General features: G+C 71.5%; 40 protein-coding genes, 2 tRNA genes and 1 pseudogene (2 of these 43 running past the window's edge). 36 read left to right on the top strand and 7 right to left on the bottom strand.

Translation table 11 applies throughout. The features are described from left to right. The 10 genes from NRK68_RS11710 to galE all read left to right on the top strand — a co-directional run. Nucleotides 1-3,569, top strand: the 3' portion of a protein-coding gene (locus NRK68_RS11710; RefSeq protein WP_257855734.1) for an Rne/Rng family ribonuclease. 403 nt of this gene lie to the left of the window's left edge; the window shows 3,569 of its 3,972 coding nt (coding positions 404-3,972); its start codon lies beyond the left edge, outside the window; the stop codon is at nucleotides 3,567-3,569. A 453-nt stretch (nucleotides 3,570-4,022) separates the two neighbouring features. Continuing rightward, on the top strand, nucleotides 4,023-5,480 hold the full coding sequence (locus tag NRK68_RS11705) for a VCBS repeat-containing protein (protein WP_257855733.1): 1,458 nt from the start codon (nucleotides 4,023-4,025) through the stop codon (nucleotides 5,478-5,480). Further along, the gene (locus tag NRK68_RS11700; RefSeq protein WP_257855732.1) at nucleotides 5,477-9,094 is read left to right on the top strand and encodes a LamG domain-containing protein; all 3,618 of its coding nucleotides are present in this window, start codon (nucleotides 5,477-5,479) and stop codon (nucleotides 9,092-9,094) included. The genes NRK68_RS11705 and NRK68_RS11700 overlap by 4 nt, the downstream gene beginning before the upstream one ends. Nucleotides 9,095-9,188: 94 nt before the next feature. Further along, a complete protein-coding gene (locus tag NRK68_RS36750; RefSeq protein WP_308296135.1) occupies nucleotides 9,189-16,145 on the top strand; it encodes an RHS repeat-associated core domain-containing protein in 6,957 nt (2,318 codons plus the stop codon). Between the two features lies 1 nt (nucleotide 16,146). After that, on the top strand, nucleotides 16,147-16,692 hold the full coding sequence (locus NRK68_RS36745) for a barstar family protein (RefSeq protein ID WP_308296134.1): 546 nt from the start codon (nucleotides 16,147-16,149) through the stop codon (nucleotides 16,690-16,692). Between the two features lie 198 nt (nucleotides 16,693-16,890). Next, on the top strand, nucleotides 16,891-17,211 hold the full coding sequence (rplU, locus tag NRK68_RS11685) for a 50S ribosomal protein L21 (protein WP_015033583.1): 321 nt from the start codon (nucleotides 16,891-16,893) through the stop codon (nucleotides 17,209-17,211). Nucleotides 17,212-17,224: 13 nt separating this feature from the next. Continuing rightward, nucleotides 17,225-17,479, top strand: coding sequence for a 50S ribosomal protein L27 (gene rpmA / locus NRK68_RS11680; RefSeq protein ID WP_030840805.1), 255 nt, complete (start codon nucleotides 17,225-17,227; stop codon nucleotides 17,477-17,479). Between the two features lie 176 nt (nucleotides 17,480-17,655). Further along, nucleotides 17,656-19,101 (top strand): GTPase ObgE, encoded by a 1,446-nt coding sequence (gene obgE, locus NRK68_RS11675; RefSeq protein WP_030840809.1) that lies wholly within the window; start codon nucleotides 17,656-17,658, stop codon nucleotides 19,099-19,101. A gap of 69 nt (nucleotides 19,102-19,170) precedes the next feature. Beyond that, entirely contained in the window at nucleotides 19,171-20,787 is a 1,617-nt protein-coding gene (locus tag NRK68_RS11670; RefSeq protein ID WP_183065368.1) for a glycosyltransferase family 2 protein, read from the top strand. Between the two features lie 59 nt (nucleotides 20,788-20,846). After that, on the top strand, nucleotides 20,847-21,860 hold the full coding sequence (galE, locus tag NRK68_RS11665; RefSeq protein ID WP_183065366.1) for a UDP-glucose 4-epimerase GalE: 1,014 nt from the start codon (nucleotides 20,847-20,849) through the stop codon (nucleotides 21,858-21,860). Nucleotides 21,861-22,002: 142 nt separating this feature from the next. Here galE and NRK68_RS11660 read toward each other — a convergent pair whose 3' ends face one another. Together NRK68_RS11660 and NRK68_RS11655 are read right to left on the bottom strand one after the other, a co-directional pair. After that, nucleotides 22,003-23,151 (bottom strand): glycosyltransferase, encoded by a 1,149-nt coding sequence (locus NRK68_RS11660; RefSeq protein WP_183065364.1) that lies wholly within the window; start codon nucleotides 23,149-23,151, stop codon nucleotides 22,003-22,005. After that, the gene (locus tag NRK68_RS11655) at nucleotides 23,148-26,027 is read right to left on the bottom strand and encodes a bifunctional glycosyltransferase/CDP-glycerol:glycerophosphate glycerophosphotransferase (protein ID WP_183065362.1); all 2,880 of its coding nucleotides are present in this window, start codon (nucleotides 26,025-26,027) and stop codon (nucleotides 23,148-23,150) included. Before NRK68_RS11655 ends, NRK68_RS11660 begins: the two co-directional genes overlap by 4 nt. Before the next feature lie 178 nt (nucleotides 26,028-26,205). Here NRK68_RS11655 and NRK68_RS11650 point away from each other — a divergent pair, with 178 nt between their 5' ends. The 7 genes from NRK68_RS11650 to NRK68_RS11620 all read left to right on the top strand — a co-directional run bounded on the left by NRK68_RS11650 (nucleotide 26,206) and on the right by NRK68_RS11620 (nucleotide 32,821). Beyond that, nucleotides 26,206-27,207: a glycosyltransferase family 2 protein gene (locus tag NRK68_RS11650; RefSeq protein WP_257855731.1), complete on the top strand. Its 1,002-nt coding sequence runs from the start codon at nucleotides 26,206-26,208 to the stop codon at nucleotides 27,205-27,207. Further along, nucleotides 27,204-27,641 carry a GtrA family protein gene (locus tag NRK68_RS11645; RefSeq protein WP_257855730.1) on the top strand — a complete coding sequence of 146 codons (438 nt, stop codon included), beginning with the start codon at nucleotides 27,204-27,206 and terminating at the stop codon, nucleotides 27,639-27,641. The genes NRK68_RS11650 and NRK68_RS11645 overlap by 4 nt, the downstream gene beginning before the upstream one ends. 77 nt (nucleotides 27,642-27,718) lie before the next feature. Further along, nucleotides 27,719-28,846 carry a glutamate 5-kinase gene (gene proB, locus NRK68_RS11640; RefSeq protein WP_183065357.1) on the top strand — a complete coding sequence of 376 codons (1,128 nt, stop codon included), beginning with the start codon at nucleotides 27,719-27,721 and terminating at the stop codon, nucleotides 28,844-28,846. A gap of 105 nt (nucleotides 28,847-28,951) precedes the next feature. Beyond that, complete coding sequence (locus NRK68_RS11635; RefSeq protein WP_259656523.1) at nucleotides 28,952-29,353, top strand: DUF8830 family protein; 402 nt, start codon at nucleotides 28,952-28,954, stop codon at nucleotides 29,351-29,353. Nucleotides 29,354-29,670: 317 nt separating this feature from the next. Next, nucleotides 29,671-30,954: a glutamate-5-semialdehyde dehydrogenase gene (locus NRK68_RS11630; protein WP_183065355.1), complete on the top strand. Its 1,284-nt coding sequence runs from the start codon at nucleotides 29,671-29,673 to the stop codon at nucleotides 30,952-30,954. A 77-nt stretch (nucleotides 30,955-31,031) separates the two neighbouring features. Further along, nucleotides 31,032-31,598: an SCO2584 family spore wall biosynthesis protein gene (locus tag NRK68_RS11625; protein WP_257855728.1), complete on the top strand. Its 567-nt coding sequence runs from the start codon at nucleotides 31,032-31,034 to the stop codon at nucleotides 31,596-31,598. 68 nt (nucleotides 31,599-31,666) lie between these two features. Continuing rightward, on the top strand, nucleotides 31,667-32,821 hold the full coding sequence (locus NRK68_RS11620; protein ID WP_183065352.1) for an SCO2583 family membrane protein: 1,155 nt from the start codon (nucleotides 31,667-31,669) through the stop codon (nucleotides 32,819-32,821). Here the strand turns inward: NRK68_RS11620 and NRK68_RS11615 are convergent. Next, the gene (locus NRK68_RS11615; protein WP_183065351.1) at nucleotides 32,805-33,899 is read right to left on the bottom strand and encodes a M48 family metallopeptidase; all 1,095 of its coding nucleotides are present in this window, start codon (nucleotides 33,897-33,899) and stop codon (nucleotides 32,805-32,807) included. The genes NRK68_RS11620 and NRK68_RS11615 overlap by 17 nt on opposite strands. 139 nt (nucleotides 33,900-34,038) lie before the next feature. Between NRK68_RS11615 and NRK68_RS11610 the strand changes: the two genes are divergently transcribed. The 14 genes and pseudogenes from NRK68_RS11610 (at nucleotide 34,039) to NRK68_RS11545 (ending at nucleotide 48,266) form a co-directional block, all read left to right on the top strand. Next, entirely contained in the window at nucleotides 34,039-34,206 is a 168-nt protein-coding gene (locus NRK68_RS11610; protein ID WP_037661433.1) for a hypothetical protein, read from the top strand. 36 nt (nucleotides 34,207-34,242) lie between these two features. Beyond that, nucleotides 34,243-34,860: a nicotinate-nucleotide adenylyltransferase gene (nadD, locus tag NRK68_RS11605; RefSeq protein ID WP_030760999.1), complete on the top strand. Its 618-nt coding sequence runs from the start codon at nucleotides 34,243-34,245 to the stop codon at nucleotides 34,858-34,860. Between the two features lie 24 nt (nucleotides 34,861-34,884). After that, complete coding sequence (locus tag NRK68_RS11600; protein WP_257855727.1) at nucleotides 34,885-36,585, top strand: LCP family protein; 1,701 nt, start codon at nucleotides 34,885-34,887, stop codon at nucleotides 36,583-36,585. 120 nt (nucleotides 36,586-36,705) lie between these two features. Beyond that, a complete protein-coding gene (gene rsfS, locus NRK68_RS11595; protein WP_030027741.1) occupies nucleotides 36,706-37,152 on the top strand; it encodes a ribosome silencing factor in 447 nt (148 codons plus the stop codon). Continuing rightward, nucleotides 37,149-37,805 (top strand): histidine phosphatase family protein, encoded by a 657-nt coding sequence (locus tag NRK68_RS11590; RefSeq protein WP_183065616.1) that lies wholly within the window; start codon nucleotides 37,149-37,151, stop codon nucleotides 37,803-37,805. Before rsfS ends, NRK68_RS11590 begins: the two co-directional genes overlap by 4 nt. 124 nt (nucleotides 37,806-37,929) lie before the next feature. Beyond that, a tRNA-Ala gene (locus NRK68_RS11585) sits at nucleotides 37,930-38,002 on the top strand. 203 nt (nucleotides 38,003-38,205) lie between these two features. Then, nucleotides 38,206-38,379: a hypothetical protein gene (locus NRK68_RS11580; protein WP_157854762.1), complete on the top strand. Its 174-nt coding sequence runs from the start codon at nucleotides 38,206-38,208 to the stop codon at nucleotides 38,377-38,379. 131 nt (nucleotides 38,380-38,510) lie between these two features. Continuing rightward, nucleotides 38,511-38,583 (top strand) — tRNA-Ala (locus NRK68_RS11575). A 254-nt stretch (nucleotides 38,584-38,837) separates the two neighbouring features. Further along, nucleotides 38,838-41,702, top strand: a complete 2,865-nt coding sequence (gene leuS, locus NRK68_RS11570; RefSeq protein WP_257855726.1) for a leucine--tRNA ligase — start codon at nucleotides 38,838-38,840, stop codon at nucleotides 41,700-41,702. Nucleotides 41,703-41,835: 133 nt separating this feature from the next. Next, on the top strand, nucleotides 41,836-42,579 hold the full coding sequence (locus NRK68_RS11565; RefSeq protein ID WP_257855725.1) for a hypothetical protein: 744 nt from the start codon (nucleotides 41,836-41,838) through the stop codon (nucleotides 42,577-42,579). A 348-nt stretch (nucleotides 42,580-42,927) separates the two neighbouring features. Beyond that, entirely contained in the window at nucleotides 42,928-43,773 is an 846-nt protein-coding gene (locus NRK68_RS11560; protein ID WP_030957696.1) for a DegV family protein, read from the top strand. Between the two features lie 320 nt (nucleotides 43,774-44,093). Beyond that, nucleotides 44,094-44,879, top strand: coding sequence for a ComEA family DNA-binding protein (locus tag NRK68_RS11555; RefSeq protein ID WP_373023513.1), 786 nt, complete (start codon nucleotides 44,094-44,096; stop codon nucleotides 44,877-44,879). Further along, nucleotides 44,876-47,248 (top strand): annotated as a pseudogene (locus NRK68_RS11550) (ComEC/Rec2 family competence protein); the annotation flags it as partial. The gene NRK68_RS11555 and the pseudogene NRK68_RS11550, both read left to right, overlap by 4 nt. A 136-nt stretch (nucleotides 47,249-47,384) precedes the next feature. After that, on the top strand, nucleotides 47,385-48,266 hold the full coding sequence (locus tag NRK68_RS11545) for a YceI family protein (protein ID WP_183065345.1): 882 nt from the start codon (nucleotides 47,385-47,387) through the stop codon (nucleotides 48,264-48,266). A gap of 12 nt (nucleotides 48,267-48,278) precedes the next feature. On the opposite strand, the gene NRK68_RS11540 is transcribed toward NRK68_RS11545, so the two are convergent. Beyond that, on the bottom strand, nucleotides 48,279-48,521 hold the full coding sequence (locus NRK68_RS11540; protein ID WP_183065343.1) for a hypothetical protein: 243 nt from the start codon (nucleotides 48,519-48,521) through the stop codon (nucleotides 48,279-48,281). 76 nt (nucleotides 48,522-48,597) lie between these two features. On the opposite strand from NRK68_RS11540, the gene holA reads away from it, so the two are divergent. Further along, nucleotides 48,598-49,590, top strand: a complete 993-nt coding sequence (gene holA, locus NRK68_RS11535) for a DNA polymerase III subunit delta (protein WP_200904320.1) — start codon at nucleotides 48,598-48,600, stop codon at nucleotides 49,588-49,590. A gap of 243 nt (nucleotides 49,591-49,833) precedes the next feature. On the opposite strand, the gene rpsT is transcribed toward holA, so the two are convergent. Continuing rightward, on the bottom strand, nucleotides 49,834-50,094 hold the full coding sequence (gene rpsT / locus NRK68_RS11530) for a 30S ribosomal protein S20 (RefSeq protein ID WP_030030523.1): 261 nt from the start codon (nucleotides 50,092-50,094) through the stop codon (nucleotides 49,834-49,836). Between the two features lie 256 nt (nucleotides 50,095-50,350). Here rpsT and lepA point away from each other — a divergent pair, with 256 nt between their 5' ends. The 4 genes from lepA (at nucleotide 50,351) to NRK68_RS11510 (ending at nucleotide 56,370) form a co-directional block, all read left to right on the top strand. Continuing rightward, complete coding sequence (lepA, locus tag NRK68_RS11525) at nucleotides 50,351-52,216, top strand: translation elongation factor 4 (protein ID WP_257855723.1); 1,866 nt, start codon at nucleotides 50,351-50,353, stop codon at nucleotides 52,214-52,216. Between the two features lie 235 nt (nucleotides 52,217-52,451). Continuing rightward, nucleotides 52,452-54,344, top strand: a complete 1,893-nt coding sequence (locus tag NRK68_RS11520) for an AMP-dependent synthetase/ligase (protein ID WP_183065339.1) — start codon at nucleotides 52,452-52,454, stop codon at nucleotides 54,342-54,344. Between the two features lie 135 nt (nucleotides 54,345-54,479). Further along, entirely contained in the window at nucleotides 54,480-55,712 is a 1,233-nt protein-coding gene (gene hemW, locus NRK68_RS11515) for a radical SAM family heme chaperone HemW (RefSeq protein WP_257855722.1), read from the top strand. Between the two features lie 100 nt (nucleotides 55,713-55,812). After that, nucleotides 55,813-56,370 carry a Uma2 family endonuclease gene (locus NRK68_RS11510; RefSeq protein WP_183065335.1) on the top strand — a complete coding sequence of 186 codons (558 nt, stop codon included), beginning with the start codon at nucleotides 55,813-55,815 and terminating at the stop codon, nucleotides 56,368-56,370. A gap of 1 nt (nucleotide 56,371) precedes the next feature. On the opposite strand, the gene NRK68_RS11505 is transcribed toward NRK68_RS11510, so the two are convergent. Then, nucleotides 56,372-57,175: a DUF3097 domain-containing protein gene (locus NRK68_RS11505; RefSeq protein WP_183065333.1), complete on the bottom strand. Its 804-nt coding sequence runs from the start codon at nucleotides 57,173-57,175 to the stop codon at nucleotides 56,372-56,374. A gap of 34 nt (nucleotides 57,176-57,209) precedes the next feature. After that, on the bottom strand, nucleotides 57,210-57,671 hold the 3' portion of the coding sequence (locus NRK68_RS11500; RefSeq protein WP_183065331.1) for an MBL fold metallo-hydrolase. 258 nt of this gene lie beyond the right edge of the window; the window shows 462 of its 720 coding nt (coding positions 259-720); its start codon lies beyond the right edge, outside the window; its stop codon occupies nucleotides 57,210-57,212.

Raw genomic sequence — 57,671 nt, 5'->3', positions numbered from 1 at the left:
CCGCCGAGGTTCCGGTTGCCGAGGCTCCGGCCGCCGCCGTCGAGGCCGCTCCGGCTCCGGTGGCCGAGGAGGCTGTGGCTGCTCCGGCTCCGCGTGCCCGTCGTCGTGCGACCCGTGCCGCGACCGCTCCGGCCGCCGAGGCCGCCGAGGTTCCGGTTGCCGAGGCTCCGGCCGCCGCCGTCGAGGCCGCTCCGGTTCCGGTGGCCGAGGAGGCTGTGGCTGCTCCGGCTCCGCGTGCCCGTCGTCGTGCGACCCGTGCCGCGACCGCTCCGGCCGCCGAGGCCGCCGAGGTTCCGGTTGCCGAGGCTCCGGCCGCCGCCGCGGAGGAGGCCCCCAAGGCCCCCACCCGCGCCGTGACCGTCGCCGACGCCGTGGACGCCCCCAAGCGCGGCCGCCGCCGCGCCACCCGTTCCACTACCACCGCTGCCGCCGCCGCCCCGCAGCAGCAGCAGCCCGCCGCCGAGCCCGAGGCCGCCGAGGCGCCCGCCGCTCCGGCCCGCGCCCGCCGCGCGGTGCGTCCCGCCGTGGCCGTCTTCCAGGCGCCGGTCTTCACCGAGCCGATGTTCCAGACCCCCGAGACCGCCGCCATGGCCGCCGCCGCGGCCGCCGCCGCGATCGAGGCCGAGGAGATCGAGGAGGAGGAGGCCGAGGCCGCCGCTCCCGCCGAGCCCGTGCAGCCCACCGGCCGTCGCCGCCGTCGTGGCCGCGGCGCCGAGGCCGCTCCGGTCTCCCTGCCCGAGGTGCTCGCCGAGGAGGAGCCGGAGGCCGAGGCCGCCGACCTCGAGGACGAGTCCGCCGAGTCCGCCGAGGCCGCCGAGTTCGACGAGGGTGACGAGGGCGAGCGCCCCTCGCGCCGCCGCCGTCGCGGTGGCCGCCGTCGCCGTCGCGGCGAGGCCGCCGACCTCGACGAGTCCGCCGAGGACGAGACCGAGGCCGAGGCCGAGGCTCCGGAGGCCGACGAGGAAGAGGAGGAGGAGACCGAAGAGGCCTTCGGTTCCACCTCCAGCCGCCGTCGCCGCCGTCGCCGGCGCCGCAGCGGTGAGCCCGCCGACGTCACCGGCGAGTCCGCCGGCGACGAGGACGGCGTGCGCACCGTCGTCAAGGTCCGCGAGCCGCGCCCGGCGCGCGAGAAGGCCGAGCCGTCCGACGAGGTCCAGTCCATCAAGGGCTCGACCCGTCTGGAGGCGAAGAAGCAGCGCCGCCGCGAGGGCCGCGAGCAGGGCCGCCGCCGCGTGCCGATCATCACCGAGGCCGAGTTCCTGGCCCGCCGCGAGGCCGTCGAGCGCGTGATGGTCGTCCGCCAGTCCGGCGAGCGCACCCAGATCGGCGTCCTCGAGGACAACGTGCTCGTCGAGCACTACGTCAACAAGGAAGAGGCCACCTCGTACGTCGGCAACGTCTACCTGGGCAAGGTCCAGAACGTGCTGCCGTCGATGGAGGCCGCCTTCATCGACATCGGCAAGGGCCGCAACGCCGTCCTGTACGCCGGTGAGGTCAACTTCGAGGCGCTCGGCATGGCGGGCGGGCCGCGCCGCATCGAGTCCGCCCTCAAGTCCGGCCAGTCGGTCCTCGTGCAGGTCACCAAGGACCCGATCGGCCACAAGGGCGCCCGCCTGACCAGCCAGGTCTCGCTGCCCGGCCGCTACCTGGTCTACGTGCCCGAGGGCTCGATGACCGGCATCAGCCGCAAGCTGCCCGACACCGAGCGCGCGCGTCTGAAGACCATCCTCAAGAAGATCGTCCCCGAGGACGCGGGCGTCATCGTGCGCACCGCGGCCGAGGGCGCGAGCGAGGACGAGCTGCGCCGCGACGTCGAGCGTCTGCAGGCCCAGTGGGAGGACATCCAGAAGAAGTCGAAGCAGATCACGACCTCTTCGCCGTCCCTGCTGTACGGCGAGCCGGACATGACCGTCCGCGTCGTGCGCGACATCTTCAACGAGGACTTCTCGAAGGTCATCGTCAGCGGTGACGGCGCCTGGGAGACCATCCACGGTTACGTTTCGCACGTGGCCCCGGACCTGGCCGACCGGCTCCAGCGCTGGACTTCCGAGGTCGACGTCTTCGCGACGTACCGGATCGACGAGCAGCTCGCCAAGGCGCTCGACCGCAAGGTGTGGCTGCCCTCCGGCGGCTCCCTCGTGATCGACAAGACCGAGGCGATGATCGTCATCGACGTCAACACCGGCAAGTTCACCGGTCAGGGCGGCAACCTCGAAGAGACCGTCACCAGGAACAACCTGGAGGCGGCCGAGGAGATCGTGCGCCAGCTGCGGCTGCGCGACCTCGGCGGCATCGTCGTCATCGACTTCATCGACATGGTCCTGGAGTCCAACCGCGACCTGGTCCTGCGCCGCATGCTGGAGTGCCTGGGCCGCGACCGTACGAAGCACCAGGTCGCCGAGGTCACCTCGCTGGGCCTGGTCCAGATGACCCGCAAGCGGGTCGGCCAGGGTCTGCTGGAGTCCTTCTCCGAGACCTGCGTCCACTGCAACGGCCGCGGTGTCATCGTCCACATGGAGTCGCCGGCCGCGATCGGCGGCGGTGGCAACGGCAAGCGCTCGAAGCGCCGTGGCGGCCGCGCCGAGTTCGACCAGCACGACCACGAGGTCGAGACGGTCGAGACCGCCGGGGCGGAGGCCGAGGCCTTCGAGACCGAGGCCGAGGTCGCCGCCGAGGTGGCGGCGCCGAAGGCGCTGCCCGAGCCGGAGTTCGCCGCGGGCGAGGAGCTCTACGGCTCCCCGGCCGAGGCGGAGGCCGCCGCAGGTCTGAGCGGTCGCCGCAACCGGCGCCGTGCCACCCGCAAGGCGACCGCCCCGGCGGGCGCCCCGCGGCGCGAGGCCGCCCCGGCGCAGGCCCCCGTGTCCGAGGTCGTGGCCGAGCCGGTGACCGAGCCGGCCGACACCGTCCTGGAGCCGGTGGCCGAGGTCGTCGCCGAGGCCGTCGAGGCCGTGGAGACGGTCGAGGCCGCCCCGGCCGCCCCGGTCGAGGAGGCCGCGCCGAAGGGCCGTACCCGTCGCCGGGCGACCCGTAAGGCCACCGCGCCCGCACCGGTCGCCGAGGCCGTCGCGGAGCCCGTCGTGGCCGCGGAGCCGGAGGCCGAGCAGGCTCCGGAGCCGGTCGTCGCCGCGGAGCCCGAGCCCGTCGTCGAGCCCGAGCCGGCCGCCGTGCCCGAGCCGGCCGCCGTGGTCGAGGAGGCCCCGGTGGCGGAGGCCGCGCCGGCCCGTCCGCGCCGTCGTGCCACCCGTAAGGCCACCGCACCCGCCGGCTCCCCGGCGGGCGCGACCGAGGCCGCCGTGGTGGTCGTCGAGGCCCCGGTGACCGAGGCCGAGCCGGAGCCGGAGGCCTCCGCGGAGGAGCCCGCGCCGGCGAAGAAGGCCGCCCGCAAGGCTCCGGCCAAGAAGGCGACCGCGGCGAAGAAGGCCCCGGCCAAGAAGGCGGCGGCCGTCAAGAAGACCGCGGCCAAGAAGACGGCCACGACGAAGAAGACCGCGGCGAAGCGGACGACGAAGAAGACCGCGGCGGCGGAGCAGCAGGCCGCCCCGTCCGTCTCGGCTCCGACCGAGGGCTGATTTCGCGGCGTACGGTTCAAAACGGCTCTGTCCGGCACCAGTTGGTGCCGGACAGAGCCGTTTTTGCGGATGTGATCAATCTGTTAGCGTCCGTGATCACCCAATGTCGGACATTGACCCTTGTTCAGCAGGCGAGTTCACGTCACAGTGGCTCAACGCTTGCTGTCAAGCGGCTTGTCACGGGGGGATCCTTGGCGAGCGGGGGGATGGCCGACGCACGCGCACTGACCCGCGCCCGCGTCGCTCTTTGTCGCACATCTTTCACGTTCCGTTGCTTCTTCCTGCTTTCCGGCTGCCGCTCAACAGCCTCGAAACCGACGAAAGCGGAACCACCACGTGAGCAGAGCGACAACCGCGCCACACGGCGCGGCCAGGCGGCGTGCCGCCAGAGGAGCCTGGGCCCTGGCGGCCACGGCCCTCACCCTGACCCTGACGGCAGGACCGACCCCCCTCGTGAGCACGGCCACCGCGGCCGCCGGCTGTTCCGGGGCCGAATCGGACTTCAACGGGGACGGCATCCGGGACACCGCGATCGCGGACCCGGAGGCCACCGTCAACGGCATCTCCAAGGCCGGGGTCGTGCACATCGTGTACGGCGGCGGCAAGGGAGTCCTGGAACTGACCCAGGAAGCCGCCAAGTCCGGGGGGTCCGAGGCGGGTGACCAGTTCGGCCACTCGATGGCCGTGTACGACGCCGACCTCGACGGCTGCAGCGACCTCGCCATCGGAACGCCCTACGAGGACGTCGGCACCGGCATCGACGCCGGCCGCATCGTCGTCGTCCATGGCTCGCCCGCCGGCCTGGCCGCCGGCAAGGCGAGCGTCGAGTACGTCCAGGGCGCAGGCCTGATCTCCGCCATCGGCTCCGAGTCGTACGACTGGACGGGCTACTCGCTCGCCGCGGGCAAGACCTCGGCCGGTGTGCCGTTCCTCGTCGCCGGCGTGCCCGGTGAGGACGTCGGCACCACGGTGGACGCGGGCGCCTTCCTCTACATCTCCGGCTCGACCACGATGACGGCCACGCTCGTCACTCAGGACACCACCAACGCGGGAGCCGTACCCGACGCCAAGGAGGAGTACGACCGCTTCGGCACCACCGTCGCGGCCACCGCGACCCACCTCGCGGTCGGCTCCCCGGGCGAGGCCCAGGGCACCATCGCCGAGTCCGGCGCGGTGACGATCTTCAGCCACGCCCTCACGGCGGGCTACCCCAAGCCGCTCAACGTGATCACTCAGGACACGCCCAACGTGCTCGGCGGCTGCGAGACCGGCGACGGCTTCGGCCGCTCGCTGGCCGCGACGCCCTACCGCGCCGCCGGAGCCACCAGCACCACCGAGTCCCTCCTCGCCGTCGGGATTCCGGGCGAGGACCTGTCCACCACCGTCGACGCGGGCGCTGTCCAGGTGTTCAAGATCGACGCGGCGGGTGCCTACACGGAGCTCGCCTGGATCGATCAGAACACCACCGACGTCGGTGGCGAGTCCGAGGCCGGTGACTACTTCGGCCAGCGCGTCGCCGCCTACAACACCGCGCCGACCAGCACGAGCACCGGCGCCAACGTCAGGCTCGCCGTCGGCGTCCCGGGTGAGGACGCCGCCAACGGCGTCCCCGACCGGGGCGTGGTGCACATGTTCGGCATGGTCGGTGCGCCCGGCGAGACCGACAAGATCCTGGAGCCCGGCTCCGAGATCCCGACCCCCGAGGCCCCGCGCGAGTACGCCGGGATGAGCATCGGCGGCGGTGCGGCGGGCCTCTACGTGGGCATGCCGTACGGCCCGGCCGAGGGCCACGCGGTCTACCTGTTCCCGTGGACGATCGGCGGCACGGGCGGCGCGCCCACCGAGACGTTCAAGCCCGGCGAAGGCGGTCTGCCCGCCGACCGCAAGACCTTCGGAACGGTGGTCCGATGATGACGCACCAGCCCCGCACGTCCCGCGGCATCGGCCGCACCGTGCTGCGCCGCGCCTCGATCGCCGCGGTGACCGCCGGCGCCGTCGTGGCCACCACGCTCGGCCTGGACCTCTGGGAGGGCCCCGACGCAGCCCGTTCCCCGGAGCCCGTCGCCGTGGGCACCCCCGTCCAGACGGAGGCGGAGGCCCGGACCGTGGCCCGCAAGAGCGGCAAGCAGGTCGAGGTCCTCGGCCTGCGTACCGAGCGCCGGGAGATCTTCGCGGCACCGGACGGCTCCTACACGGCCCGCGAGTACACCGAGCCGGTGCACGCGGTCAAGAACGGCAAGTGGGTCGACATCGACAAGACGCTGGTCAAGCGCGCGGACGGCAGCGTCGTCCCGAAGGCGACCACGGTCGGTCTCGCCTTCTCCGACGGCGCGGCCGGCAAGCCGTTCGTCACCATGACCCGCAACACCCACGAGATGGCGCTGACCTGGCCCTACGGCAAGCTCCCCGCGCCCGTGCTCGACGGCGACACCGCCACGTACCCCGACGCCCTGCCAGGCGTCGACCTCAAGGTGCGTGCCGAGGCGAACGGCTTTGGGCACCTGCTGGTCGTCAAGACCCCGCAGGCCGCCGCCGACCCGCGCCTGACACGCCTGGACCTCGGCCTCAGGACCAAGGGGCTGACGTACAAGAAGGACGCGAACGGCGCGGTCACCGCCGAGGACAGCACGGTCGGCGGCACGGTCTTCCAGTCCGGCGCCCCGTCCATGTGGGACTCGGCCGCCTCCCAGGAGGCCGCGGCCCGCACCAAGGGTCCCAAGGCCGTCGCGAAGTCGCTGTCCGCGGCCCGCGCCGACGCCCCCACCGGGGAGTCCGCCGCCGCGGCGCTCGCCCCGGCCCTCGAAGGCCCGGGCGGCGGCGGCAAGGCCACGGCCCTCGGCATCGAGGTGTCCAAGGACAAGCTGACCCTCGTCCCCGACCAGAACCTGCTGCGCGACGGGGCGACGGTCTTCCCCGTCGTCATCGACCCGATCCAGAAGACCACCGACCGCTCGGGCTGGACCGCCGTGATGTCGGGCAAGCCCACGGTCGGCGAGTGGCAGTACTCCGGCAGCGCGGGCGTGGGCAAGTGCCCGACGGACTACAGCGCCGCCTCGTGCGCCGGTGTCGGTACGCGCCGTGTCCTGTTCCAGATCCCGCTGTCCTTCTACGGCGGCAAGCAGATCCTGGGCGCCACCTTCAGCGCGCGTGTCCAGCACGTGTACTGGGCCGACGCCAGGGCCGAACCCATCCAGCTCCAGCGGGTCGGGGGCAGCACCGCCCATATCAACAGCGCCAGCAACTGGAACAACACGCAGGGCGCGACGCTGACGACGCTGGAGACGCTCGACCAGAAGATCCAGCCGACGAGCTGCACCTCGCAGGCCAACATGCACTTCAAGTCCGGTGCCACCGGAGGCCTGACCAACAGCGTGCGCACCGCGGCCAACGAGCGCTGGCCCTCGATGCTCTTCAACCTCAAGGCCCAGGACGAGAGCACCTTCGGCGGCTGGAAGCGGGTCTGCGGCAACGCGTACCTGAGCATCAGCTACAACACGCTGCCGGGCCTGATCAACACCTCCGCCCTGTCGTCCAACCCCGGTGGCGCCTGCGTCACGGGCACCGGCCGGCCCTACAGCGACGTGCCGCCGACGCTGCGCGCCATCGCGAACGACGCGGACGCGGGCGAGCAGGTCAAGGTCCGTTTCAAGCTCGAGTGGAAGGACGCGGCGGGCGCCGCCAAGTCCTACGAGGAGGACACGCTCTACAAGGCGCCGACCAGCTCCACCCCCTTCGAGCACACCGCCCGTTCGACGATTCCCGAGAACACGGCCATCTCCTGGAGCGTCGCCGCCCATGACGGCGACGGATGGGGGCCGTGGAGCGGCAAGTGCGAGTTCATGTACGACAAGTCGTTCCCGGGCAAGCCGAACGTCTTCAGTGCCCAGTACCCGGCCACCAACGTCTACCACGACGGTGTCGGGGCTCCCGGCACGTTCACCTTCTCGCCCAACCCGAACGACACCGTGCCCGACACGGACGTCGTGAAGTACCGCTACACCTTCGCCGGTGAGACCGCCAAGGAGGTCGCCAACACCGCGGCGGGCGGCCCGGCCTCGGTGACCTGGACGCCGACCCGCTCCGGCCCGCACTGGGTCGACGTCGTCGCGGTCGACAGGGCCGGGCACCCCAGTGCCCTCGCCCGCCACTCCTTCTACGTCGCCGCGGGCGTGGCCGCTGCCGCACAGTGGAACCTCGCCGACGAGGCGGGCGGCAACGCCGCCGACGAGGAGCAGGGCAAGTACCCGGCCGGCTTCGGCCCGGGTGTCACCTTCGGTGTCCCCGGACCGGGCGGCACCATCGACCGCGCGGCTCGCTTCGACGGCACCGCCGACAGCTGGGTCGACGCGGGCAGCACGGTGCTGGACACCCTCAAGGGCTTCAGCGTCAGCGCCTGGGTCCGGCCCGGTGACCTGAGCCGGGACATGACGGTGGTCAGCCAGGACGGCACCGGCGAGCCGGGCTTCGTCCTCGGCTACGACGCCACGGCCAAGACGTGGAAGTTCTCCATCCCCACCGGCGACGTCGACACCCTCGGTGAATGGAAGGCCCTGTCCACCGGCGTCACCCCGGTCAAGGACCAGTGGGTGCTGCTGACCGGCATCTACGACGGCGCCGCGGGCAAGATCCAGCTGTACGTCGACAAGGACCTCAAGGGCGAGACGGTCCGCCGCTCCACCTGGAAGTCGTACGGCGCACTCCAGATCGGCCGCCACATCGACAAGGCGGGCTACGAGGACGCCTTCGTCGGTGACCTCGCCGAGGTCCGGGTCTTCAGCCGGCCGCTCCTGCCCGCCCAGATCACGGACATCAAGACGGTCCGGCCGGAGCGCAAGGGCTACTGGAAGCTCAACACCGCCCAGTCCGGAGCCTCCCCCGAGACCGGCGGCGGCCAGGCCCTGACGATGGCGGGGAACGCGGCCATCTACATCCCGAACCCCGACCCGCTGGCCGACCCGCCGCCGGTCGACGCCATGGTCGGCACCGGCCACCTGGTCCTCGACGGCAACGGGGACTACGCCTCCACGGCGGCCGCCCCGGTCACCGGAGCCACGAGCTTCACGCTCTCGGCGCGCGTCCAGATCGCCTCGCAGGACGCCACGGCCTCGCAGACCGTGTTCTCGCTGCCCGGTACGAACGCCAACCGGGTCCAGGTCCGCTACCAAGGCGCCACCAAGCGCTGGGAGCTGGCCGTGGCCACGACCGACACGGCCGGAGCCACGGTGAAGGCCTTCTCCGAGACCCAGGTCCTGCCGGAGACCAACCCCGTCGGCCAGCACCTTGCCGTCGTCTACGACGCGTTCGCCGGCCAGATCCGCCTGTACGTCAACGGCCAGCTGGCCGCGGCGCAGGGCGTGGACAACACGACCTGGGCCGCCACCGGCGGCCTCCAGGTGGGCCGTTCGCTCCGCGGGAACGCCGAGTACTTCGCCGGAGCCATTGACGAGATCCGCGCTTACAACGGCGCCCTCGACCCGATCTCCGTCGTCCAGCTCGCCGGCACCGTCGAGCTGACGGAGAGCTAGACCCTTCCCGGACAGGTGTGCCCGCCCTGCACAGGGCGGGCACACCTGTCCGCTTCCGCAGTACCTTCCTGCCCCTCTTCTGTGGAGTGCACTGATGTCTCTACGCGGCCGATTGCTCAATCGGCGCATACACCGGCGAACACTGGCCTCGGTCGTCATCGGCCTGAGCCTCGCCCTGTCCGCCTCGTCCGTCCAGGCGCTGGAAACGGCCCCCGGCGGCACCAAGCGGCCCGGAGTCCAGGACTTCGGCGATCCCGTCAAGGGAACCAAGGCCAAGTCCAAGGGGCGCCCTGCGAACGCCACCGCCAAGGCGGCCGTCAAGAAGCTGGACAAGCCCGTCTGGCCCGGCACGGGCAGCGCCGAACTGGCCGTCCCGGCCACCGGCGGAGCGCCTGCGGCCCAGGTGAAGGTGGGCGGCCTGCCCGTCACCGTCACCGCCCCGAAGGAAGCCGGCGCGAAAGCCGCGGCCACCTCCTTCTCGGCCGCCGCCATCGGCGGAGCCAAGCAGCCCGGCAAGGTCCGGGTCGACGTCGTCGACCCGAAGCGCGCCACCCAGCTCGGCGCCGGCGCCCTGCTGCGCGTCCAGCGGGCCGACCAGGCTGCCGACGGCGGTCAGGTCCGGCTGCACGTCGACTACGCGGCGTTCGCCGACGGCTTCGGCGGCAGCTACGGATCGCGCCTCCAGCTGGTCGAGCTCCCGGCCTGTGCGGCGGTCGCCGACCCCGGCACCGCGGCCTGCCCCGAACTCCCCAAGCCGCTCAAGACGGTCAACAACGCGAAGACGAAGACGGTCTCCGCGGACCTGACCGCTCCGGCGCGCCCGGCCGGCATGTCCGTGATGGCGGCCGGTCCCGCGGCGAGCGGCTCGATGGTGGCCCTCGCCGCCGGTGACTCGGGCACGCAGGGCAACTACGCCGCCACCCCGCTGGCCCCCTCGGCCAAGTGGAGCGTGGCCACCTCCTCAGGCGGCTTCTCCTGGTCCTACCCGCTGCGGACCCCGCCCGCCCCGGGTGGCCTGGCGCCCACCGTGGGCCTCGGCTACTCCTCGCAGTCCGCGGACGGCCGCACCTCCGACACCAACAACCAGGGCTCCTGGCTCGGCGAGGGCTTCTCGTACGAGGCCGGCTACGTCGAGCGCACCTACAAGCCCTGCGCGAAGGACGGCCAGAAGAACTCCGCCGAGCAGTGCTGGGCCTTCGACAACGCCACCGTCATGCTCAACGGCACGTCCACCCAGCTCATCAAGGGTGACGCCGACGGCAAGTGGCGGATCGCGGCCGACGACGGATCCAAGGTCGAGCAGCTCACCGGCGCCGTCAACGGCGACAACGACGGTGAGCACTGGAAGATCACCACGACCGACGGCACCGAGTACTACTTCGGCAAGAACCGTCTGCCGGGCTGGGCCACGGGCAACGAGGAGACCTCGTCCGTGTGGACGACGCCGGTCTTCGGCAACAACACCGGCGAGCCCTGCTACAACGCGACCTTCGCGAACGCCTCCTGCCAGCAGGGCTGGCGCTGGAACCTCGACTACGTCAAGGACCGCCAGGGCAACGTCATGTCGTACTTCTATGGCAAGGAGACGAACCACTACGCCCTGAACGGCAAGACCGACGTCAACGGCACCGCGTACACCTCGGGCGGCTGGGTCAAGCGCATCGACTACGGCCAGCGCGAGGCCACCGTCTACTCGGCCAAGGCCCCGGCCCGCGTGGTGTTCACCACCCAGGAGCGCTGCCTGCCGACGGACACCTTCAAGTGCCTGCCCGCCGACTTCAAGACGGCCAACGCCGCCCACTGGCCGGACGTTCCGATGGACCGGTACTGCGCGCCGAACACCAAGTGCAACGCCACCCAGGTCGCCGCGTCCTTCTGGACCCGCCAGCGGCTGACCGGCGTCACCACCCAGATCCGCAAGGACGCCACAAACTACGACGACGTGGACGCCTGGACGTTCACGCACCAGTTCACCGACAACGGCGACCAGTCGAAGACCCTGTGGCTGTCGAAGATCGATCACGAGGGCCGCAAGGGCGGCAGCGCCAAGGTCCCCTCGGTCGAACTGATGGGCACGCAGCTGGCCAACCGCGTGGACGGCCTCGGTGAGTCCATCGCGCCCTTCCACCGTTTCCGCCTCTCCACCGTCCTCAGCGACACGGGCGCCCAGCTGGACGTCAACTACGCCCCGGCGGAGTGCACGAAGGACACCCTGCCCAAGCCGGGCGAGTCCACCAAGCGCTGCTACCCGGTCGTCTGGTCCCCGCCGGGCTTCCTCGACCCGATCACCGACTGGTTCCACAAGTACGTCGTCGCGCGGGTCATCGAGACCGACCGGACCGGCGGCGCCCCGGAGCAGGTCACCGAGTACGACTACCAGGGCCCCGCGGGCTGGCGTAAGGCCGAGCCCGACGGCATGACCGAGGACAAGTACCTCACCTGGGGCGGCTGGCAGGGCTACGGCAAGGTCAAGGTGACCACGGGCAGTGCCACCGCCAAGCCGACCCGCATCGACTACACGTACCTCCAGGGCCTGGACGGCGACAAGAAGCCGGACGGCACCGCCCGCTCGGTCACCGTCACCGACTCCGAGAGCGGTACGTACACCGACCACAAGGAGTTCACCGGCCACGAGCTGGAGGCCGCCACCTACAACGGTGACAAGCTCGTCTCCAAGGTCATCAAGACCCCGATGCGGCACTACACCGCGACGGACACCAACACCTGGGGCACCAGCCACGCCTCCCTGACCAAGACGGTCAAGACACGCGGCTACTCGGTGACCGAGGGCGGCGACGGCCGTCGCGAGACCGAGTCGAACACCACGTACGACCTGGCCAACGGCACCGGCCGGGTCCTCACCTCCGAGGACCTGGGCGACCTGTCCACCACGACCGACGACACCTGCACCCGCACCTCCTACGCGGACAACGCGGCAGCCAACGTCCTCGGCCTCACCTCCCGCGTCGAGACCGTCTCGGTCAAGTGCGCCACGACCCCCGACCGCAAGACCCAGGTGCTCTCGGACGAGCGCACCTCCTACGACAACCTGGCCTTCGGCGCGGCGCCCACCGCCGGCAACGCGACGAAGACCGAGCGGATGACCTCCCACAACGGGACCACCGCCACCTACCAGGTCACCGGCACGACGGCCTACGACGCCTTCGGCCGCCCGACCTCGCAGACCGACGCCTCGGGCGCCGAGACCAAGACGGAGTACACCGACGTCAACGGCCTCATCTCCCAGGCCAAGGTCACCAACGCCCTCGGCCACGTCACCACCACCGACTACGCCCCGGCCTGGGGCCAGTCCCTCGGCCAGACCGACCCGAACGGCAAGCGCACCGACCTCGCGCTGGACCCGCTGGGCCGCCTGGTCTCCGTCTGGCTGCCGGACCGCTCCAAGGCGGCCGCGCAGACCCCGAGCATCAAGTACAGCTACAACTTCCGCCTCGACAAGCCGGTCTCCGTCAAGACGGAGAAGATCGAGATCGACGGCTCGTACGGCGCCGAGTACCAGCTGTACGACAGCCTGCTGCGGCCCCGCCAGAAGCAGACCGAGGGCCCGTCCGGCACCCGCATGGTGGCGGACACCTTCTACACACCGACCGGCAAGGTCGAGAAGGTCAACGCCACGTACAACGCGGCGGGCGCCGCCTCGGACGAGCTGCTGATCGTCCGCAACGGTGATGTCGGCGCGCAGACCCGGTACGAGTACGACGGTCTGGGCCGCACCACCGCCGAGGTCTTCGCGGTGGCCGGCGGCGAGCAGTGGCGTACGACGTACGTCCACGGCGGCGACCGGGTCCACATCGACCCGCCGACTGGCGGCACCCCGACGACCACGCTGACGGACGCTCAGAACCGCACGACGGAGGTCCGCCACTACAAGGGCGCCTCCCCGGTCCCGGCCGGGCCGACGTCCGGGTACGACACCACGAAGTACGACTACACGCCGGCGGGCCAGCTCAAGCAGCTCACTGATGCTGCGGCCAACACCTGGACGTACAAGTACGACCAGCTCGGCCGTGTGATCGAGGCTGTCGACCCGGACTCAGGCAAGCGGACCACCGGATACGACGAGGTCGACCGCCCGGTCACCGTCACCGACGCCCGGGGCAAGACCGTCTCGACGGTGTACGACAAGCTCGGCCGCACCCTGTCCACGTGGGACGGTCCGGCGACCACCGGCACCAAGCTCACCGAGACCCGCTACGACAAGGCGGGCTGGCTCGGCAAGGAATGGGCGTCGCTGCGCTACATCAACGCGACGGAGTACTTCGCCACGATCGTCCAGGGAATGGATGAGTTCTACCAGCCCCTGAAGACGGCCTACACGGTCCCCGCCTCCTCGGGCACGGGCCTCGCGGGCACCTACGTCTACGCCAGCGCCTTCAACCGTGACGGCACGAAGCAGAGCGACGGCATCCCCGCCGCCGGAGGGCTTCCCGCCGAGGTGCTGGCCTATGGCTACGACGACATCCAGCGCCTGAAGACCATGACGGGCACGACGTCGTACGTCACCAACGCCATCTGGTCGGGCCGTACCCTGCTCCAGCAGCTGGAGCTGAACACGGGCGGCAAGAAGACCTGGCAGACCTTCCAGTACGAGACCGGCACCGACCGCCTGATCCAGTCGAAGGTGGACGTCTACGGGTCCACCACCGGCCCGGCCAAGGAGTCGAACTACTCCTACGACCAGATAGGCAACGTCAAGTCCATCGCGGACACGGCGGGCGCGGGCACGCCCGACCTGCAGTGCTTCGCGTACGACTACCAGAACCGCATGACGGAGTCCTGGACCCCGGCGACCACGAAGACGGCGGCAGCGCCCTCCGGCACGGTCGGCAGCCAGGTTCCGGTCTCCGGCTCGGGCCCGGCGGCCTGCAACCAGGCTCCCGGCTCGGCCGCCCTGGGCGGTCCGGCGGCGTACTGGAACTCGTACACCTTCGACGCGGTAGGCAACCGTCTGACGGAGACGGCGCACGACACCGGCCTCAACGCCTCGAAGGACGTCAAGCGCACCTTCACCTACAAGGCGGGCACCCACCGGGTCGAGAAGGTCGTGGAGAACACCCCGACCGGCGACCGCCAGTACACCTACGGCTACGACGCGGCGGGCAACACCGAGAAGCGCACGATCGGGGGCAACACCCAGACCCTGGAGTACGACGCCCTCGGCAACCCCGTCCGCAACAGCCAGCCGGACGACGTCACGACCCCGGGCAAGAACGAGGCGTCGGAGACAACCTTCCTCTACGGGGCCGACGGCAGCCGCATCCAGCGCAAGGACGCCACCGGCACCACGGTGTACCTGCCCGGCATGGAGCTGCGTCTGGACGCCGGTGCGACCACGGCGAAGGCGACGCGCCACTACTCCTTCGCGGGCCAGAGCATCGCCGTCCGCACCCCAGACAACAAGCTGTCCTTCCTCGCCTCGGACCACCACGGCACGGGCGAGCTGGCGATCGACGCGACGACCGGCGCGGTCACTCAGCGCCGGATGGACCCGTACGGCAACAGGCGGGGTACTCCGCAGGGCACCTGGCCGGGGGAGAAGGGCTTCGTCGGCGGCACGATCGACGCGTCGACGGGGCTGACGACCATCGGCGCCCGTGAGTACGACCCGTTCCTGGGGAAGTTCATCACCCCGGACCCGGTCGTCGACACGAACGACGCCCAGCAGCTCAACGCGTACGCGTACGCCCACAACCGCCCGGTCAGCGCGAGCGACCCGACGGGTCTGTACGACCCGGACGAGCGCGCGTACTGCCAGAAGAACCCGAGCAGCTGCACGAACGGACGGTACGACCCTCCCGCGAGCAAGGAAGAGGAGGACGTCAACAACGCCACCGACGACCTGAACAACGCCGAGAGGGAGCTGACCGGCGCCAAGGGCAAGGTCAAGCAGGCCGTCAAGCAGATCACCAAGATCCTCATGGACGAGCTCGGCGTCACGGCCGCGCTCGACTGCTTCTCCAGCGGTGACCTCGGTTCCTGCGGCGAGACCGCGCTGAACATCGCGGGCAGCTTCGCAGGCGGCCTGGCGGGCAAGGTGCTCGCCAAGTACGGCGCCCCGTGGAAGTGGGAGAAGGCCGGACAGCTGATCAAGCGCCTGGCGGGTCTGGCGGGCGACCTGATCGACGGGGCCAAGGCCTGGTGGAAGGCGTCCGACGCGGTCAAGAAGGCCAAGGGGGCGCTGGACGCGGCGAAGGCCAGGCTCAGCGGCTGTCAGAAGCACAGCTTCCTGGCCGGGACCAAGGTGCTCATGGCCGATGGCACGGCCAAGAACATCGAGCAGGTGTCCCTGGGCGACAAGATCGTCACGACCGACACCGAGACGGGGGAGAAGGTCGTACGGGAGGTCGCCGGCACCATCGTCACCGCCGACGACAAGGACTTCGTCGACCTGACGGTGACAACCGGATCCGGCGACACCTCGCTGGTCACGACGGTCACGCACCCCTTCTGGGTGGAGAACGAGGGCCGCTTCGTCGAAGCGGGCGAGCTCGTGCCCGGCATGCTGTTGCGCACGCCCGAGGGCAGGACCGTCCCGGTCAAGGCCATGCGCTTCTTCACCCAGCGCATGCAGACCTTCGACCTCACCGTCGACGGCATCCACGCCTACTACGTGCTTGCCGGGGACACCTCGCTGCTCGTGCACAACGCCCCGCTGTGCCACCTGCACGGCGGAGACAACGGAAGCCCGGACGGACCGGGCATCGTCCCCGGTGTGGCGCCGCAGAAGGCGCACGACATGCTCGCCAAGCTGAACGCGCGGCCGGGCGGCACGGGCAAGATCCCCGGCTACGAGGGCGGCGGGAACTGGGGCAACGGAAAGGGACAGCTGCCCACCGACGTCGGCAAGTACAAGGAGTTCGACGTCAACGCGATCGCCGACAACCCGGTCTGCAGCGTTTCCGGCTGCGGCAAGGTGATCCGAGGGCCCGAGCGCCTCGTGGTGACGAGGGACGGAGGAGCCGCTTACTACACTCCCGATCACTACGCGACGTTCTACTACGTCGGAACGTTCATCAAGGGAGGTACGTAGCGTGGCGCCGTTCGACCTGAGCAGGCCGCTCACGCCGTGGGTCGTGTTCGGGCCCCGGACCTCTCCTGTGTTCGACGAACAGCTGTCGGACCTGGTGCGTGCCGGTGGGCGTGTCCACTCCCTGGACGCGCGTGGCCTCACGGACCAGGTCAGTACGTGTGACGCGTTCGCGGAGCTGCTCGGGTTCCCGGGCTACTTCGGCCGGAACTGGGACGCGCTCGTCGACTGCCTGGACGACCTGCACCCCCATGTGACCGGTGGTGTGGGGATAGCCGTGGTGGTCCAGGGGGCGGACGCCCTGCTCGGTTCGCTCGACCTGAAGGTGTTCATGACGAGCCTGTGCCTGGCGGCCGACCGCGCCAACACGGAAGTCGACCCGGACGGTGAACCGCGGAACCAGCCCGTGGTGATCGAGCACTTCGTCTTCCTGCTGGACGAGGTGAAGGCGGATGAATTCGCCCCCCTCATCGAGGATCCGGACCTCGTGGTCTCGGCCGAGGGCGACTTCCTCACGGTGGCCCTGGACCTGGCGGTCTGGCGGCCGTGATCCAGTAGCAGGACACGGGCCCCGGTTTGACCCCTCAGACCGGGGCCCGTAACCTTGACCGTCGGCGTGTCTACGTGCACGCCATCCACTGAGCACCTCACCCCCCGAACCGCCTCGCGGCGCGGGGGAGGCCGGTCTGCGGGTTCCCGCGGGGCCGGCTGGCTTCAGGGGTTCCCATCGAGTGAGAGAGAGATCCGCGTGTACGCCATCGTGCGCAGCGGTGGTCGCCAGCACAAGGTTGCTGTCGGCGACATCGTTGAGGTTGACAAGATTTCCACTGCCAAGGTTGGCGACACGGTCGAGCTCTCGACCCTGCTCGTTGTCGACGGCGACGCCGTGACCAGCGACCCGTGGGTCCTGGCCGGCATCAAGGTCACGGCCGAGGTCGTGGACCACCACAAGGGCGCCAAGATCGACATCCTGCGCTACAAGAACAAGACCGGCTACCGCCGTCGCCAGGGTCACCGCCAGCAGTACACGGCGATCAAGGTCACCGGTATCCCCGCGGCTGCGAAGTAAGAGGGACTGAGACATGGCACACAAGAAGGGCGCATCGTCCACCCGGAACGGGCGCGACTCCAATGCCCAGCGGCTCGGCGTGAAGCGCTTCGGCGGTCAGGTCGTCTCCGCCGGCGAGATCCTCGTCCGCCAGCGCGGCACCCACTTCCACCCGGGCTCGGGTGTCGGTCGTGGTGGCGACGACACGCTGTTCGCGCTGCAGGCCGGTTCCGTGCAGTTCGGCACGCACCGTGGCCGCAAGGTCGTCAACATCGTTCCGGCCGCCTGATCCAGCTTCGGCTGATCGAGCGTTCGTAACTTCCCGAGGGCGGATCTCAGCTCTTCCCGGCTCAGGCCGGGAAGAGAGGTCCGCCCTCGGCGCGTTGTCCCATAGACACGTTTAATGGCAGCAAGGCCTGCCACCGGACATTCCGGACTATCACCGCTGTATCTGGAGGAACAACCATGACCACCTTCGTGGACCGCGTCGAGCTGCACGTCGCCGCGGGTAACGGAGGCCACGGCTGCGCCTCCGTTCACCGGGAGAAGTTCAAGCCGCTCGGCGGCCCCGACGGCGGCAACGGCGGCCGTGGCGGCGACGTCATCCTGGTGGTGGAGCAGGCGATCACCACCCTGCTGGACTACCACCACAGCCCCCACCGCAAGGCCACCAACGGCAAGCCCGGCGAGGGCGGCAACCGCTCCGGCAAGGACGGCCAGGACCTGATCCTGCCCGTTCCGGACGGCACCGTCGTCCTCGACAAGCAGGGCAACGTCCTCGCCGACCTCGTCGGCCAGGGCACCACCTACGTGGCCGCCGAGGGCGGCCGCGGCGGCCTCGGCAACGCCGCGCTCGCCTCCGCCCGCCGCAAGGCCCCCGGCTTCGCCCTCCTCGGCGTCCCCGGCACCACCGGCGACATCGTCCTGGAGCTCAAGACCGTCGCGGACGTGGCGCTGGTCGGCTTCCCGAGTGCCGGCAAGTCCTCGCTGATCTCGGTGCTCTCCTCCGCCAAGCCGAAGATCGCGGACTACCCCTTCACCACCCTCGTCCCGAACCTGGGCGTCGTCACCGCCGGCTCGACGGTCTACACGATCGCCGACGTCCCGGGCCTGATCCCCGGCGCCAGCCAGGGCAGGGGCCTCGGCCTGGAGTTCCTGCGCCACGTCGAGCGGTGCTCGGTGCTCGTGCATGTCCTGGACACGGCCACCCTGGAGACCGACCGCGACCCGATCGCCGACCTCGACGTCATCGAGGAGGAGCTCAAGCTCTACGGCGGCGGCCTGGAGAAGCGCCCGCGCCTCGTCGTCCTCAACAAGGTCGACATCCCCGACGGCCAGGAGCTCGCCGACATGGTGCGCCCCGACCTGGAGGCGCGCGGCTACAAGGTCTTCGAGGTCTCCGCGGTCGCCCGTACGGGCCTGAAGGAGCTCTCCTACTTCCTCGCCGAGGTCATCGCCAAGGCCCGCGCCCGCAAGCCGAAGGAGGAGGCGACCCGTATCGTCATCCGCCCGAAGGCCGTGGACGACGCCGGCTTCACCGTCGCCTACGACGAGGCCGAGGACGTGTACGTGGTGCGCGGCGAGAAGCCGGAGCGCTGGGTCCGCCAGACCGACTTCAACAACGACGAGGCCGTCGGCTACCTGGCCGACCGGCTCAACCGCCTCGGTGTCGAGGACGCGCTCAAGAAGGCCGGCGCCCGCGCCGGTGACGGCGTCGCCATCGGCTCCGACGAGAACGCGGTCGTCTTCGACTGGGAGCCGACCATGATGGCCGGTGCCGAGATGCTGGGCCGCCGCGGTGAGGACCACCGCATGGAGGCGCCGCGCCCGGCCACCCAGCGCCGCAAGGAGAAGGAAGCCAAGCGCGGGGACTCGGCGCAGAAGGAGTACGACGAGTTCCGGCCGTTCTAGGGGGTGTCCGGGTAATCCGCCCCGGAGGGTTTGAAGGCGTCTTTATACGGGTCGCCTAGGATCCTCCGGGTGAACAGCAGCAACCTCCCCACGGTCTCCGTCGTGGTCATCGCGTACAACGACGCCGGGCTCGTGGGCGAGGCCGTCTCCTCGGCCCTCGCCCAGGGCCCGGTGGTCACCGAGGTCATCGCGGTGAACGACGCCTCCTCCGACGGCACCGCGCGGGTGCTGGACGAACTGGCCCGCGTCCATCCCCGCCTCAAGGTCGTGCACCGTACGGAGAACAGCGGCGGGTGCGGCACCCCCCGCAACGACGGGATCGCCGCGGCGTCCGGCCGCTACGTGCTCTTCCTCGACAGCGACGACATCCTGCCGCCGGGCGCCGCGGACGCCCTGGTACTCGCCGCCGAGAAGCACAACGCCCCGGTCACCGTCGGCGCGGCCGTGCGGCGCGAGCTGCCCCAGCAGCACGACGTGCCCTGGATGCCCGGTCTCTACACCCCGGGCGATGTCATCGAGCGCCCGGCGGACCGGCCCGAGCTCGTCCGCGACACCCTCTGCGTCAACAAGCTCTACGAGCGCGCCTTCCTGGAGGAGCACGGCCTGCGCTTCCCCGACGGCCGCTTCATCTACGAAGACTTCGTCTTCACCTCCCGCGTGCTCGCCGCGGCCCCCCGCATCGCCGTCACCGGCGACCTCGTCTACGTCTGGCACGTGCGCCGCAGCGCCGCCCAGGTGTCGATCTCCCTGGACCGCAAGGACGTCGGGAACTGGCGCTCCCGCATCGAGGCCCACCGAACGGCCGCCCGGACCCTCGCCGCGGCCTCCCCGGTCCTCGGCAGCGCCTGCCAGGTGAAGTTCCTGGAGTACGACCTGCGCATGTACCTGCGGGAGCTCGGCACGGACCCCGGCTACCGGGCCGCCTGGTGGACCCTCACCCGCGAGTACCTCGACACCTTCGCCGAGGCGGACGTCGAGGCGGCCGCGGCCCACGCCCGCTGGATCGTCCGGGTGCTGCGCGCCACCGCGACGCCGCCCGCCGACGTCGAGCGGCTCACCCGCCTGGCCGCGCAGCCGCCGCGCCTGCTGCCCCCGTACGCCGTCGGCGCCTCCGGCGAGCCGGTGTGGAGCGAGGAGCTCCCCGTCCCGCTGGACGGCCTGACGACGCTGCCGGCCGAGGAGCTGCCCGTCACCGTCGATGCCGAGCCGGCCGGCCGCGGCGCCGTCCGGATCCGCGTGCACGACCTCTACGGACGCCTCGCCGAGGCCGGCCCGCAGACCGCCCGGCTGAGCTTCATGCCCCGCGCCGGGGGCGAGCCCGTCCTCGCGCACCCCGTCGAGCTGCTGCCCGGCCGCAGCGGCGGCTGGACGGCCGTACTGCCGTTCCGGCTCGCCGACCTGGCCGTCACCGGCCGCCGCCAGGGGCTGCGCAGGATGCAGGCCTGGAACGTCGGGGTGGGCGTGCAGTGTGCCGACGGGAGCTCGGTGTTCACCTCCCTGCGCCCCCGCGGTCGGCTGCTCCGCCGTCGGGCCCTGCCCAGCAGCCGGTACGGTGTTCTGCTGGCGCAGCCCTACCGGACGGGGGCCGGCGCCCTCGCGCTGCGCCTCGCGCCGGGCGCCGAGGGAGCGCTGCACCTCGTACGCAACCGCCTCCACCGGGCCCGGGCGGCCCGGGGGGCGGGCTGAACCGGATGCGCCCCGCTGCGCTTTCCCCACCGAAGTCGGACAGGACCAAGGAGATACACATGACGTTTCTGATCACCGGTGGCGCCGGTTACATCGGCGCGCACGTCGTCCGCGCGATGCTGCTCGCGGGGGAGAGGGTCGTCGTCCTCGACGACCTGTCCACGGGCAACGAGGACCGCGTCCCGGAGGGCGTCCCGCTGGTGGTCGGTTCCGTCCTGGACCGGCTGGTGCTGGAGAAGACCCTCCGCGAGCACAAGATCACGGGCGTGGTGCACCTGGCGGGCAAGAAGCAGGTCGGCGAGTCCGTCGAGAAGCCGCTGTACTACTACCACGAGAACGTCCAGGGCCTCACGGTCCTGCTCCAGGCCGTGGCCGACGCGGGCGTGCGCAACTTCCTCTTCTCCTCCTCCGCCTCCGTGTACGGCATGCCCGACGTGGACCTGGTCACCGAGGACACCCCGTGCGCGCCGCTGAGCCCGTACGGCGAGACCAAGCTGGCCGGCGAGTGGCTGGTCCGCGCGGCGGGCAAGGCGCACGGCATCTCCACCGCCTGCCTGCGCTACTTCAACGTGGCGGGCGCCGCGACCCCGGAGCTCGCGGACACCGGCGTCTTCAACCTGGTGCCGATGGTCTTCGAGCGGTACGACGCCGGCGAGGGCGCCAAGATCTTCGGTGACGACTACCCGACGCCGGACGGCACGTGCATCCGCGACTACATCCACGTCGAGGACCTGGCGGAGGCCCACGTGGCGGCCGCCCGCAAGCTGGCCGAGTGGGCCGCGGCCGAGGACTACAAGGACCTCACCGTCAACATCGGTCGCGGCGAGGGCGTCTCGGTCGCCGAGATGGTCGAGCTCCTGAACAAGGGCACCGGGCACGACCGCGCCCCGGTGATCAGCCCGCGCCGCCCCGGCGACCCGGCGAAGGTCGTGGCCTCCGCCGACAGGATCAACGCCGTGCTCGGCTGGAAGGCCCGCCACGACGTCAGCGAGATGGTCACCTCCGCCTGGGCCGGCTGGGAGGCCAACAAGGTCGCCCGCAAGGACGCGCACCGCGACGTCCACAAGGCCTGACGGGTACCGCCCGCCGTACGACGAAGCCGCCCGCCCGGAGGTGTCCGGGGCGGGCGGCTTCGCCGTGTCACATGCGGCCGTCCGGCAGCTACCGGCAGGCAGCGACCGGCAGGCAGCGACCGGCAGCGAGTGTCAGCGATCGTCAGCGCTCCAGGAAGGAGAACAGCTCCTCCCACCGGTCGGTGATCTCGGCGCTGGAGTAGCGCTTCACCGAACGGAAGGCGTTGTCCCCGAGCCGGTCGCGCAGCTCGCGGTCGGACATCAGCGCGTGCAGGTGTCCGGCGAGCTCCATCGTGTTGCCCAGCCGGGCCAGCAGGCCGTCCTCGCCGTGCTCGACGATCTCCCGTACACCCGGCGCGCAGTCGAAGGCGGCCGGGGCCACGCCCGCCGCCATCGCCTCCAGCAGCGTGATCGGGAAGCCCTCGGCGCGCGAGGCCTGCGCGAACACCGAGGCCTCGCGCAGCGCCCCGAGCACGTCGTCGGTGCTGCCCATCCATTCGACGCTGTCGTCGAGGCCGAGCGCGGTGCAGTGCGCCCGCAGCGCCGCCTCCTCCACGCCCGCGCCGTAGATCCGCAGGACCCAGTCGGGGTGGTGCGGGGCGGCGTCCGCCCACGCGTCGAGCAGCAGGTCGACGCCCTTCTCGAAGGCGAGGCGGCCGACGCTCGCCACGACCTTCCCGGTGCGCGGAGCGGGGGAGTCGGGCATGAAGGGGATCGGGTTCGGCATGCTGCCGACGTTCTCCATGCCCGCCCGGATCCACAGGTCCGCGTCCTCGGCGGTCAGCACCAGCAGCCGGTCGACCTCCGGGTAGTACCGGCGGACCCGCTCGCCGCGGGTGGACTTCTGGCTGGCCTCGAACGACTCGTGGCTCATGCCGATGACCGACAGCCCCTTGGTGTCGGCGAGCGCCACCCACTCCATCGCCCAGACCTGGGTGACGATGACCACCCCGCCCGGACGGGCCCCGCGCAGCAGCTCGCTCAGCCGGTCCGCCTTGACCCGCATCTGCGCCCGGCGGGCCGCCTGGCGGCGCCGCTCGGGCGCGTTCAGCCGGCCCTTGATGCCGCGCAGCCGGCGCGCCGACGGCGGGTGGGCCTCGTACAGCGTGGTCGTCGCGTAGGGCAGGTCCTGCGGCAGCTTCTGCCGGATCTCCTCGGCGACCGGCGCGATGCCGACGATGTGCACCCTGTGCCCGCGGTCGGTGAACTGCCGGGCCATCTGGTGCGACCAGGTGGTCACGCCGCCGATCTCGTCGACGCTGTTGGAGACGATGAAGATGTCCCGGCTCACTTGCCGCTCCCGGTGAAGAACTTCTCGACGATCTGGCGGGCCGCGTCCCCGCGGTCGTACTCGCCGAACTCGGTGAGGAAACGCTGCCGCGCCTCCGCGTACTTGGCGTCCGCCTCCTCGAAGGCCGCCAGCGCCTGCAGGAGTTCGTCGGCGGTCGCCACCACCGGGCCCGGAGCCTTCTCCTTCAGGTCGAAGTACGTGCCGCGGATGTCGGTGGCGTACTTCTCGTAGTCGTACGCGAAGAACACCATCGGCCGGTCCAGGACCGCGTAGTCGAACATCACGGACGAGTAGTCGGTGATCAGACCGTCGGCGAGGGCCAGCAGCGGGGTGATGTCGTGGTGCCGCGACACGTCGACGACCCGGCCGGCGACCGACGGCGGCAGCGAGACGCTGTTGAGGTAGTGGGTCCGCACCAGCAGCGTGAAGCGGTCGCCGAGCCGGTCCGCGAACTCCTCCACGTCGAAGGGGAAGGTGAAGCCCTCCACCGCGCCGTCCGCGCCCGCCCGGAAGGTCGGCGCGTACAGCAGCACCTTCTTGTCCGGGTCGATGCCCAGTTCCGCCGCGAGGGCGCCACGGACCCGCTCGCCGCTGTCCGCCTCGGCCCGGTGCGCCTCGACGAGGGCGTCGTTGCGCGGGTAGCCCGTGCGCAGCAGGACCTCGTCGCGCAGCCGGAAGCCCTTGGCGAGGGTGCGGGCGTCGTGCTCGGAGCGGATCAGGAAGTGGTCGAAGCGGTCGACGGCCGCCTGGAAGCGGGCCTGCCCGGCCCGGCCCTGCGCCTTGGTGCGGGGCTCGTGGAAGCCCATCCGCTTGAGCGCGGAGCCGTGCCAGGTCTGGATGTACGTGGTGCCCGGGCGCTTGGCGAGGGCCAGCGGGAAGCCCTGGTTGTCGATCCAGAACTCGGCCTGGGCCAGGGCGCGCAGGTACTGCCAGCTCCAGCGCTTGACCAGGGTGGCCTCCTTCGGGAAGCCGGTGGGCTTGGCGCCCGCGTACGACCAGATCGCCTCGAAGGGCACGCCCTGGCGGACCATCTCCTCGTAGACGGCCTTCGGGCTGTCGCTGTACTGCTTGCCCATGTGGCTCTCGAAGACGACCGTGCCCTTCTTGATCGGCAGCTTCGAGAAGACCTCGTGGTAGATCTTCACCTTCTGCTCGCCGGAGCCCATGTTCCGGCGGGCCCGCAGCGCCTTGCGCAGGCCCCGCTTGACCACGCCCGCCGCCTTGCCCTGTATGGCGTTGTTGATCAGCGACTGGGTGCGGACGGCGGCGGCGCCCTCGGCGGTCAGGACGTAGGAGAGGTTGCCCTTCTTGGTCATCTCCGCCGTGAAGCGGTCGGAGACCAGACGGGTCAGCCGCGGCCGGACGCGCAGCCGGGCCGCCGAGTCCAGGTCGAGGCCGCCGACCGAGACGCGGGTGATGATCTTCTCGCCGCCGGCGGTCAGCTTGAGGCGGACGTCCCAGACGGCGTCGATGATGCCGAGGGGGCGGACGGTGCCGCCGATGTCGGCGGTGGTGCGCCACTCGATGGTGTCACCGGCGTGGCGCACGGTTGCCACCGGGAAGCTGAAGGAGCGCACGCCGACCTGGCGGCGGGCCCGGAGCTCCAGCGTGGCCTTCAGCTCGGCGTCGTCGGCGATGCGGCCCAGCGGGTTCACGACGGTGCCGGACAGCGTGACGGTGCCGCGGCCGTCGTCCTCGTAGGAGGTGAGGCGGTTGCCCAGGGTGAGGGACGGGAGCGGGGTGGTGTGGAAGCCCTGCTCGGTGACGTCCAGTATCCGGCGGGCCTCGGCGGCGTCGGGGCCGTCGAGGTGCTGCGCGCACCAGTAGACACGGCCGTCGCGCTCGGCGAGCGGGGAGGTCAGCCGACCCTTGTTGATCATGGCGTCGGCGGCCGGGAGCAGGTTGTCCCAGTCCTCCTTGCCCAGCAGGTACGCGCAGATCGCCTGGAGGTGCGTGACGTGCTCGTACGCCTCCGGGTCGATACCGGCGAGGTAGCCGTTGGCGAGGCCCGCGAACTCCTGGCGGTACTCGTCGCTCAGCAGCGGCAGGTCGCGCAGGTGCAGGACCAGGTCGTGCTTGAGGAACTTGGCGTCCTTGGCGGACTTGATGTCCGTGTGGCCCTTGGCCGCCAGCAGCTCGTCGACGCGCCGGTGGATCTCCATCCGGTGGACGAAGTTCGCGATCTCGTGGCGCCGGTTGCTGATCGACTTGGCGGCGGCCTTCTCGACCACGTTCCAGAAGTAGACGTGGTTGGGGATCAGCGTGATCCGCCGGGCCGCCACGTACGCCTGCGCGGAGAACAGCAGGTCCTCGTAGTGGATGCCGACCGGGAACTCCAGGCCCTGCTCCAGCAGGAACGCGCGCCGGTAGCACTTGTTCGTGGAGAGAGTGTCGTAGACCAGCAGGTCCGGGAACTCGGTGATCGACTCCAGCGTGCGGGTGTGCGCGTAGATCCAGGGGTACCACTCGGTGGTCTTGCCCCACCGGTTGTCGAGGTGCACCCGTACGCACATGCCCGAGACCAGGTCGGAGCCGGTCCGCTCGGCGGCGGCCAGCATGTTCCGGCAGGCGTTGCGCTCCAGCACGTCGTCGCTGTCCAGGAACATCACGTACGTTCCGGTCGCCTGCTGGATGCCGTGGTTGCGCGGCGCACCGCAGCCGCCGCTGTTCTGCGGCAGCTGGAAGGCACGCACCCTCCCCGGGTGCGCGGACTCGAGTTCCTGGGCGACCGCGAAGGAGCGGTCCTGGCTGCAGTCGTCGACGATCACGACCTCGACACCCTGAAGTGTCTGGTCGAGAACCGACTGGACTGCTGTCGACAGACGCTCTGCGTCGTTGTAGACGATGACGACCACGGAGACGTCGGGCACGTGCACCTCGATCCCTTCGTTTCGTTCCGCTCATTCCGCTTATCCCGTCAAAGCTACCGTGTGCCGCCCTCGGCTCTGGCAGGGCGACTCTCGGCAGCCCCTCGCCGTGCATACTTCTAAGGAAGAGGTGAGAGGCGGGTCCGGTCGCCGACAATCACCCGTTCGGATCCAGCAGGAAGTGTTCATGACCAAGCTGTCCGTAGTTGTTCCCTGCTACAACGAAGAAGCTGTCATCGACCGGTTCGACCTGGAGATCCGCAAGGTCCTGGACGCCCTCTCCGTCGAGTACGAGGTCTGCTACGTGGACGACGGAAGCCGTGACGGGACCCTCGGCAAGCTCCGGAAGATCGCCGCGGAACACGGCGAACAGACCCGCTACGTCTCCTTCAGCCGCAACTTCGGCAAGGAGGCCGGCATGCTCGCCGGCCTGCGCGAGGCCACCGGCGACGCCGTCGTGATCATGGACGCCGACCTGCAGCACCCGCCGGAACTCATCGCGACCATGCTGGAGCACTACCGGCAGGGCCACGACCAGATCATCGCCCGCCGCACCCGCGAGGGCGACAAGAAGGTGCGCTCCGCGCTCAGCCGCCTCTACTACCGGGGCGTCAACCGCTGGGTCGACGTGGAGCTCACCGACGGCGTCGGTGACTTCCGGATGCTGTCCCGCCCGGCCGTGGACGCCCTGCTGTCCCTGCCGGAGTACAACCGCTTCTCCAAGGGCCTGTTCTCCTGGATCGGTTTCGACACCGTCCACTTCGACTACCGCAACGCCCAGCGCGAGGCCGGCGAGACCAAGTGGAAGTTCGGCTCCCTGCTCAACTACGGCATGGACGGCCTGATCTCCTTCAACAACCGGCCGCTGCGGATCGGCATCTGGTTCGGCGTGTCGCTGGTCGCCCTGACCGGGCTGTACGCGCTGTGGATCACGATCATGGCGATCACCTACGGCGTGGACTCCCCGGGCTACGTCACCCTTGTGGCCATCATCACGGGCCTGGGCGGCGTACAGCTGATCATGCTGGGCCTCGTCGGCGAGTACATCGGGCGCATCTACTACGAGACCAAGCGCCGGCCGCACTTCCTGGTGAAGGAGTCGCACGGCTCCGGCTCCGAACCTCTGCCGAGGACCGCGGGCACCACCCCGGCGGCGGAACCGACGATCGTGGAGCGCAGCGCCCGATGACCCGCAAGGAGCAGCTCGGCCAGGTATTCCGCTTCGCCCTCGTGGGCGGGGTCAACACCGGCACCTTCTTCGGCATCTACCTGCTCCTGCACCCGTGGATGCCGTACTTCGCCGCCTACTCGCTCGCCTTCGTGCTGGCGATGGTCGGCTCGTTCTTCATGAACACCTACTTCACCTACCGGACCCGGCCGACCTGGAAGAAGTTCCTGCTCTTCCCGCTGACGAACGTGACCAACTACGTCATCCAGTCCGTCGGCCTGTACGCCCTGGTGACCTGGGCGGGCATGGACACCCGGATCGCCCCGCTGGTCGCGGCGGTCGTGGCCATCCCGTTCACCTTCCTGCTGTCCCGCAAGATCCTCGTGCCCGGCGCCGCCCGGGCCGCCGCGGAGGACGAGCGCCAGGGACGGACCAGGACCTCGTCCACGGTCTGAAACCCCTGAGCGGCTCCCGTCCGCCACCCCGTAGATTGAGGTGGCAGGCATTGAAGGCAAGGGGCAAGGGGAACAACGTGTCAGCGGCTAGGCAAGGTGTCGTGGACGCCCGCAGGATCGTGGTCAAGGTCGGCTCCTCCTCCTTGACCACCGCGGCCGGCGGACTCGACGCCGACCGGGTGGACGCCCTCGTCGACGTCCTTGCCAAGGTCCGCAGCGGCGGTGAGAAGGAGATCGTCCTGGTCTCCAGCGGAGCCATCGCCGCCGGACTCTCCCCGCTCGGCCTGCGCCGCCGCCCCAAGGACCTGGCCCGCCAGCAGGCCGCCGCCAGCGTCGGGCAGGGCCTGCTCGTCGCCCGCTACACCGCCTCCTTCGCGCGGTACGGCCTGCGCGTCGGCCAGGTGCTGCTCACCACCGACGACACCAGCCGGCGCGCCCACTACCGCAACGCCTACCGCACCCTCGACCAGCTGCTGGCCATGGGCGCCCTCCCGGTCGTCAACGAGAACGACACCGTCGCCACGGACGAGATCCGCTTCGGCGACAACGACCGGCTCGCCGCTCTCGTCGCCCACCTCGTCCGCGCGGACCTTCTCGTCCTGCTCTCCGACGTCGACGGCCTCTACGACGGCGACCCGTCCCAGCCCGGCACCAGCCGCATCGAGGAGGTCCGCGGGCCCGAGGACATCGCGCACGTCTCCATCGGCAGCGCCGGCAAGGCGGGCGTGGGCACCGGCGGCATGGTCACCAAGGTCGAGGCGGCCCGGATCGCGGCCGCAGCCGGGATCCCGGTGGTGCTCACCTCCGCCAGCCAGGCCGCCGACGCCCTGGCCGGCCGGGGGACCGGCACCTTCTTCCACGCCACCGGGCGCCGCTCCGCCGACCGGCTGCTCTGGCTCCAGCACGCCTCGACCCCGCAGGGCCACCTGGTCCTCGACGACGGAGCGGTCAGTGCCGTCACCCAGCGCGGCAGCTCGCTGCTGCCCGCGGGCATCGCGGCCGTCGAGGGCGACTTCGTGGCCGGGGACCCGGTGGAGCTGCGTTCCGCCGACGGCCGTGCCGTGGCCCGGGGGCTCGTCAACTTCGACGCCAAGGAGCTCCCGCAGCTCCTCGGCCGCTCCACTCGCGAGCTCGCACGGGAACTCGGACCCGCGTACGAGCGGGAGGTCGTCCACCGTGACGATCTGGTCCTGCTCCAGGGCTGAGGTTCGGCAAAACCGCAGCGCGGCCGCCCGGGGACTGGTCAACTGTGATGGGCGGAGCAGGCGGACACGCGTAGCGGAGACAGGAGGCGGCTGGTGAGACGAGCGCTGACCAGCGTCGGTCCGGGGGACGGTGACGGCGGCGGCCACGAGCACGAACAGGACGAGGCCTCGCGCCTGTGGCACGTGACCCTGAGCGTCTCCGGCAAGCCGGCCCCGCTGTCCGAGGTCCGGCGGGGACTGGAGCAACTGGCCCATGACCACCCCTTCCTCCTGACCAGCCGGTACGCCGACGACCACGCGGAGATCCGCTACTGGGAGGAGGCCCGTGACCTCCACGACGCGGCGGCGGTCGCCCTGCGCCTGTGGGGCGAGCACCGCTCCTCGGCGCAGCTGCCGCCGTGGGAGATCGTCGGCCTGGAGGTCATCGACCGCCCCACCTACCACCTCCGCGTCGCGGAGGGCTACGGCCCACCCCCGGCCCACCCGGTAGGCGTCCACCCGTACTGACCCGCAGCCCCGCCGTCACCCTTCAACCCCCGCCGTCATCGCTCAAGCCTCGCCGGCGTTCGAGGCAGGGGGTTCCGGGGGGCGGAGCCCCGGCCTCTCCCAGCCCCGCCGGTGTTTGAGGCGCGGGGCTCCGGGGCGGAGCCCCGGGCTACCAGCCCCGCCGGCGTTTGAGGCGCGGGGCTCCGGGGGCGGAGCCCCGGGGAAACGGTGAAAGGGCGGGGCGGGGAGACGGCTCCGCGCAGCGGCGTCCCGCAGAGCCCGTCTCGCGCGTTGGAAGCCCCGCCGGCACGGCATCGGCATGGGCTTACCCTGGCGGCATGACCTCGCTCGACGCCACCACCGTCACCTCGCCCGTCCTCACCACCGCGCACCGCGCCCGGACCGCCGCCGCGGCCATCGCCCCACTCCCGCGGTCCGCCAAGGACACGGCCCTGCTGGCGATCGCGGACGCGCTGGAGGCCCGTACCGCCGAGATCATCGCGGCCAATTCCGTCGACACGGACAAGGCCCGCACCGCCGGCACGAGCGAAACCGTCATCGACCGCCTCACCCTGACCCCGGAGCGCGTCGCCGCCATCGCCTCCGACGTACGGGACGTCGCCGCCCTCCCGGACCCCGTCGGCGAGGTCGTCCGCGGCAGCACCCTGCCCAACGGCATCGACCTGCGCCAGATCCGCGTCCCCCTCGGGGTCGTCGGCATCATCTACGAGGCCCGCCCCAACGTCACCGTGGACGCCGCGGCGCTCTGCCTGAAGTCCGGCAACGCGGTCCTCCTGCGCGGCAGCTCCTCCGCCTACGCCTCCAACACCGCGCTCGTCGCCATCCTCCGCGACGCCGTCGAGAGCGCCGGCCTGCCCGCCGACGCGATCCAGCTGGTCCCCGGCGAGTCCCGCGACTCCGTCCGTGAGCTGATGCGCGCCCGCGGCCTCGTCGACGTACTCATCCCGCGCGGCGGTGCCTCCCTCATCAGGACCGTGGTCGAGGAGTCCACCGTCCCGGTCATCGAGACCGGTACCGGCAACTGCCACGTCTACGTCGACGCCCAGGCCGACCTCGACATGGCCGTGGACATCCTCATCAACTCCAAGGCGCAGCGGCCCTCCGTCTGCAACGCCGCCGAGACCCTCCTGGTCCACCGCGAGATCGCCGACGCCTTCCTGCCGCGCGCCCTCGACGCGCTCGCCGGTGCCGGCGTCACCGTCCACGCAGACCCCGCCGTCCTCGCAGCCGCCGAGGGCACCAAGGTCACTGCCCTCCCCGCCACCGACGAGGACTGGGCCGCCGAGTACCTCTCCTACGACATCGCCGCTGCCGTCGTGGACTCCCTCGACGACGCCGTCACCCACATCCGCCGCTGGACCTCCGGTCACACCGAGGCGATCGTCACCACCTCGCAGGCCGCCGCGCGCCGCTTCACCCAGCTGGTCGACTCCACCACCGTCGCCGTGAATGCATCCACTCGGTTCACCGACGGTGGCCAGTTCGGTTTCGGTGCCGAGATCGGCATCTCCACGCAGAAGCTGCACGCCCGGGGCCCGATGGGGCTTCCCGAGCTCACCTCCACCAAGTACATCGTCACCGGCGACGGTCACGTTCGGTAGTCCCACCGCCCACCCCGGGTGGCCGGAATTCGGCATTCACCCTGCCCAACGGTGGCCCCCAGGTCTACGCTGTTCCCGTGCCGGACGACGTGGGGGGCAAGCCGTTCCCGGACGACGGGGAGCCCGACGACGACCGCGGAGGCGCGGAAGAGTACTTCGCCTCCGTGGTGTTCGACGAGGACTTCGTCCGGAACGCCGAGATTCATGAACCGAGCGCCGCCGAGCGCCAGCGGGCGGCCGACCGGGCGCGCGCGGAGGCGGAAGCCGCCCGTGCCGTCCCCGGCGGCTGGACGGGCGACGACGACCACGACGGCTACAGCTACGGCCACCCCGACGGGTACGACGCCGACGAGTACGGCTGGGAGTACGGCGGCGACCACGAGCGGGGCCGCGGCCACCCCGACGGCCCGTACGGGGCCTACGGCGGCAGCCTGCGCCCCTACCGGGGCCGCGCACCGTGGCTGCGCCCGGTCGCCTGGGTGCTCGCCTTCGTGATGGGCCTCGGCATGGTCGCGCTCGCGTTCAGCGCCGTCTACCGCAGTGCGTCGGGTGAAGCGGACCCCGCTCCGGCGCCCGCCAGCACCCCCGGGCGTGAAGTCACCGGCGTCGGCGCGTTTACGTACCCCTCAGTACGCCAACCCTGAAGGTACGACCCCACTCGCGTCCGCCGGAGCTGGGGGCTTCTCTGAAGCGGGGACAGCGGGGAGAAGCGATGGCCGTGCCAGGAGATCCACCCAACGGCACCCCCGACGGCACCGGCGGGGGCGACGACGAGTTCCGGCCGGACGAGTTCCGGTCGGACGACTACCGGTCCGTGGTGTTCGACGAGGACTTCGTCCGTGCTGCCCGGCTCCAGGAGTACTCCGCCCAGGAACGCATGGGCGAGCACGCCCGGGCCGTCCGCAGCCGGTCCATCTGGTCCAGCGGCTCCGCGCCCGGGACCAGCACCCCCGGCCGCGGCGCCCGGCAGGGCATGCTGCTCGTGCTGCTCATCGCCACGGCCTTCGCCGTCGCCGTCTACCTGGGGCTGCGCAACCCCTACGTACCCCCGCCCGGCGGGCCCGCCCAGGCGCTCACCAGCACCGTGGTGCCGCTCGCGCCGGCCGCCGCCGTGCCCGGCGGGCTGCCGCCCGAGCTGTTCGCGAAGAGCCCCGCAGCCGACTACCGGGTCGGCGCGGCCGGCATCACCCTGCCCGCGGTGCGCCGCACGCACCACTTCACCGACGTCCAGGTCGTCACCGCGCTGTCCATCGCCAAGGACTACCTGGTGCAGTCCTCGATGGACCCCGACGTGCTGGCCGGATCCGCCACCCGGCCCGTGCGCGTGCTGCTCGACCCCGACCAGCTGGCGCAGTTCGACCGCAGCATGACCTCGCCCTCCGGCGACGGCCGGCACGCGGTCACCGGCTGGCTGGTCCGCTTCGATCCCGCCACCGCCGTCATGGCCGACTCCCGGGTCCGGGTGAGCGGCACCCTCGCCTTCGAGGAGGTGGCCCAGGACGTCCTGGAGGTCACCACCGATCACACCTTCGTGTACGCCGTACGGCCGGCCACCGGGGCCCCGTCGGCGGCCGACGGGGCATCGCTCTTCACCGTCCGGCGCGAGCTGCGGATGCGCTTCGACCGCGACGACCTGAGCGCGCGCCGGCTGGAGCTGGCATCGGCCTATGTGATGGCCGGACCGCAGGACTGCTCCGCCGACCCGGCCGGGGGCTTCCGTCCGCTCCTGGCCGGGGCCGGCCCCACCACCGTGGGACCGGCCGCGAGCGACCCGTACGCCAGCGGTCAGCCCCGGCGCTCGGCCGGGCTGTGCGGCGTACTGGCCGCCCCCGCGACGCCGGGCACCCCGGTCAGCCCTGCCCCGTAGCCCCGCCCTTGCCCTCGGAGGCCGTGTCCGTACCGGAGCCGCCACCGGACCCGGCACCGGCTCCGGTGAACTTGTCACGGAGCCTGCCGCCCATGTCGGCCGCCCCGCCCGCGATGTCGCCCACCAGCTTGAACAGCGGGTCCTTGCTGGTGCGCACCGAGTCCGCGTAGTGCGCGGCCGACTCCCGGAAGGAGTCCGTGACCGAGGTGTCCTTGTCCTCCTCGCGGCGCGGGTAGTGGCCGTCCATGATCCGCTGGTAGTCCCGGCTCTGCGACCACTTCTTCAGCTCGGCCGCCCGGACCGTGGTGAAGGGGTGCGTGCGCGGCAGCATGTTGAGGATCTTCAGCACGGAGTCCCGCAGGTCGCCGCCCTTCTCGTACTCGTCGGCCTGCTCCAGGAAGGCGTCCACGTTCATCTCGTGGAGGTGGTTGCCGCCCGCCAGCTTCATCAGGCCGCGCATGGAAGCCGTCACGTCCTGCCCCACCAGCAGTCCGGCCCGGTCGGCAGAGAGCTCCGACTTGCGGAACCACTCCCGCAGCGCGGTCACCAGCGTCATGATCGCCACATTGCCCAGCGGGATCCACGCGACCTTGAGCGCCAGGTTCGTCAGGAACAGCAGGATCGTGCGGTACACCGAGTGCCCCGACAGCGCGTGACCCACCTCGTGGCCGATCACCGCCCGCATCTCCTCCTCGTCGAGCAGCTCGACGAGGCTCGTGGTCACCACGATGATCGGCTCGTCCAGCCCGATGCACATGGCGTTGGGCCGCGGGTCCTGCTGCACGTACATCTGCGGGACCTTCTCCAGGTCCAGGATGTAACAGGCGTCGCGGAGCATGGCGTGCAGGTGCGGGAACTGCGTCTCGCCCACGCGCACCGAGTCCGACAGGAACAGCAGCCGCAGGCTCCGCTCCGGGAGGAGACCGCTGAGGGCCTTGAACACCGTGTCGAAGCCGCTCAGCTTGCGCAGCGCCACCAGGGCCGAACGGTCCGCCGGGTGCTCGTACGCCCGCGAGGAGATTCCGGGGAACCTCCTGCGGTCCCGCGCCGGTACCTTCTCGAAACCCGTCTCCGTCATTGCGCCCTCCCCTGATGGAACTGCCGGACCATGCGTCTATCCTCTCCAACGCCTGAGTCGGCGCGAGCGTGCCCCGGGCACCCGCATACGATGTGAGCGAAGTCTCCGCCCGCTCCCCGACTCGATAGGTACCTGCCTGATGAGCCTCTCCTCCACCGCCCACAACCTGGTCGTCCTCGCCTCGGAGGGGGCCGAGCAGCACGGCGGCAACCACGACAGCCTCAACCCCTACGTGACCGGCGGCGCCGCCTTCATCATCCTGATGCTGATGCTCTGGGTCACCACGCGTCTGAACCGCGACCGCTAGTCGAACCGGTCCGCCGGGCCAGTAGGCTCTGCGCTCATGGGAGAGCAGGAGACGCCTACCGGTCCGGTCAAGCGCCGGCTCGGCGTGATGGGCGGGACATTCGACCCGATCCACCATGGACACCTGGTGGCCGCCAGCGAGGTGGCCGCCCTGTTCCACCTCGACGAGGTGGTGTTCGTGCCGACCGGTGAGCCGTGGCAGAAGTCCCAGCGGGCCGTCTCGCCCGCCGAGGACCGCTACCTGATGACGGTCATCGCCACGGCGTCGAACCCGCAGTTCTCGGTGAGCCGCATCGACATCGACCGCGGCGGACCGACCTACACGATCGACACCCTGCGGGACCTGAAGGCGCTGAACGACGACGCCGACCTGTTCTTCATCACGGGCGCCGACGCGCTCGCCCAGATCCTGACCTGGCGGAACGCCGACGAGCTCTTCTCGCTCGCCCACTTCATCGGAGTCACCCGGCCGGGCCATGTGCTCACCGACGACGGGCTCCCCGAGGGCGGCGTCTCCCTGGTCGAGGTGCCCGCACTGGCGATCTCGTCCACGGACTGCCGTGCACGGGTCGCCCAGGGGGATCCCGTGTGGTACCTGGTGCCGGACGGCGTGGTGCGCTACATCGACAAGCGTGAGCTGTACCGGGGAGCCTGAGCTTCCGGAGAGAGGGGCCCTGCGGTGAACGACCGACAGGATCAGTACGGCCGATACGATCCGCACGCAGCCCACGAGCAGCAGCTCATCGGCTATGACGCGTACGGGCGGCCGGTGTACGGCCGGGCGCCCGGCCAGTCCGCCCCCCAGTACGAGCAGCAGCAGGGCTACGGCTACGACTACCAGGACTACGGCCAGCAGCAGCCGCAGCAGTACTACCAGCAGCAGCCGGCGGCCCAGGAGTACGGGCAGCAGGAGTACACCCAGGCGCCCTCCTACGGGTACGACACGCAGCAGAGCCCCCAGCAGGCCCCGCAGCAGACGCAGCAGCAGGCCCAGCAGTGGATCCCGCAGCAGACGGCGCCCGAGCCGGCACCGGCCGAGCAGCCCGCCTCCCGCGCGGAGCGGCCGGCTGCCCAGGTCCCCGAGCCGCGCCGGCCCGAGGGCGGGTCCGAGGCGGGGCGGGACTACCACACCGAGATGTTCGCCTTCATCGACCAGCCGGACGAGGACTCCGAGGACGTCATCGACTGGCTCAAGTTCACCGAGAGCCGCACCGAACGCCGCGAGGAGGCCCGCCGCCGCGGCCGCAACCGGGTGGTCGCGCTCATCGTCGTCCTGGCGGTGTTCGTCGTCGCGGGCCTCGGCTACCTCTGGTACGCGGGCAAACTGCCGTTCCTCGACGGTCCCGGGAAGAAGACCGCCGCCACCGCCGACGCCGGGGCGCAGAAGCGCGACATGATCGTCGTACACCTGCACAACACCAAGAAGGGCGGCACCTCCTCGGCGCTGCTCGTCGACAACGTCACCACCAAGCAGGGCGCCACCGTCCTGCTGCCGAACGCCCTTGCCCTCACCGGCCAGGACGGAACCGCCACGGCACTCGGCAAGTCGGTCGGGGAGGGCGGTCTCGGCACCCGCGAGGCACTCGACTCCGTGCTCGGCACCCGCATCGGCGGCACCTGGCGCCTGGACACCCCCTTCCTGGAGAACCTGGTCGAGCTGGTCGGCGGCATCGAGGCCGACACCGACACCGCGGTCCCGGCCGACGACGCGGCCAAGACGCCGGCCGTGGGCCAGGGCCAGAAGCAGAGCCTGAGCGGGCCGATGGCCGTCGCGTACGCCACGTACCGCGCCCAGGGCGAACCGGAGGCCAAGCAGCTGGAACGCACGGGCAAGGTGCTCCACGCGGTCCTGCGCAAGTTCCCGAGCGACCCGAAGGCGGGGGCGGTGACGGTCGAGAGCATCGGCCAGATCCTCGATCCCGCACTGAACGCGCAGACCCTCGGGACGATGCTGTCCAAGCTCGGCGCGCACGCCAAGGTGGGCGCCTACCGCACCGACGTCATCGCGGTGAAGCCGGACGGGACGCTCACGGACGACGCCAACAAGAAGGTCGTCAAGGAGGTGCTCGGCGGCTCCGCCGGCGCGGCGCAGCCCGGCGCCACCCCGCGCGTCGGTCTCAAGGACGCCTCGGGCGACGAGAAGACGCAGGTCGCGGCCAAGGCGGCGCTGATGAACGGCGGCTACGCGTTCGTGGACGGCGGCAAGGCCGACAAGACCGCGGCCGCCTCGCAGATCACCTACCAGGACGACGCCCAGCGTGACCGCGCGATCGAGGTCGCCAAGACGCTGGGGCTGGCGGAGACGGCCGTGAAGAAGGCCGAGAACGTCGTGAACGCCGACGTCGTGGTGATCCTCGGGAAGGACTACAAGGCCCCCTGACCGGGCCGCGGCCCGGCCGGCAGGGGAAGCACGCGCCCGCGCGGAACGTTCCGCGCGGGCGTCGTCGGCGGTACATGAGACCCTTGTAAGGATCTGCCCGCCAACCCGAAAGCATGGCCAGTGACCGCCACGGACCGCTCCATCGAGCTCATCACCACCGCTGCCCAGGCCGCGGCCGACCGGCTCGCGCACGACATCATCGCGTACGACGTCAGCGACGTGCTGTCGATCACCGACGCCTTCCTGCTCGCCTCGGCGCCCAACGACCGTCAGGTCAAGTCGATCGTCGACGAGATCGAGGAGCGCCTGCAGAAGGAACTCGGCGCCAAGCCGGTGCGCCGTGAGGGCGACCGCGACGCCCGCTGGATCCTGCTCGACTACGTCGACATCGTCGTCCACGTCCAGCACAGCGAGGAGCGGGTCTTCTACGCGCTGGAGCGCCTGTGGAAGGACTGCCCCGAGATCGAGCTCCCCGAGGACGCCAAGCTCACCATCGGCAAGGCCGAGGAGCACGCCAAGCTGCGCGAGGCGGCGGGCGACGACGACCTGGACGGTGATCTGTTCTGAGCACGACCACCTCGGGCCGGTCCGGCCGGAAGATCGTCCTCTGGCGGCACGGCCAGACCTCGTGGAACCTGGAGCGGCGCTTCCAGGGGTCGACGGACATCGAGCTGACCGAGACGGGCCTGGCGCAGGCGCGCCGCTCGGCGCGGCTGCTCGCCTCGCTGAAGCCGGACGCCATCGTCGCGTCCGACCTGAAGCGTGCCGCCGCCACGGCGGCCGAGCTGGCCGCGGTCACGGGCCTGGCCGTGACGCACACCGACGCGCTGCGCGAGACGTACGCCGGCGAGTGGCAGGGCCTGACGCACGAGGAGATCGTCGAGAAGTACGGCGAGCAGTACGCGGCGTGGAAGCGCGGCGAGCCGGTCCGCCGGGGCGGCGGTGAGCTGGAGACCGAGGTCGCCGACCGCGCCGCGCCCGTGGTGCTGGACCACAGTGACCGGCTGCCGGTGGACGGCACCCTGGTCGTGGTCAGCCACGGCGGCACCATCCGTACGACCATCGGCCGGCTGCTCGGCCTGGAGGCGCGCTCCTGGGAGAGCCTGGGCGGGCTCTCCAACTGCTGCTGGTCCGTCCTCGGCGAGGGCGCACGCGGCTGGCGCCTGCTGGAGCACAACGCCGGCACCCTGCCGGAACCGGTGCTCGGCGACGACGACTGAGCGGGCTCCCTGCCGCTTCCCACCGGGGTTCCGACCCGGATTTCACTTTCCGGCTGGTCACAGGCTAGAGTTCTTCTTGTTCGCAGCGAAGAACACCGGAGACGGGGGAAGCGCAGCGGAGAGCGGGGCTATAGCTCAGTTGGTAGAGCGCCTGCATGGCATGCAGGAGGTCAGGAGTTCAATTCTCCTTAGCTCCACAATCAGGATCCCGTCCCCAAGTGGGGGCGGGATCCTTGTTTTTGTACCCTTTGCGTTTGCTGACCTGGCCCGCACCGGCGTGGCAGAATCGGACGGCCGGAGGGGGAGTCGACGGCCCGACGCGGGAGGGAGTCGCGAACGGATGGGTGCACACCGGCGCCGGTGCGACTGGTGCAACAACGGGACGCCGATCGTGCGGGACATGGACCCGGTCAACCCCGACTACCAGTACTGGTGCGAGGAATGCGCGCGGGCGCTGATCATAAAAGGCGACCCGATCGAGACGTACCGGGAGCTGGAAGGGGAGCCGATCTACGGACGGCTGCTCGACGAGCACTGCACGCTCAAACGGTTCTATCAGTTCGCGAGAGCGTGACAGACCGTCGCAAAGCGGACATGGCCCGAGGTTGGTGGAAACCGATTTTTGGACCAGGGCCATGACCGTGTAATGTTTGGGACGTCGCCAAGGGGAACCGGCAAGGGAAACCGAAGCGGCAAGCAGGGCAAGGGGCTATAGCTCAGTTGGTAGAGCGCCTGCATGGCATGCAGGAGGTCAGGAGTTCAATTCTCCTTAGCTCCACAGTGAAGAAGCGGGCCACCCGGATCGGGTGGCCCGCTTCTCGTTGTGTCACCGGGTGGAACGGCCGAGCGTCGGCGGGGGCCGCTGCGGTACCCTGACGCCATGCGTGCCGTACGCCTCCTGCTTACCGAGCCGCGCTGATCAGTACCGACCTTCGAAACGGTCGGCCTCGGCGCGGCGCCCCCTCCTGTGCGAGGGGTTTTTTCGTTTGGACAGCAGAGACGGCAGAGACGATCGATGGAGCTTCAGAAATCATGAGCGAGACGAACACCCCGGCCCCCGAGGCGGCCGAGGCGCACCGTTACACGGCTGCCATGGCCGCCGACATCGAGGCACGCTGGCAGGACGTCTGGGACGCGCAGGGCACCTACGAGGCCCCGAACCCGACCGGTGACCTGGCCGGGGACCCGGCGGTCGTCGCGCGGCCCAAGAAGTTCATCATGGACATGTTCCCGTACCCCTCCGGTGCGGGCCTGCACGTCGGTCACCCGCTCGGGTACATCGCCACCGACGTCTACGCCCGCCACCAGCGGATGACCGGCAACAACGTCCTGCACACCCTGGGATTCGACGCCTTCGGCCTGCCGGCCGAGCAGTACGCCGTGCAGACCGGTACGCACCCGCGCGTGTCGACCGAGGCCAACATCGAGAACATGAAGATCCAGCTGCGCCGGCTGGGCCTGGGCCACGACAAGCGCCGGTCGTTCGCCACGATCGACCCGGACTACTACAAGTGGACCCAGTGGATCTTCCTGCAGATCTACAACTCCTGGTACGACGCGGACGCGAAGAAGGCCCGGCCGATCTCCGAGCTGGTCGCCGCCTTCGAGGACGGCTCCCGTGAGGTCCCCGGCGGCCGTGCCTGGGGCGGCCTGAGCGCGGCCGAGCGGGCCGACGTACTGAACGGCTTCCGGCTGGCCTACTCCTCCGACGCGCCCGTCAACTGGTGCCCCGGGCTGGGCACCGTACTGGCCAACGAGGAGGTCACCGCCGACGGCCGCTCCGAGCGCGGCAACTTCCCGGTCTTCAAGTCCAAGCTGAGCCAGTGGAACATGCGGATCACCGCGTACGCCGACCGGCTGCTGGACGACCTGGACGCGCTGGACTGGCCCGAGGCCATCAAGCTGCAGCAGCGCAACTGGATCGGCCGCAGCGAAGGCGCGCGCGTCGACTTCGCGCTGGGCGACGAGGCCATCACCGTCTTCACCACTCGCCCGGACACGCTGTTCGGCGCCACGTACATGGTGCTGGCGCCCGAGCACCCGCTGGTCGAGAAGTTCATCCCGGCCGCCTGGCCCGAGGGCACCCACGACGTGTGGACGGGCGGCCACGCCACCCCGGCCGAGGCCGTCACCGCCTACCGCAAGCAGGCCGCCTCGAAGTCGGACGTCGAGCGCCAGGCCGAGGCCAAGGACAAGACCGGTGTCTTCACCGGCGAGTACGCGATCAACCCGGTCAGCGGGGAGAAGGTCCCCGTCTTCATCGCCGACTACGTCCTGATGGGCTACGGCACCGGCGCGATCATGGCCGTTCCGGCCCACGACAGCCGGGACTTCGAGTTCGCGCGCGCCTTCGAGCTGCCGATGCGCTGCGTCGTGCAGCCCTCCGACGGCCGCGGCACCGACCCGGCCGAGTGGGACGACGCCTTCGCCTCGTACGACGCGAAGCTGGTCAACTCCACGGGCGAGGGCGTCTCGCTGGACGGCCTGGGCGTCGTCGAGGCGAAGGCCGCGATCACCGAGTGGCTGGCCGAGCGCGGCATCGGTGAGGGGACGGTCAACTTCCGCCTGCGCGACTGGCTGTTCAGCCGCCAGCGGTACTGGGGCGAGCCCTTCCCCATCGTCTACGACGAGGACGGCGTCGCGCACTCCCTGCCCGAGTCGATGCTGCCGCTGGAGCTGCCGGAGGTCGAGGACTACTCGCCGCGCACCTTCGAGCCGGACGACGCGGACTCGCAGCCGGAGACCCCGCTGTCGCGCAAGGCCGACTGGGTCAACGTCGAGCTGGACCTGGGCGACGGCGTGAAGTCCTACCGGCGCGAGACCAACACCATGCCCAACTGGGCCGGTTCCTGCTGGTACGAGCTGCGCTACCTGGACCCGAACAACGCCTCCGCGCTGGTCGACCCGGAGATCGAGCAGTACTGGATGGGCCCCCGCGAGGGCGCTCCGCACGGCGGTGTCGACCTGTACGTGGGCGGCGCCGAGCACGCGGTGCTGCACCTGCTGTACGCCCGCTTCTGGTCCAAGGTGCTGTTCGACCTGGGCCACGTGTCGTCGGCGGAGCCGTTCCACAAGCTGTTCAACCAGGGCATGATCCAGGCGTACGCCTACACCGACGAGCGCGGTGTGTACGTCCCGGCGGCCGAGGTCGAGGAGCGCGACGGCGCGTACTTCTACGAGGGCAAGCAGGTCAAGCGCGAGCACGGCAAGATGGGCAAGTCCCTGAAGAACGCCGTCACGCCGGACGAGATCTGCGAGGAGTACGGCGCCGACACGCTGCGCCTGTACGAGATGGCGATGGGCCCGCTGGACGTCTCCCGTCCGTGGGACACGCGCGCCGTGGTCGGCCAGTACCGGCTGCTGCAGCGCCTGTGGCGCAACATCGTGGACGAGGAGACCGGCGCGGTCACCGTCGTCGACGCCGAGCCCGCCGAGGACACCCTGCGCGCGCTGCACAAGGCCATCGACGGGGCCGGCGCCGACCTGGCGGGGCTGCGGTTCAACACCGCCATCGCCAAGATCACCGAGCTGAACAACACCCTGACCAAGGCGGGCCGCCCGCTGGAGCGCTCGGTGGCCGAGCGGCTGGTCCTGCTGGTCGCCCCGCTGGCCCCGCACATCGCGGAGGAGCTGTGGCACCGGCTGGGCCACACCGACTCGGTGGTCCACCAGGACTTCCCCGTGGCGGACCCGGCGTACGTCGTGGACGAGACGGTCACGTGCGTGGTGCAGGTCAAGGGCAAGGTCAAGGCGCGCCTGGAGGTCCCGCCGACGATCACCGACGCCGACCTGGAGCAGCTGGCCGTGACCGACGCCGGTGTCGTCGCCGCGCTGGGCGGCGCGGAGATCCGCAAGGTGATCGTGCGCGCGCCGAAGCTGGTCAACATCGTGATCTGAGCCGCCGGAAAGGCGCCGCCCCCGCATGGGGGAGATCCCGTACGGGCAGGTTGGGGGTTCGAATGGAACCCCTGGCCTGCCCGTGGCGTTTACCTTGGAGGGGAAGAGCCGACGCCTGGGGAAAGGGGCCGTCATGGAGGCCGCGTTGATCATCTTCGCGCTGATGTTGCTGATGGTCGTGGGCCTCGGCGCGTACCTCACGGTCAAGGCGGTGGGCGCGGCCAAGCGAGGCGTGGAGCGCACCGTCGTACAGGCGCGGCGCACGGTGGAGGACACCACACTGCGGGCCAAGAGCTTCGGCCAGGTCGGAGTGGCGGGTGCGCTGGCGCAGCTGAGGCTCGACCTGCGGACGTCGATGCGCGCCACCCAGCAGGCGCTGGCGGACGGGGCCCGGACGGACGCCTCGCTGCGGGAGTCCCTCGCGCTGTTCGAGCGGCTGAGCGCCCACGGGCACGAGCTCGACGGCGAGCTGAAGCGACTGGAGCAGGAGCCCGACAAGCAGCGCACTGCTCAGCTCCTGCCGGACCTGCGCGAGCGCGCCCGCCAGATCATCGAGGCGGCGGACTCGCTGCGGTGGGCCGCCCGCGACCGGGCCCGGCGCTTCGCGGAGGACGAGCTGTCGCTGCTGTCGGAGCAGATCGAGATGGAGTCGGGCGCGCTGCGCGACTGGTCCCGCGAACCGGTGGACGACCTGGCGGCGGCGGCCGCCGAGTGGGACGCGGCCCAGACCGCGCCGACCTCGACCCCGACCCCGGCCCCGGAACCGGCACCGGCCCCGAAGGCGGCGCCCACGCCTCCGCCGGCGGCCCTGAACCCGCCGACCCCGACGATGCAGTACCCCTGGCAAAAGGCCCCCCGCCCGGAGAGCGCGGGCTGACACCCGGCACTGCCGGGTACCCGCCGGGTGTCCCATCGGGCACGCCGGGCATGCGGGGCACACCAGGTACGAGCGCGTGCGGATCCGGGGCGGGCCCGGCCCACCCCGGGGCCGGGAGCCCCTCGGGGGGTGTCCGGGGCCTGGCTCCGGGAGCGCGGTCCTGGGGCGGAGCCCCTGGTTCGGGAAGGGGCGGGGTGGGGGAGAGTCCCGCGGCGCCCCCCGGCGCCGACCGACCGCCACGCGCTCCGTAGGCTCTGCCCGCTCCGGCGGGAGCCGAGGGGGCCCGCTCACGCCCCCGTGAAGGGCCCCGGCTGCCGTCGCGGCCCCGCGAGCGGTAACCTCCGCCTCATGTCCCGCCATGTCGCCATCGTCACCGATTCCACGGCCTACCTGCCCCGACCGGCCATGGCACGGCACGGAATCACCTCCGTCCCGCTCACCGTGGTGCTCGGCGGCGAGGCGCTCGAAGAAGGCACGGAGATCTCGGCGCGCAGCCTGGCCCTCGCCCTGCAGAAGCGCCGCTCGGTCACCACGTCCCGCCCCGGCCCGGAGGAGTTCGTCCGGGCCTACCGGGCCGCCGCCGACGCCGGGGCGACCGGCATCGTCAGCCTGCACCTGTCCGCCGAGTTCTCCGGGACCTACGACGCCGCCGTGGTGGCCGCCAGGACCGCGCCCGTACCCGTACGCGTCGTGGACACCGGCATGGTCGCGATGGCCCTCGGGTTCTGCGCGCTCGCCGCGGCCGAGGTCGCCGAGGCGGGCGGCGCCGTGGACGAGGCCGTGGCGGCGGCCGAGAAGCGGGCGGCGGACATGGCCGCCTACTTCTACGTCGACACCCTCGACTACCTGCGCCGCGGCGGCCGGATCGGGGCCGCGCAGGCCCTGCTCGGCTCGGCCCTGGCGGTGAAGCCGCTGCTGACCCTGGACGGCGGGCGGATCGAGATGCTGGAGAAGGTGCGTACGGCCTCCAAGGCCATCGCCCGGCTGGAAGAGCTGGCGGTCGAGCGTGCCGGCTCCGCAGACGTGGACGTGGCGGTGCACCACCTCGCGGCACCGGAGCGGGCCGAGAAGCTTGCGGAGCGGCTCCGCGAGCGGATCCCCGGCCTGGTCGAGCTGCACGTCAGCGAGGTCGGCGCGGTGATCGGCGCGCACACCGGGCCGGGGCTCCTGGCGGCGGTCGTCTCGCCCCGCTGATCACCGGAACGAGTGGCCCGGATATCCACAACGGGGCGGATATCCACCGGAATTGAAGGGTCCGCACGGCGGTCGGGATCTGCCCCTACGGTCGTGCCATGACTCTTCGAACGCGTACTTCCCGTCCTTCCCGTCCTTCGTTCCGGCCGTCGGGCGCCACCAGCGGCCCGGGCCGCTCCCGCCTCTCCGACAGCCGTCTGCGCCACGGCGGTGGCGCCGGCAGGCGCCGCCACGGTCTCCGGGCCGCGCCTCCGCCTCCGCATCCCGGTCCGGGTCCTGGTCCCGCTTTCGGTCCGCATCCCGATCCGGGGGCGGACGCGGTGCGGCGCAGGGCCGAAGCGCTGCTCGGCGGCGGCCCGCCGCAGCAACCGCCGCCTGCCGCGGCGGATCCCCCGGCACCGCCCGGCGAGGCGGCCGAAGCCCTGCCCGCCGAGAGGGCGCGCGGGCTGGCGGTGCGGGAGCGGCTGCCGCTGTGGCTGCAGGCCCGGTGCGCGGTGGAGCCGCGCACGGTGGCCGCGGTCGGGGTGGTGCTGGTCGTCGCCGTGGGCCTGGCCGGGCAGCAGTACTGGTCGGCCCGGCCGCGGGAGGTGACCGCCCCGGCGCCGGCCGCCCCGGCGGTGCTGTCGGCGGGGGCCACGGCGCCGGCGGCGACACCGGCCGCGGCGGGCGGCGGCGCGGGGCCCGAACGGATCGTCGTCGACGTCGGCGGCAAGGTCCGGGATCCGGGAGTGCGGCGGCTGCCGGCCGGTTCCCGGGTCGAGGACGCGCTGGCCGCCGCCGGGGGAGTGCGTCCGGGCACGGACACCACCGGGCTGAACCGGGCCCGGGTGCTCGTGGACGGCGAGCAGGTACTGGTGGGGGTGACGGCGCAGCCGCAGCCGCACCCGGGAGGGCCCGCGGGCGGGCCGGCCGCCGGGCCGCTCAGCCTGGGCTCGGCCACCGTCGAGCAGCTGGACGGTCTGCCGGGGGTGGGTCCCGTCCTCGCCCAGCACATCGTGGACTTCCGCACCGCCCGCGGCGGCTTCCGTTCCGTGGAGGATCTCCGCCAGGTCAACGGCATCGGTGAGCGGCGCTTCGCCGACCTGCGCAAGCTGGTGCGGCCGTGAGCCGCCCGGAGGGGGCGGGCCCGGCGGATCTGCGTCTCGCGGTGCCGGCCCTGGCCGCCTGGGCTGCGGCCGCCCTCGCCCTCGACGCACCCGTCGGGCGGACCGCCCTCGGCGTGGGCCTGGCGGCGGTCGGCGCGGGGCTCCTGCTGCTGGTCCAGGGACGGCGCCCGGGGGCCCTGTGGAGGGTCGCCCCGGCCGCGGCGGCGGCTCTGCTGTGCGCGGCCGCGGGAGCCGGTGTCGCGGGGCTTCAGCTGGCCGAGGCGCGGGCCGGGCCGGTCGCCGGGCTGGCGCGGCAGCACGCCAGGGTCCTGGCGGAACTCACCGTCGATTCCGACCCCAGGACCGCGCGGAGTGGGAGCGGGCCGCCGGTGGTGGTGCTGGACGCGGTGGTGACCCGGGTGACCGGACCCGACGGGGTGAGCACCCGGGTCGAGACCCCGGTGCGGGTGCTGTCCGCTCACACGGGATGGGCCGGGCTCCTGCCCTCCACCCGCGTGGCGGTGGCCGCCCGGCTGGCCCCGGCGGGGGACGGGGAGCGGGCCGTGGCGCTGCTCCGTCCGGGCGGTGACACGCCACCGGGGGTGACCGGCGGTCCGGACGCCGCGCAGCGGCTGGCGGGGCGGCTGCGGGCCGGACTGCGCGGGGCCACCGAGGGGCTCGCACCGGATGCGCGGGCCCTGCTCCCGGGACTGGTCGTCGGGGACACCTCCAGGGTTCCGCCCGACCTGCACGAGGCCTTCCGGGCCACCGATCTGCTGCACCTGCTGGCCGTCTCCGGGTCGAACCTGACCGTGGTGCTGTTCCTGCTCATCGGGCCCCCGGCGCGCGCCCAGCAGGCGGAGCGGCGCGGGCTGGCGCCCCGGCTGGGACTCTCGCTGCGGACGACCGCCCTGTGCGGGGCGGCGCTGACGCTGGCGTTCGTCGTGGTGTGCCGGCCGGAGCCGAGCGTGCTGCGGGCAGCGGCCTGCGGGGCGGTCACCCTGCTGGCCATCGCCACCGGCCGGCGCAGGTCCCTGATTCCCGCACTGGGGGCCGCGGTGCTGCTGCTGGTGCTCTTCGACCCGTGGCTGGCCCGCAGTTACGGCTTCCTGCTCTCGGTCCTGGCCACCGGGGCGCTGCTGACGCTCGCCCCCCGGTGGAGCGGGGCGCTGCGGCGGCGCGGGATGGGGCCCCGGCTCGCCGATGCCGTGGGCGCCGCCGCTGCCGCCCAGGCGGTGTGCGCGCCGGTGGTCGCCGTGTTCGCGGCCCGGGTCAGCCTGGTGGCGGTGCCCTGCAACCTGCTGGCCGAGCTGGCCGCCGGGCCGGCGACCGTCCTCGGCTTCGCCGCGCTGGCGGTGGCCCCGCTGTCGATGCCCGTCGCGGAGGTGCTCGCCCGGTGCGCCGGGGTGCCCGCGGGGTGGATCGCTGCCGTCGCGCGGGCCGGGGCCGGGTTTCCCGGCGCGGAGCTGTCCTGGCCGGGCGGGTTCACCGGCGGGCTGCTGCTGGCCGCGGTCACCCTGGCGTTCGTCGTCCTCGGTGCCCGCTGGGGGCGGCGGCGGTGGCTGTGCTGTGTGCTGGCGGTGCTGCTGCTCCTTGCCGTGCTGCGGCCGCCGCAGCTCACCCGTACGCTCACCGGCTGGCCTCCGCCCGACTGGAGTTACGTCCAGTGCGCCGTGGGACAGGGGGACGCGGCCGTCCTCTCCACCGGGCCGGGGGAGGCGCTGGTGGTGGACGCCGGCCCGGATCCCGGGCCGGTGGACGAGTGCCTGCGCGAGCTGGGGGTGCACCGGGTGCCGATGCTTGTGCTGACGCACTTCCACGCCGACCATGTGGGAGGTTTGCAGGGCGTCCTGCGGGGCCGTTCGGTGGGGATGATCCAGGCCTCCGTGCTGGAAGAGCCCTTCGGACAGGCCGAGTTCGTCCGCCGGACCGCGGCGGCCGCCGGGGTGCCGGTCGTACCGGCCGTGCAGGGGGAGCGGCGCCGGGCCGGCCCCTTCGAATGGCAGGTGCTGTGGCCGCCACCGCCCGGGTCGTACTTCGAAGGGCCCAACGATGCGAGCGTCGTGCTGCTGGTGCGCGGCGCGGGGCTGACCCTGCTGCTGCTCGGCGATCTCGAACCGGCTTCGCAGGAAGCCCTTCTGAGGGAGCATCCGAAGCTCGGTCCGGTCGATGTCCTCAAGGTCGCCCACCACGGCTCGGCGCACCAGGATCCCGGGCTGCACGAACGGGTCCGGCCGCGCCTGGCGATTGTTCCCGTCGGTACAAAAAACCGCTACGGGCACCCCGCGCCGGGTACGCTCGCCCGCCTGCGGGCCGTGGGTGCGACGGTGCTGCGCACCGACACCGACGGTTCGATCGCGGTCGGTGGAACCGGCGTTCGGCTGCGTGCGTTTCCAGCCAGGGGACGGCGCATTCGACGCGGGCATACCGGGCGTGACCGCTCTGTTTGCCCACAACCCGACAGCATGATCGAATGCCTCTTCGCCAGAACGGTCCAAGTCCACACTGCACGGGGGTGCACACGTCATGTTCGGTCGCCGACGGGGGATGGAGTCGGCCGGAAGTTCCAGCCCGCACTCATCCGCGACACTGACGCTGCCGCCGACGGCGCGTCTGCTCAGCTGCCGCGTCCTCGACACGGTCCACCGGCCCATCCGGCAGGCCGCGTTCGAGGTCACGGATCCGATCGGCCGCCGGATCGTCAGCGGCGAGACCGATCCGTTCGGCGGTTTCACGGCCGCCGTACCGGAGGGGGAGTACCGGCTCTCCGTCACCGCCGAGGGGTACACGCCCTTCCACGGGGTCACGCTCGTGGGAGATCCGGCGCAGCCGGGTACGGGGGAGATCATCCTCGACGCGGTGGAGCCGCCGGTGCTGCCGCAGCCGGGCCACTGGGAGCTCGACCCGGCGCATTCGTCCATCGGTTTCACGGCCCGGCACATCGGCATGGCCCGGATCAACGGACGCTTCAACACGTTCGCCGGGGCGGTGCGGATAGCCGACCGCATGGAGGAGTCCTCCATGCACGTGATCATCGACGCGGCGAGCATCGACACCGGGCTGCGGCTGCGCGACGACCACCTGCGCTCGGGGGACTTCCTGGACGCGGTCCGCCACCCCACGGTGGAGTTCTACAGCGAACGGTTCATGCACCGCACCGGCAGCCGCTGGGCCGTCGCGGGCGCCCTGACGCTCCACGGGGTGAGCCGGTCCGTGACGCTGGACACCCAGTACCTGGGCCTCGGAACGGGCATGGAGGGCGAGGTACGGGCGGCCTGCCGGGCCACCGCCGAACTGCACCGCGAGGACTTCACCCTCAACTGGCAGTCGATGCTGGCGCACGGGATCGCCGCGATCGGTTCGAGCGTGGACGTGACGCTGGACGTCCAGATCGTGCACAAGGCCTGACCCCGGCGGGGCTCAGGGGGCCTCCAGCCAGCCTTCGTACTCGGCGGCGAGGCCGTCCAGCGCGGTGGCGTCGAGCCGGTCCTGCGGATCCTCGACGACGACCAGCCACTGGGCGTCCTCGGCGTCGTCCTCGCCGGCCAGCGCGTCGCGGACCAACTGCGGCTCCTCCGGGAGGCCGAAGCGGTCCACGGCCTCCTGCGCCACCTCCTCGGCGGCGTCGCGGTCGGGCAGGACGAGTACATGTCGCACGTTCACCCGGCCATTGTCGGACACCCGGTGGAGGGGGCCGGGGCGCGGGGGGCTGTCAGTGCGGCGTGGGATGCTGGAGGCGATGGCCACCAGGAAGAATTCCACCGACGATCCGCTTGCCCCGATCACCCTCGCGGTGGGGCAGGAGGAGCTGCTGCTCGACCGCGCCGTGCGGGAGGTGGTGGCGGCCGCGCGTGCCGCCGACGCCGACACCGACGTCCGCGACCTCACCTCCGACCAGCTCCAGCCCGGCACCCTCGCCGAGCTGGTGAGCCCTTCGCTCTTCTCCGAGCGCAAGGTGCTCGTCGTGCGCAACGCGCAGGACCTGTCCGCCGACACGGTCAAGGAGGTCAAGGCCTACCTCGCCGCTCCCTACGAGGAGATCGCGCTGGTCCTCCTCCACGCGGGCGGCGTCAAGGGCAAGGGCCTGCTGGACGCGGCGCGCAAGGCGGGAGCCCGGGAGATCGCCTGCCCGAAGATGACGAAGGCGGCGGACCGGCTCGCGTTCGTACGGGGCGAGTTCCGCACGCTGGGCCGGTCGGCGACCCCGGAGGCGTGCCAGACCCTGGTCGACGCGATCGGCAGCGACCTGCGGGAGCTGGCGAGTGCCGCGGCGCAGCTGTGCGCGGACGTCGAGGGAACCATCGACGAGGCCGTCGTCGGCCGCTACTACACGGGCCGGGCCGAGGCCTCCAGCTTCACGGTCGCCGACCGGGCGGTCGAGGGGCGTGCGGCGGAGGCCCTGGAGGCCTTGCGCTGGTCCCTGGCCACCGGGGTGGCGCCGGTCCTGATCACCAGTGCTCTGGCACAGGCGGTCCGGGCGATCGGCAAGCTGGCCTCCGCCCCGCGCGGCGCCCGGCCCGGGGACCTCGCCCGGGACCTCGGTATGCCTCCGTGGAAGATCGACCGGGTCCGCCAGCAGATGCGGGGCTGGTCGGCGGACGGCGTCGCGGACGCGCTGCGCGCGGTGGCCGCCGCCGACGCGGGGGTCAAGGGCGGGGGTGACGATCCCGAGTACGCGCTGGAGAAGGCGGTCGTCGCGGTCGCCCGCGCCGCCCGCCCCCAGCGCCGCTGATCCCCCCGGCCAGCGCCGCTGATCCCCCCGGCGCCGCTGGTCCCGCCCCCCCCGGCGCCGCTGGTCCCGGCAACGCGAAGGCCCCGGTCGTCGTCCTGGGGAAGGACGGCGACCGGGGCCTTCGGTCACTGCTTGTGCGCCGCACCCGCGTGGCGAACGCTTCGTGTGCGGAGCGGGGTGCCGGTCAGGAGCGGGAGAGAGGGCCCACTGGGTCCCTTCCGGCGATCACATCGAGTGCGGAACTCAGATGGCGGCAACCTTGGAGGCCAGCGCCGACTTCTTGTTGGCGGCGGCGTTCTTGTGGATGACACCCTTCGAGACGGCCTTGTCCAGCTTCTTGGAAGCCAGACGGGCCGCAGCGGTGGCCTTCTCCGCGTCGCCGGCGAGGATGGCCTCGTTGGCCTTGCGGATGAAGGTGCGCAGCTCGGACTTGACCGACTTGTTGCGAAGGCGAGCCTTCTCGTTGGTCTTGTTCCGCTTGATCTGGGACTTGATGTTCGCCACGAAAGAGCCTTTTCAGGTTCAGAGGTTGATCTTCGGATTGTGTCCCGACGGCTGAGAGGGCACACGAGACACAGCTGCCCAGGCTACCAGGCACGCTCCCGGCGGCCCAAACCGAGCGCACTGCCCCGTCCATGGGACCATGGGAGCCTGCGTATGGACCGACATCGCGCCGCCGAGAGCGACCGGAGCCGGACTGTCCGCTGCGACCGACGCTCCGAAAACGCTTCCGACTGCGACCCGAGAATCAGGACACTGCGTGCCCGCGATCCCCAGCCACGTGCCCGAGCCGAGCCGTACCGACCCGGCGCTGATCCGCAACTTCTGCATCATCGCGCACATCGACCACGGCAAGTCGACCCTTGCCGACCGGATGCTCCAGCTCACCGGTGTCGTCGATCAGCGGCAGATGCGCGCCCAGTACCTCGACCGCATGGACATCGAGCGTGAGCGCGGCATCACGATCAAGTCCCAGGCGGTGCGACTGCCCTGGGCGCCCACCACGGGCGAGGGTCAGGGCAGCACCCACATCCTCAACATGATCGACACCCCCGGGCACGTCGACTTCACCTACGAGGTCTCGCGCTCCCTCGCCGCGTGCGAGGGCACGATCCTCCTGGTGGACGCCGCCCAGGGCATCGAGGCGCAGACCCTCGCCAACCTGTACCTGGCGATGGAGAACGACCTCGCGATCGTCCCCGTCCTCAACAAGATCGACCTGCCGGCCGCCCAGCCGGAGAAGTTCGCCGAGGAGCTCGCGAACCTGGTCGGCTGCGACCCCGACGACGTGCTGCGTGTCTCGGCCAAGACCGGCATGGGCGTCGACGCCCTGCTGGACAAGGTCGTCGCCACCGTCCCGGCCCCGGTCGGCGTCAAGGACGCCCCCGCCCGCGCGATGATCTTCGACTCGGTCTACGACTCGTACCGCGGCGTCGTCACGTACGTCCGTGTGGTCGACGGCCAGCTCAACAAGCGCGAGCGCATCAAGATGATGTCCACCGGCGCCACCCACGAGCTGCTGGAGATCGGTGTCTCCTCCCCGGAGATGACCCCGGCCGACGGCATCGGCGTCGGCGAGGTGGGCTACATCATCACCGGCGTGAAGGACGTCCGCCAGTCCAAGGTCGGTGACACCATCACCAGCCTGCACAACGGCGCGACCGAGGCCCTCGGCGGCTACAAGGACCCGAAGCCGATGGTCTTCTCGGGCCTCTACCCGCTCGACGGCTCGGACTACCCGGACCTGCGCGAGGCCCTGGACAAGCTCCAGCTCAACGACGCCGCGCTGGTCTACGAGCCCGAGACCTCGGCGGCCCTCGGCTTCGGCTTCCGCGTCGGCTTCCTCGGCCTGCTCCACCTGGACGTGGTCCGCGAGCGCCTGGAGCGCGAGTTCGGCCTCGACCTGATCGCCACCGCGCCGAACGTCGTCTACCGGGTGGTCCTGGAGGACGGCAAGGAAGTCACCGTCACCAACCCGAGCGAATTCCCCGAAGGCAAGATCAAGGATGTCTTCGAGCCGGTCGTCCGGGCCACCGTGCTCGCCCCGACCGAGTTCATCGGCGCGATCATGGAGCTGTGCCAGCAGCGCCGCGGCACGCTCCTCGGCATGGACTACCTCTCCGAGGACCGCGTCGAGATCCGCTACACCCTCCCGCTCGCCGAGATCGTCTTCGACTTCTTCGACCAGCTGAAGTCCAAGACCCGCGGCTACGCCTCCCTCGACTACGAGCCCACCGGCGAGCAGGCCTCCAGCCTGGTCAAGGTCGACATCCTGCTGCACGGCGACAAGGTCGACGCCTTCTCCGCCGTCTGCCACAAGGACGCCGCCTACGCCTACGGCGTGCGCCTGGTCGCCAAGCTGCGCGAGCTGATCCCGCGGCAGGCCTTCGAGGTGCCGGTCCAGGCCGCCATCGGCTCCCGCGTCATCGCCCGCGAGACCATCCGCGCCATCCGCAAGGACGTCCTCGCCAAGTGCTACGGCGGTGACATCTCCCGTAAGCGGAAGCTGCTGGAGAAGCAGAAGGAAGGCAAGAAGCGCATGAAGATGGTCGGCTCCGTGGAGGTCCCCCAGGAGGCCTTCATCGCCGTCCTCTCCAGTGACGAGTCCGGCGGCAAGAAGAAGTAGCCACCTGTCCGTCACCCGGCGTACACAGGCCCCCGCGCATTGCTGCGGGGGCCTGTTTCGTTATGAACCGGCCGCTCGTCAGCTCTTACGCGGGCGGCGGACGCGCTCTAGTCTGATCACTGCTCAACGGTTACTCGCCAGTTTAGAAAGTCAGACGGCTGCAAACCCGCCAGTCCCAAGCGCCCCCAGCGCCCCACGCCCACGCGCTGTCGCGTGGATCGGTCCGGAGGATGTCGTGAGCGACACACAGACCTATCTCGAGAACCGCCCGCCCACCGTGGCGGTGCTCTTCCGTGAGCGCGTCGCCGCGACGCCGAACGACGAGGCCTATCGCTATCCGGTGCCAGCGACCGACGGGCGGGGCGCCACCGACGACTGGAAGTCCCTGAGCTGGAGCCAGGCGGCCGAGCGCGTCTACGCCATCGCCGCCGGAATGATCTCCCTCGGCCTCGGAACGGAGGAGCGCGTCGCGCTCGCCTCCAACACCCGGGTCGAGTGGATCCTGTCCGACCTCGGCGTGATGTGCGCCGGCGGCGCGGTCACCACGGTCTACCCCAGCACCAACGCGGACGAGTCGGCGTTCATCCTCGCGGACTCCGAGAGCCAGGTGCTCATCGCCGAGGACGCCGCGCAGCTGGCGAAGGCCCGCGAGCGCCGCGCCGACCTGCCGCACCTGCGCCACGTCGTGGTCATGGAGGCCGCCGACGCGGTGCCCGCCGAAGGCGACCCCGAAGGCTGGGTGCTCTCGCTCGCCGACCTGGAGGCGAGAGGCCGCGAGTACCTCGCCAAGCACCCGGAGGCGGTCGACGAGCGCATCGCGTCCATCACCTCCGAGCAGCTCGCCACCCTCATCTACACCTCCGGCACCACGGGCCGCCCCAAGGGCGTCCGGCTGCTGCACGACAACTGGTCGTACCTGGCCAAGGCCATGGTCGCCACCGGTCTGATCGGCAAGGAGGACGTCCAGTACCTGTGGCTGCCGCTGGCCCACGTCTTCGGCAAGGTCCTGACCTCCGGGCAGATCGAGGCCGGGCACGTCACCGCGGTCGACGGCCGCATCGACAAGATCATCGAGAACCTGCCGGTCGTGCAGCCGACCTACATGGCGGCCGTCCCGCGCATCTTCGAGAAGGTCTACAACGGCGTGGCCGCCAAGGCCCGGGCCGGCGGCGGCGCCAAGTACAAGATCTTCCAGTGGTCGGTCGGCGTCGCCCGCGAGTACGCCAAGGTCACGCAGGACAACTTCCGGCGCACCGGGCGGGCCACCGCCCCCTTCGGCCTCACCACCAAGCACAAGGTCGCCGACGCGCTCGTCTACTCCAAGCTCCGCGACGCCTTCGGCGGCCGGCTGCGCGCCGCCGTCTCCGGCGCGTCCGCCCTGGCCCCCGACATCGGCTTCTTCTTCTCCGGCGCGGGCGTCCACATCCTGGAGGGCTACGGCCTGACCGAGTCCAGCGCGGCCTCTTTCGTCAACCCGGGCGAGGCCTACCGCACCGGCACGGTCGGCAAGCCGCTCCCCGGCACCGAGGTACGCATCGCCGACGACGGCGAGGTCCTGCTGCGCGGCCCCGGCATCATGCAGGGCTACCACCGGCAGCCGGACAAGACCGCCGAGGTCCTGGAGTCCGACGGCTGGCTGCACACCGGTGACATCGGCGAGCTGTCGGCCGACGGCTACCTGCGCATCACCGACCGCAAGAAGGACCTGATCAAGACCTCGGGCGGCAAGTACGTCGCCCCGGCGGAGATCGAGGGCCAGTTCAAGGCGATCTGCCCGTACGTGTCGACCATCGTCGTGCACGGCGCCGACCGGAACTTCTGCTCCGCCCTGATCGCGCTCGACGAGCCGTCGATCCTGACCTGGGCGGCCGAGAACGGGCTGGAGGGCAGGACGTACAAGGAGGTCCTGGCCGCGCCCGAGACCGACCGGCTGATCGAGACCTACGTCCAGACCCTGAACGAGGGCCTCCAGCGCTGGCAGACGGTCAAGAAGTTCCGGATCCTGCCGCGCGACCTGGACGTCGAGCACGGCGACCTCACCCCCAGCCTCAAGCTCAAGCGCCCGGTGGTCGAGCGTGAGTTCAAGCACCTGATCGACGAGATGTACGAGGGCACCCGCGAGGCGTAGCGCCCGCCGCGGGCCGTGCGGGGCGGGGCGGTGACCCGCCCCGCACGCCCCGCACCCCCTCCCGGCCCTCCGCCCCGGGCCCCGCGCCGCGAGGAGCGGGGCGGAGCCCGGTGGCGGGTGCGCGATGATGGGGGTATGCCTTCCGCACTCCCCGACGGTGAACCCATGCCCGAAGACGGCTCGCTGCCGTCGCACGCCCTGGCGGGCGCGGGGGAGCGGCCGCTCGGCTTCTACCTGCACGTCCCGTACTGCGCCACGCGCTGCGGATACTGCGACTTCAACACCTACACGGCCACCGAGCTGCGGGGCACCGGAGGCGTGCTCGCTTCCCGCGAGAACTACGCCGACACCCTGATCGACGAGGTCCGGCTCGCCCGGAAGGTCCTCGGCGACGACCCCCGCGAGGTCCGGACCGTGTTCGTCGGCGGCGGCACGCCGACGCTGCTGCCCGCCACCGACCTCGTACGGATGCTCGCGGCGATCCGGGACGAGTTCGGCCTGGCCGCCGACGCCGAGATCACGACCGAGGCCAACCCGGAGTCCGTGGACCCGGCCTACCTGGCCGAGCTGCGCGCCGGGGGCTTCAACCGGATCTCCTTCGGCATGCAGAGCGCCAAGCAGCACGTCCTGAAGGTCCTGGACCGCACCCACACCCCCGGACGCCCCGAGGCCTGCGTGGCGGAGGCCCGCGCGGCGGGCTTCGAGCACGTCAACCTCGACCTGATCTACGGGACGCCCGGCGAGACGGACCAGGACTGGCGGGACTCCCTCGCCGCCGCCCTCGGGGCCGGCCCGGACCACGTCAGCGCGTACGCGCTGATCGTCGAGGAGGGCACGCAGCTGGCCCGCCGGATCCGCCGGGGCGAGGTCCCCATGACCGACGACGACGTCCACGCCGACCGCTACCTGATCGCCGACGAGGTCATGGCCGCGGCCGGCTACTCCTGGTACGAGGTCTCGAACTGGGCCGCCTCCGAGGCCGGGCGCTGCCTGCACAACGAGCTGTACTGGCGCGGCGCCGACTGGTGGGGCGCAGGTCCCGGCGCGCACTCGCACGTGGGCGGGGTGCGCTGGTGGAACGTCAAGCACCCCGGCGCCTACGCCGCCGCCCTCGCGGAGGGACGCTCCCCGGGTGCGGGGCGCGAGCTCCTCTCGGACGAGGACCGCCGCGTGGAGCGGATCCTGCTGGAGCTGCGCCTGGTGGACGGGGTCCCGCTGTCCCTGCTCGCCGCGGCCGGCCTCGCGGCGTCCCGCAGGGCTCTCGCGGACGGGCTCCTGGAGCCGGGGCCCTACGAGGCCGGGCGGGCCGTGCTGACCCTGCGCGGGCGGCTGCTGGCCGACGCGGTGGTCCGCGACCTGGTCGACTGATCACCTTCCCGGGTGAACCCGCGCGGATCCGGGTCAGCGCTGCCTACCCTGTTCCTAGCCTGTCGTCGTACCTCACGGCGGCAGAAACGGAGGGCCGGAGATGACCGCTGTGGACGATCAGCGCATGACCGAGTTCTTCGAGAGCCTCGCGGCTCCCGAGGGCGTCAAGGTCGAGCTCCTCCGGGGGGAAATCGTGATGATGGCCGGGCCCGACGTGGTCCACAACCTGATCGTGCTGTTCATCGCGCGTCAGATCCCCCCCGACCGCTGGTACCCGCTCCAGACCCAGGACGTGGCCATTCCAGGGGAGTCCTCCGAGCCTCAGCCCGATCTCGTCGTGGTCGCTCCGGAAGCGCTTCCGGAGGGAAGCGGTCGGCTCCTGCCGGTGCAGGCCGTCTCGCTCCTCGTCGAGGTCGTCTCGAAGACGAGCAAGGTGCGCGACTACGTGACGAAGCGCTCCATCTATGCCGCGGGCGGTGTTCCCGCCTACCTGATCGTCGACCCCTTCGAAGCGAAGTGCACGCTGCTCACCGAGCCGTTCGGCGGCGGGGACCAGGCCGACTACCGCACGGCGCGGACCAGCAAGTTCGCAGAACCGGTCCCGCTCGACGGCCTCGGAGTGACGCTCGACACCGCGGAGTTCGGCACCCTGCCGTAGATCAGGCCGGGGCCGTGACGAAGTCGATGAGCTCCTCCACGCGGCCCAGCAGGGTCGGTTCCAGGTCCTTGTAGGACGTCACCCGGGACAGGATGTGCTGCCAGGCGGCCCCGGTGTTCTCCGGCCAGCCCAGGGCCCGGCAGACGCCCGTCTTCCAGTCCTGGCCGCGCGGGACCACCGGCCATGCGGCGATGCCCAGCGCCGACGGTTTCACCGCCTGCCAGACGTCCACGTACGGGTGACCCACCACCAGCACGTCCGGCGAGGTCACCGCGGCGGCGATACGGGACTCCTTCGAGCCCGGCACCAGATGGTCCACCAGCACCCCCAGCCGGGCGTCCGGCGCCGGGCCGAACTCCGCCACCACCGCCGGCAGGTCGTCGACGCCCTCCAGGTACTCGACCACCACGCCCTCGATGCGCAGGTCGTCGCCCCAGACCCGCTCCACCAGCTCGGCGTCGTGCCGGCCCTCGACATAGATCCGGCCCGCCCGGGCCACCCGCGCCCGGGCTCCGGGGACGGCGATCGACCCCGAGGCCGTACGGGCCGGCGCCGACGGGCCCCGCGGCGGGCGGACCAGGGTGACCACCGCGCCCTCCAGCAGGAAGCCCCGCGGCTCCATCGGGAACACCCGGCGCTTGCCGAAGCGGTCCTCCAGGGTCACCGTGCCCGCCTCGCAGGCCACCACGGCGCCGCAGAAGTCCGTACCGGCCACCTCGACGACCAGGTCCGGTTCGGCGGCGACCTCGGGGACGGCCTTCGGCCGCTTCCACTGGGGGGTCAGGTCGGGGGAGTACTCGCGCATCCGGCCGACACTAGGAGAGCCCTGCGCGTCCCGCCTACGACACGCCGGAACGGGCCGCCAGTGTGGCGCGTTGCGCACGGACGAACTCGGCGGTGACCACCGCTCCGTGACCGGGCACGTACAACGCGTCCTCGCCGCCCAGTGACAGCAGCCGGTCCAGGGCGGCGGGCCACTGCCGGGGCATCGCGTCCGGGCCCGCCATCGGCTCGCCCGACTCCTCGACCAGGTCCCCGCAGAACACCGTCTCGCGCTCGCCCGGGACGAAGACGGCCAGGTCGTGCCCGGTGTGCCCGGGCCCCACGTTGGCCAGCAGCACCTGCACCCCGCCCAGGTCCAGCGTCCACTCGCCCGACACGTGATGGCCGGGCAGCACCAGCCGCTCCACGGCCTCGGCCGCCTCCGCCTCGGCGAGCCCGTGCCGCACCGCGTCCCCGCGCAGCTCCTCGCGGTCCGCGGCGAGCAGCGCGGCCAGCCCGACCGCCCCGTAGACCTCGGC

Source organism: Streptomyces yangpuensis (assembly GCF_024666385.1).
Taxonomy (GTDB): Bacteria; Actinomycetota; Actinomycetes; order Streptomycetales; family Streptomycetaceae; genus Streptomyces; species Streptomyces yangpuensis.
This window is presented reverse-complemented; position numbering and strand designations above follow the sequence as displayed.

Coding starts and splice junctions, on each gene's coding strand:
- NRK68_RS11650 (WP_257855731.1), top strand. CDS start 26,206: ATGACCAAGCTGTCCGTAGTTGTTCCCTGCTACAACGAAGAAGCTGTC.
- NRK68_RS11615 (WP_183065351.1), bottom strand. CDS start 33,899: ATGACGGAGACGGGTTTCGAGAAGGTACCGGCGCGGGACCGCAGGAGG.
- hemW (WP_257855722.1), top strand. CDS start 54,480: ATGCCTTCCGCACTCCCCGACGGTGAACCCATGCCCGAAGACGGCTCG.
- NRK68_RS11700 (WP_257855732.1), top strand. CDS start 5,477: ATGATGACGCACCAGCCCCGCACGTCCCGCGGCATCGGCCGCACCGTG.
- NRK68_RS11565 (WP_257855725.1), top strand. CDS start 41,836: ATGGAGGCCGCGTTGATCATCTTCGCGCTGATGTTGCTGATGGTCGTG.
- holA (WP_200904320.1), top strand. CDS start 48,598: ATGGCCACCAGGAAGAATTCCACCGACGATCCGCTTGCCCCGATCACC.
- NRK68_RS11510 (WP_183065335.1), top strand. CDS start 55,813: ATGACCGCTGTGGACGATCAGCGCATGACCGAGTTCTTCGAGAGCCTC.
- obgE (WP_030840809.1), top strand. CDS start 17,656: ATGACCACCTTCGTGGACCGCGTCGAGCTGCACGTCGCCGCGGGTAAC.
- NRK68_RS11560 (WP_030957696.1), top strand. CDS start 42,928: ATGTCCCGCCATGTCGCCATCGTCACCGATTCCACGGCCTACCTGCCC.
- nadD (WP_030760999.1), top strand. CDS start 34,243: ATGGGAGAGCAGGAGACGCCTACCGGTCCGGTCAAGCGCCGGCTCGGC.
- galE (WP_183065366.1), top strand. CDS start 20,847: ATGACGTTTCTGATCACCGGTGGCGCCGGTTACATCGGCGCGCACGTC.
- NRK68_RS11610 (WP_037661433.1), top strand. CDS start 34,039: ATGAGCCTCTCCTCCACCGCCCACAACCTGGTCGTCCTCGCCTCGGAG.
- rpmA (WP_030840805.1), top strand. CDS start 17,225: ATGGCACACAAGAAGGGCGCATCGTCCACCCGGAACGGGCGCGACTCC.
- NRK68_RS11580 (WP_157854762.1), top strand. CDS start 38,206: ATGGACCCGGTCAACCCCGACTACCAGTACTGGTGCGAGGAATGCGCG.
- NRK68_RS11505 (WP_183065333.1), bottom strand. CDS start 57,175: ATGCGCGAGTACTCCCCCGACCTGACCCCCCAGTGGAAGCGGCCGAAG.
- NRK68_RS36750 (WP_308296135.1), top strand. CDS start 9,189: ATGTCTCTACGCGGCCGATTGCTCAATCGGCGCATACACCGGCGAACA.
- NRK68_RS11645 (WP_257855730.1), top strand. CDS start 27,204: ATGACCCGCAAGGAGCAGCTCGGCCAGGTATTCCGCTTCGCCCTCGTG.
- NRK68_RS11630 (WP_183065355.1), top strand. CDS start 29,671: ATGACCTCGCTCGACGCCACCACCGTCACCTCGCCCGTCCTCACCACC.
- NRK68_RS11545 (WP_183065345.1), top strand. CDS start 47,385: ATGTTCGGTCGCCGACGGGGGATGGAGTCGGCCGGAAGTTCCAGCCCG.
- leuS (WP_257855726.1), top strand. CDS start 38,838: ATGAGCGAGACGAACACCCCGGCCCCCGAGGCGGCCGAGGCGCACCGT.
- NRK68_RS11620 (WP_183065352.1), top strand. CDS start 31,667: ATGGCCGTGCCAGGAGATCCACCCAACGGCACCCCCGACGGCACCGGC.